This window comes from Chitinophaga agri (genome assembly GCF_010093065.1).
Taxonomy (GTDB): Bacteria; Bacteroidota; Bacteroidia; order Chitinophagales; family Chitinophagaceae; genus Chitinophaga; species Chitinophaga agri.
Window position 1 is genome coordinate 7,793,847 of the sequence record NZ_CP048113.1, and the last position, 57,671, is coordinate 7,851,517.

The window sequence follows — 57,671 nt, forward strand, 5'->3', positions numbered from 1 at the left end:
AAGCGTGGCGTTACCGGCAGTCCATAGAGAGTCGATGGTCGCCGCTAGTGATCCGGCGCTGACAGCGTTGTTTCCCAGGATAGTCACAGATGCCTGGTTACCACGCTGCAGGCTATGTTGCGGCGTTATATTCAGGGAGAATACCAGTAGCTGACTATCGTGTTGAGACCGCCGGGATACAAATGCTGCCAGCAGCTGCTCCTTTGTTTGTAACTGGATCCTGTTCATTAGGATCAACGCTGCGGCGATGATCAGCACAATGAGGGTATTGCCCCAGTTCACAATGAAATGGGGAGGTTTGTTCATTACTTCCTGAACTTCATGACTCCTGACTTCGTACTTTGTTTTCAGTTCTGACACGATAAATATTTTAATCTCCCAATTCGAGTTGATTCCGTACCAGCTCAAAATATTTGCCCTTCGCCTTTGTCAGTGTTTCGTGATTCCCTATTTCGGCTATTTCACCTTTATCCAGCACTACGATCTGATCGGCCTGCTTTACTGTACTTAGGCGATGCGCGATAATGACCACGGTTTTATTTTTGAAAAACGCATGCAGGTGGTCCATGATGACCTTTTCATTATTTGCATCCAGGCTGCTGGTGGCCTCATCAAAGAAGAGGTAATCAGGATTTTTATACACAGCGCGTGCTATCAGGATACGCTGTCGTTGTCCGCCACTGATACCCACCCCGGACAATCCGATCTTGGTAGTATATCCGGAAGGCGTACTTTCGATGAAATCTTTCAGATTGGATACCCTTACAGCCAGTTCCATTTTAGTTTCGTCTATCTCATTTCCATCCAGGGCAATGTTCTTGGCGATGGTATCGTGAAAGATATAGCCGTCCTGCATTACGGTGCCGCATTGTCCGCGCCACATTCGTGGAGAAAGCTCCGCCAGGTCCTTACTACCCACTGATATATTTCCGGTGACCGGCTGATAGAAATTCAGCAGTAATTTCATCAGGGTCGTTTTCCCGCTGCCACTGGTGCCAACAATGGCAGTCACCTTCGCTTTCGGTATACAGAGATTGATGTTTTTCAGTACAAAAGGGGAATTAGGTCCTTCGTACTGGAATGAGAGGTTGCGAAGGTGCAGGTCTTCCTGCAACATGTACGCGCCGTTTTTCTTGTCTTTGACAATGTCTTCCTCATCCTGTTTGCTGTGTATTTCCTGCAGCCTGCCCATGCTGAGCTTCGCATCCTGGGCGGCCCGAATGAGGCTTACCAGCTGTTCGATCGGTGAGGTGGTTTGTCCGATGATGTAGGATATACTGAGTAACTGGCCGATAGTCATATTGCCTTTTATCGCCTCGCTGGCTGCAAAGAAGGAGATGAGTATATTTTTCAGGTGCATGACGAAGGCCATCCCCGTTCGCTGATACTGTTCGAGCGCCAGGCTCTTTATATTCAGTTTAAAGTCTTTTACCTGCAGTTGTTCCCATTCCCAGCGTTTGGGTGTTTCGCTGCCATAGAGTTTTATTTCCTGCATACCAGTGATCATCTCATACAGTTTGTCCTGGTTTTCCCGGCTGCGGGCGAACCGCTTATAATCCATGTCCCTTCTTTTTTTCTGAAACAACAATATCCACAGGATACCGGCCATACTGAAGGAAAGGAACAGCAGGAGGATCTTAAGATCATAGATCGCCAGCACGACTGTGAACACAATAATGTTGATGAGCGAAAACAGTGATGTCAGGACGTTCCCTGTGAGGAAGTTTTCGATGCGATGGTGGTCGTTGATACGCTGTGCAATATCACCGACGGCCTTTGAATCGAAATACCTGATTGGCAGCTTTAGCAGTTTGACGAGGAAATCGGAAATAATGCTAAGACTGATGCGGGTGTTAATGTGTAGTAGCAGCCATGAACGGACCAGCTCTATACCAATGTTTCCCATAGACAGGAAAAGCTGTGACAGCAGTACGATATATATCACCGATATGTTTTTCTCAGCGACACCCTGGTCGATGAGGATCTGCGAAGCAAAGGGAAGAAGCAGTGAAATAAAGCTGGCGGCCATCATACCCAGTACCAGCTGGGCAATATGCCGCCTGAAGGGCGTAAGGTAACGCAGCAGGAATCCATACCCTTCCTTATTTTCACTGACTGCTTCACGGGAATAGAAGTTAGGGGTGGGCTCCAGTAACAGGGCCAATCCTCTTTCATTGTAGGTGGACACCCAGCCTTTGTAAAAAGTATCATGGTCGATCTTCACAATGCCATGTGCAGGATCCGCGATCACGAATTCATCGGTTGTCGCATTTTTCCGTAGCTGGCTGATAATAGAATTCCCTTTCGGTTTCACATCTGACAAGACAACGAAATGATCATGGTTCCAGTGAAGGATGCAGGGGAGTGGACAATCGGACACGAGTTTCTTATAGCTGAGCTTTACCATCAGCGTTCTAAAACCCAGTTTTTCTGCCGCATCATTTATACTGAGCAGGCTTACACCGTCTTTCCCCAGATAGCATATCTCACGCAGGTACTCCAGGGAATAACTTTTGCCATAGTAGTCCGCCACCATTTTCAGGCAGGCAGGTGCACAGTCCATTATATCATGCTGCATCGAAAATTTAAACATATAGTACTATATTATTGCAGATAACGGCCTTAAGGCATCGATCTGTGCAACTGATAGCTTCAGTGCTTTTTCCTGATATATTCTGATATTATCTTTTAGTGATGCCGATAGCAGATCACCGGCATTTTGATGGTTGAGTAAAGCCGACAGTACAAAATATTGAAGAGATGCCGGGACTTCTTCATGGAATATGTTGGCATTAATGGCCATGTCCAGTCCTTCTTCTTCTTTCCCTTCAGATATCAGCAGGAAAATTTCCAGTGCCTTCACCGTATCAGGTGCTATTAGCTCGTTATAGGCGATGTCCATATTCGCGAAGACGGACAGCAGGAAAGGATGCTGAAAGAAACTACCACTTTCGGGATTGGCCAGCGCTTTAAAGATAAGTCCGTTGAAGAACAGGTCCAGGATGGAACGGAGCTGGTTTTGTGAAGCCAGCACGTCAGAGAACGGGAACTCGAAAGTTTCTTTCGCGTTACTCAGCAAATAGCGCATTACTTCCCGTCCATAGCGGGCTGACTCGTCGTATCTGCCGGCATTGAAATACACGCGGGAGGTGTTCAGATATTGTTCGATCTTCATAAACATGCCGTCGCGGAAACCGTGACCGATGAGAAAATCTATATTGTCCAGTAATACCAGCATGTATTTCTCCGCATTGTCATAATCATGCCGGAGATAGTAATGGTAGTAGGCCATTACGGGATTGAATATGCTTTGCAGGGAATGATATTCCAGCGCAAGGTCTTGATTCAGCCGGTTATATTGTTCCCCGATCTTATCAACGAAATAGGTAGCCACATTGTGTTCTTTTGCCCTGCATACCCTTAGCAGCTTCTGGCTGATGCAGTAGCAGTAGGTATAGTGTTCCCTTTCCGGCAATTCTTTGATAACATATTCGAGGAGTGCATAGAATATGTGCCCATTGTCGAAGTTATTACTTTTGGAAGCAACCTGGCCCGGAGGCTCTTTTTCCGGCGCAGGGGCATAGTCTTCGAAAAGTTGCAGATAGTCTACGATTCTGGATGCGTTCATAGTTGTTACATTAAAGTTGTCAACGTTGACTTGTCCATTAAATATTGCAATACCAACTTATCTTCTATATTAGCCTTAATAGTAGGGCAGGTTACTTCGCCATTGTACCAGTCCTTGGGACATCCGCCGTTACACACGGGGAACAGGTTGCATTTGGAGCATTTCGGAGAGACGTTACAGGCGGCAAGATCATCATACCAGCCGCGCACCTGTGTTTTGTCGTTGTAGGTGGATGTATCTTCCAGCAGGTTCCCGATGATGTATTTCTCATCGTTATATTTCGGCGTATAGGGGAATTCGTAACAAGGCGTGATGTTGCCGGTTGCATCGTATACTTCGCTGGCTTCGTTGACGACCATGCATACATCATAGTTTCTAAGGGGCAGGATATATTCCATGGGAAATCCCTGTTCCTGCAGGTACATCAGCCATTCTATTTCGAGTTCGGCAAATTCGTTGGTGGTGAGTCCCTGTTCGTCACCTGCTGTTTTGTCGCCCCAGTTGGTAATTGGAGAAAAGCCCAGTTCTACTTTTTCCCGCAGACCTAATGAAACGATGTAATCTATAAACTCGGTTACGTGCTGATAGTTGGATTCGTCGATATTCATGCGTATGAAGATCGGCCGTTGTACAATTTGCTGATAGTGTTCGAGTGAACAGATCTCCACGATATTCTTCATGATAATGTCGAAGGTCGATTCACCTTTTTTGGTGATACGCCGTTTATCATGGTGTTCTTTCATGGTATCTACGGTGATCTGAAACCTGTTTATTTTGTGATGCAGATACAGTTCAGTGAAAATATCTTTTTTCAGGCTCAGTCCATTGGTGATCATGGAGGCACTATACCGGATGCCGCGGTCTTTTGCGATCTCCTGCATCCTGTTACTGAGGTTGATGATAGCGCTGTAACCCATTAAAGGCTCTCCACCGTACCAGGTGGTGTGTATGAGTTCAGCATCGTCCTTTCGGTCTAATTGCCAGAGCAGGCGCTGTAGGATTTTTTCCTGGATATCGGCACCCATAGTTTGCTTGGAATGGACCTGACCACAATAGAAGCATCCCAGCTGGCAGTTGGCGGTGGGCTGGATGGTTAAAGAGATACATTTTGTATCCTTGACACCAAGTTTATTCAGCTTCAGGATCTCCTGAAATTCGTCTTCGTGGCTATTGACGATGATCTCATAATCCATAAACCTGGACAGCAGGTTATTTCCCAGTCCCATAAAGTCACCGTTCAGCAGTTGCTGATAGACGCTGTCTTCGATCACGGCGGATATCCCGCTTCTCGTAGAGAAAAGTATGCGTTGGAGGGGGACACTGTTGGGGTCCAACACATCGGTTATCACTATGTATTTTGATAATTTGAACATCATGATGGTAGGGTTTGTTGTTATCCCATGCAGCGATACTTGTACCTGATTGCAGAGGAACCAGCGTAAAAGGGGAGCGTCAAATCGGCCCATAAAAAGCCATTAACAACATGTAGGTTTCCACCCACATGCTGTTAATGGACAAGACGTAATCTGTCTTGCGGTGGGCATAGTTATAGCATCAGGTATAGCTGCTACCGCCGTCACAGGTACAATCAGGTGGTTTTGTACTATAGGTTGAACCGTTGTTGCAGGTACAACCGGCGAGATTGCCTCCACGGGTAGAAGATGCCTCGTCGAGGTTCATTACTTCAAATCCATCCTCTAAACCGCCTTCTTTTTTGGCTTCGCTGAATTTTTGCAGCGCCAGTTGCAAGCGTTTTGACTTCATTGAAAACACATTTTGTTTTGAGAAATCTGCTAAAGTTTTACATTATTAAGCATGCGTTGAATGGCATAATTGCTCTTATGCAAAGTTTCAATTACAGATGGCCACTATATGAAAGACGTATAGATAGTTTCCCTCAATTTCATTCAGGCTGAAGAAAAGATTAATAAAGCCTGCCATTGCGGGATGTTTCTATTCTGGTGATTGTAACAATAAAGAATAAACGATTTAGTCTGCAAATCCGGGTTAAGACTGGCAATAGAGATCCATTCGCGTCACAGCTGTGTCCGCGTGAGGGCCTGCAGGAGATAGTCAGCGCTATGACAAAGTCCGTACAGATATTCAATAAACCAGTTAACTAGAAATCAAAACATTCGTTTCAGAGACGGGCGGTTTCGGATATCATGCAAAGCCTCCAGTTGCAGTTTCCTGCCACTGTCTGTAGCATGGTCGTTATCCGGATGGAGCCTGTAACAGTAAACGATATTAGGAACAGAGACAATGTTCTCATAGCCGGCCACTTCCATCAATGGCAACATCAGCGCCTGGTCGTAAGTGGACATGTAGAACCTGTCATCATTATATACGCCATTACTATACCTGAAATTATCTACATTAGGATCCTGTTGCAAAAAAGCCTTGAAGAGTTTATACTTAAAGGTTTTCAGATGAGATGCTTTCCAACTTGCCTTTCTCAGATTTTCAAACTCCGCTGTTGTGTAGGGTGGACATGGATCAAGAAATCCATAGTTAGTGATATATTGCCCATAGGTGAGCAATGTATTGTCATTATATTTACTGTTTACGATCTGTAGGGCAAATTCTCCGAAGAGATAGTCGTCACCATCCAGTATTACAACTATATCATCGTCATCAAGTGTCAGTTTGACGAGTGCCCGGTATATATTTTCGAGTGAGCCAAGCCGCTCTTTATTTCTTATGAAATGGAAATTTTCAAGGTCTTCATCTATTAAATCAAGGGTGCCATCGTCTGAAGCATCATCCAGCAAATAAACTACGTAGTTTCTGTATTCCTGTCCCAGCAAAGAGCTCACACAGTCGATAATATAATTACCGGCGTTCCTGAAGGGAACAAGCACCACCATTTTGTGAAATGTCTTTGGGTTATCTGGTATTAACATACTGAATCATTGAGTGCATTTGCGTGAAATTACGGTCTGGCGTTGGGTTGTATATTCAGATTCGAGGGAATGGAACAACAGTGTATTAAGTATGTAAAATGGGATATTAAGCGTTTAACAAACTGTTGGCCAACAAACTATTCATTTAACCTTAACTAAAGTAATACTAAATTATTTGAAAAACAAAATTTTCCTTTCAATTTTTATTGTGCCTGGTCAAAAAAAATATGCTTAAACATAATTTTGTTTACACTTAATTGTGTAATGGTTTTGGGATGATGTGAACAACCTGATGAGATGGATTTCTGCTACCAGTTTTTTCTTACTTCGTTGGTAATGGGTCCGGATCTGCATGCGTTAAGCAGCCATATTAAGAGGTTGTTCAGCTATCCGCTCCCGGCGGCGTCTGACCAAAGATCCGGCTCATCTGCGCATACATTTCAGGATGATGCTGTTTGAATTTCTCAGGTTTCTGGAAGAAATATTCCGAAGTCACTGCCAGAAACTCCGCTTCGTTTGTTACTGCATAAGGATTAATATCGGACCGGCCCTGCTCAATAGCGCGCATTTCTTCATGCATCATTTTCAACCAGGGCACTGCATATTCATGTCGCATCAGATTTTCAGGCACGCCATCGGTTGCACCGTCTGACATGTCCAGCAGATGTACGAATTCATGAATCGCCGTATGTTCGGTGCCCGATGACGTGGAAAAGGCCTTGATCAGCGCGGCTCTCGATAGCAACATCTGACCGTTCATATAGCCGGAGCCAACCATACCCAGTATATTCCTCTCGTCACCTTCAAACTGGAAGTTATGATCAAAGGTATCCGGGTAGAGGATAACGTTTGTAAGGTTACGATATTTCCAGTCAGGAAAACCGAAGATGGGGACCACGGCACTGGCCGCAATGTAGACTTTGTCCAGGTCAGTGACATCTGTGCCAACGCCTTCAATACGCACGTACTGTAAGAACTCGTTCACCAGTTTTTCGAAGCGGCCTTTTTCGTTGTCATTCAGGAGCTGATAATACCGGATATGTTCGTTGAGTAAATTTTTATAAATACCTGCCATGGCCTGGTTCTGCGTCTGATTTTTCTTTTTGCGGCGCATGTATAGTATGATGAACAGGCAACATGTTAGTAAGGCGATTGTATATAGCTCCATATGCTAAATGTAAGCAAAATAGCTAATCAGCCGCCGCATACACAGTCAGTATGACATAGATTGCCATAAATATAACCAGAAAGAAAGTGATCATGGTTTTTTAGGGAGGCGTGTAAAGATAGTTTACGCGCCTCCCTTTTGAGTGCTATAATATGTTAATACCCTGGATTCTGAACGATCCTTGGATTGCGGTCTATCACATCCTGTGGAATAGGGTTCAGGTACATTTTGGGGATGAACACATGCGGATGGTTCAATGGTACAGGTTCATATTGCCATACGCCGCTGTTATTACCCGGAATACTGTTGGTGATCTTCATGCCATGCCTGTCGTGGATGAGCAATTGTTCCGCCGTTTTCCAGCGAATAAGGTCATAGAATCGTTTATTTTCGAAGCATAACTCTACACGCCGCTCGTGGTGAATAGCAGTACGCATCTCCTCCTGACTGAGAGCCGGCGGCAGATCCGGCACTCCTGCACGGGCACGTAACTGGTTCATAGCAGCATATACGGAGGCATCCGGGCCCACGGCTTCATTCTGCGCTTCAGCATATCCCAGCAGGACCTCTGCGTAGCGGTAGTAAATAAAATTTGCGCCACTGATAGTTCCTCCGCCGGGTCTTACGAGTGGGTTCAACCGTTTCTTAAAATAATATCCTGTATTGCTGACGTCATCAGTACCGAAATCGATCTGATTTTTTGAAGGCCGTACTTTGTCTATGCGTGTGTAAATGGTGTCCTGTTTGTCCATCCAGGTCATTTTGTAAGGTGCGCCGTCATAAACGATCCATTGGTAGAACCTTGGTTCCCTGCCAACATAGGGGTTTTGGGGGTTATAACCGGACGCCGGATCCTGTATGCTTTTGCCATTTGCCATCTGAAACTGGTCTACCAGTTCCTGTGTAGGATTATAATTGCCCCAGGTGTAATAGGCGCCATTGATCCATACGGGGCCACCATATTGTTCAAAGGAAGAACCCATAGTGACCGCTACAACCTGCCGGTCCCAGACTATTTCACTATTGTACTCATTCGCTTCATACCACAAGGCTGACAAGTCAGCGAACAATCCATAGGGATGGCCGTTCCCAAACTGGTCCAGGAATTGTCTGAAGGTAGCGGCAGCAGCGCCCCATCTGTTTGGATCAAACTGGCCGTAGCCGGCCACATGATGCGGATCTGCACCCGCGGCTGGTTGTGCCGCGTTGAAGGCAGGGCTGGCGGCATATAGCTGTATCCAGCCTTTTAAGGCCAATGCTGCGCCTAATGTGGCCCTGCCGGCATCAGCATCGCCCCGGTTATATTTAACAGCCAGACGGGCATTTGAAATGACCGTATCGAGGTCGCTGGTTATAAAATCCACTGTTTGGGCAAACGTGCTTCTTGGGTAATACAGCTGACTGCTGTCGGCGGTACTGCGGTCAGGTACGGTAGTGATAATGGGAAGTCCGCCGAGGTGCATCCAGAGTTCGCTATAAAAGAACGCGCGAAGGAAGCGGGCTTCATCCAGCCGTCTTTCTCGCCAGGTATCCGAAAAGTTGGCAGCATATGTCTGGACCTTTGTCATGAAGGTGTTGCATTTCCTGACAGCAATAAATGTGGCGGGCCAATTGGTCAGCGCACCTGATCCCGTAATGCCACCCCACACCGTGTAGTCTGTGCCTGCAGGGGATACGATGCCCTGTTTCCAGTTGTAGGAGGTGTAGTAGAACCCTGCATCATTGTCGTCGGTGAAATTATCCAGGTTTTCAGGTTGATTCCAGTAGTTTGGCAAGCTGCCATAAATATCATTCAGAAAGATATCGGCATCTCCTTCTGATGCCCATTGCGTTTCGTCGGTTAGTTGTGTTTTATTCGTATTCTCGAGAAAATCTTTGGTGCAGGCGGAAAAGGGCAGGCAGCCGGCGAGCAGCACGAAGTATATAATATGTTTCATAAAAGGTACTGTTAAAGCGTGAACTAAAAGGTTACATTTAATCCCATCACATACACTTTCTGATTAGGATAGGCGGTTTCACCATCGGTGTAACCCACTTCGGGGTCGATGAAATTCAACTTGCTGATGGTAAATACGTTCTGACCAGATACATACATCCGCACGGACTGCATTTTCCAGCGTTGCGTGAGTACGGCAGGTAGCGTGTAACCCAGTACCGCTGTTTTCAGGCGTAGCAGTCCGGTGTTTGCCATCCAGAAATCGGAGGTCTGTGTATTATTTGCGTAGGGAGACTGATTAGCTCTTGGATACTTTGCGCGCTGACTGGCAGGTGTCCAGCGGTTATTATAATATTCATATGCAGAATTACTGTTGTTGTTATTAAAGGGGATCGTCTGGAAGCCAGCGATGTTAAAGCTGGACAAGGAAGAACCCTGAAAGAACAGGCTGAGATCCAGTCCTTTCCAGGAGGCGGATGGCGTGAAGCCATAAGTGATCAATGGATAGGTTGGATAACCGATATGCGTTTCATCGTGTGCATCGATCTTTCCATCCGGCTTTCCGTCCGGTCCGCTGAGATCAGCGTATTTTATATCACCGGGATGCAGGTTACCAAACTGTATCACGTTATAACCGTCTGCTGGATTAATGATACCGTCATTGTTCTTATCATCGGCAGTACTGAAAAGTCCGAGCGCATGGTAGCCGAATGGTGTACCCAGCGCCCTGCCCGTCCGGCTTCTGTTAGGATTGTTACGTGTAGCGGACGTTTCGAAGATCTGCAGCATTTTGTTCCGCGCATAGCTGAAGTTCCCGTTTAAACTGAGGCGCAGTCCATTTGTGAATTGATGTGTCGTACCAGCCGTGATCTCTATGCCACTGTTTTCCATGACACCTTCGTTCTCGTCCGATAGATTAAGACCATATTCAATAGGGATAGTTACCGCAGGCGGCAGCAGCATGCCAGTCCTTCTTTCCCTGAAATAATCCACCTCCAGATCTAATAATCCCTGCCACAATGAAGCTTCAAACCCAATGTTTGTCTTCGTAGAGATCTCCCAGGTGATATTGCGGTTGGCCTCACGTGGTACGAAAGATCCTTGCACCATCGTGCCATTGCCCCAGGCATAGGCATTACCATACAGGGAATAGCCCTGTAAATACTGGAAGGACGTTCCGGCAAGATTACCTGATTTTCCCCATGATCCTCTTAATTTCAGATAATTGACAAAGGGGATACGCTGCATGAAGCGCTCACCTGAAGCCACCCAGCCAAGAGACACCGCAGGGAAGTATCCCCAGCGTTTGCCTGGTGCGAAATAATAATGGCCATCATAGCGGCCAGATGCTTCTACCAGGTATTTGTTAGCATAACTATAGCCGATCCTGTAAACAAATCCGATCTGACTACCTGTAGAGGATGATCCGCTGTTATCAAAGTCATTTTTATTGGAGCTACCCATGCTGAGCTCATCGATGTTTACGCCAAAATTGTTCCTGCGTGCAGAAAAGGCGCTTGAGTCGCTGTCCCGTGCTTCTGCCACGAGCAAGCCGGTGATGTCATGTTTACCGAATGTGCGTTTATAATTCAGATATCCCTGGTAGGTATAGGTTCGCTGCTGTGCGTATTCCTGTTCCAGCCATGTATAGGTAGCGGCGCTTCCCTCAGAAGTGGATATTTGTCTCGTGTAGGTATATGGTGTGGTGGACAGATCCTGCGAATAAAAATAAAACGGTGTATGCCATCCTTTACTGGTGGTTTGCATCGGGTCGAAGCTGAAAGTGGCCTTGAGGCTCAACCCGGGTATGAACGGCAGTTCCTGGTTGACAGAAAGCGTTGATAGCATTGTGCTCTTGTTATCACGCTGGTATCCCGCATTAAGGACGCCGATAGGGGAGTTGCCTGCAAATTCGCCCCATAGACCATTGCTATATCTCAGGTTAGCAATGGGGACGAATTTATAGCCGCTGCGGAACAGGTTGCCTACCGTTGTGCCGGCATCCACAGAGCGGGTCTGCTGCCAGGCGCCGATCAGCGAAACGTTCACCGTAGTGGTTTTGGTAGCTTGTACGTCCAGATTGACAGTGTAGTCATATCGTTTATATTTAACCGGGTCAAACATGCCTGTCTGGTTCAGATAGCCCAGCGCAACGAAGTATTTTACTGATTGTGAGCCGCCGGTCAACTGAAGGCTATAGTTCTGCATGGGTGCATGCAGCTCCACGAGATCTTTGGTATTGCTGATGGGGTAACGGTCAGGGTCTTTTGCATGTAGTGCAGGATAATCGTCGATCAGGCTTTGGGCATAAGGCAATTGTGTGCCGTTGGGATTTTCATTGAGATAGGCTTCATTGTGGAGGCGCATATAGTCCTGCGCATTCAGCATATCAGGATAATACGTAGGCGTCTGCAGACCGTAGTATGCGTTCAGTGATAATTGTGGTGCACCACTCGCTCCTTTTTTGGTAGTGATCAACAATACGCCATTGGCGCCACCAAGGCCATAAGGGGCTACCGCAGCCGCATCTTTCAGCACGGTGACGGAAGCAATGGAGGTGGCAGGTATTTCGTTGATGTTGTTACGGATAATACCGTCGACTACAATAAGTGCGCCGTTGTTGCCGGTAGTGGCGATGCCACGGATGTGAATGTCTGGGTTATCGGCACCTGGCTGACCACCGTTGGGTCGCATACTTACACCGGCTACTCTGCCCGCCAGTGAGTTTGAGATGTTGGGGACGGCTGCTTTCGCCAGTTCTTTGCCACCAACTGATGATATGGCGGCTGTAGAAGATACTTTCTTTTGTGTGCCATATCCGATCACGAGTACTTCATTTAATCCGCTGGAGCTTTCCGCCAGAATGACCTCCATGGTGGCACGGCCTCCGATTGCAATTTCCTGCGACTGGTATCCCATGTAGCTGATCTCAATTACAGCTTTATCCGCTCCGGAGACCTGTAATTGAAAAGTGCCATCCTCTCTGGACACAGTTCCCGTATTGCTACCTTTTACTTTTACTGTGACGCCGGCAAGCGATTCACCTTTTACGTTTTTCACAATACCCTTTAACGTGGATGACTGCTGTTGCGAGACGTTAGTTGCATTGTACCGGGCAAATACAGGGACTACTTTGCCAGTCAGCAATAAGGACATGAGAAGTGTGGAGAGGCCCTGGCATAGAGAGGCTCTCCAGTTTCCTGGTTTCATATGTTTTTCATTAAACGATGGAATAATACATTTGGTAGCCCGTGCAGGCTGCCAGATGTTGTTTCGGGTTTCGGAAATGCTGGTTGGGCGATTTCCTCCATAATGTGGAATTAGTTAAGTGATATCACTTCATGACATTGATTTTGGTTGTTGAGTTATTAAATAACCAGTATCGGGTATCAGGATGTGTGGTCTGAATAGGGCTCGCTGGGCTGCTGGTGAGTTGTTATCTTCGCCGGGTCTTTGAATGTCTTCCTGTTTAGGTTAAACCGGATACCAGGGTTGTATAATAAATTCGAAACTTAATGGGAGCCTGTCATACCATGCTATTAGATAATCAGTACGCGCTTGTGACAGCTAATATAAGTCATTAAATCTAATAATTGTCAGCTGTACAAGTATAGGATTTTGTGTAATCGATTCCTTTTTTTGAAATACAGCATCTAAAGCAACGGAAAGGTGTGGGAGGTGGTGGGAAACTTAGTATGTAATTTTTTTCAAACAACGAACGCCTCAAGTTCGACGACTTGAAGTGTTCATTTTTGCTACAGGCATCTACACATTTGAGTCGCTCATTTTTCCTGACAGAGGCCAACCGGTGATATGAACTGCTCAGAGCGGGCTTTATCGCCGATTGGATATAAGAACGTTCTTTATGCCTGGAGAAAGCAAAATAATATAATAAAAGTTCGAGGTCTGTACTTTGTCATTAGACAAATCCCAGTAATTATCAGACTAAGTCTTGACTATTTCAAATTTAATAACCTGTATTCAGTTGGTGTCTTCCCCGTTTTTTGTTTAAACAGTCGGGTGAAATGCTGTTGATACTTAAAACCCAAATGAAAAGCCACATCGCTAATAGATCTATCGCTATGAAATATCATGGACTTTGCTATATCAATCACTTTGGATTGTATATAGTCTAACGCTGTATTACCCGTTTCTTTTTTGATAAGATCTCCAAAATAATTGGCTGAAAGATGCAACTGGTTTGCACACCAGGTTACCGTTGGCAGGCCCAGTGTCTGGCACTTATCGGACTGAAAATATTCATTTAGTAGGCTTTCAAGTCTTGCCAGAACATCTCTATTGGCATTGCTTCGGGTAATAAACTGGCGGTCATAGAAGCGCATGCAATAGTTTAGGAGTAATTCAATATTAGATACAATAAGTGTTTTGCTATGCTTGTCTATATTCTGATCTATTTCATATTTAATCTTTTCGAAGCAATCGTTTACAATTGCCTTTTCTTTTTTGGACAGGTGTAGGGCCTCATTGACTTCATAAGAAAAAAAAGTATAGTCCTTGATCTTTCTGCCAATATCTGTGCCTACTATAAGGTCAGCGTGAAACACAAGTGCCTTACCCATGGGCTTGATTATCTTTCCCTTGCTATCAATTCCATAAACTTGTCCTGGTGAAATAAACACCAATGTCCCATCTTCATAATCGTATGGTTGGCAACCATATTTCATATCGCCACATTTGACATGTTTCAGAAAAACAGCATAAATGCCCATATATCTCCTAAAATATTGATAAGCCGGCATGGCATCGAAGTCAACAACACTTACAAGTGGATGTAAGGTGTCAACTCCTAATGTATCATTGTATTGTTTAACAGAATCAATTCTTTCAACTTGCTTCATGGCCGGGTCTTTTGTACATACAAATTTAGTAAAATCCATACGTTTCAGATTGACTTAAAGCAATAACAGTGAAAGTGGTAAATAAATCTGTGCTTTGTATAAATCCGTACTACGGATAGTGGATAATTTTGTAGCACTTAATGAATAATATCACGTTCGAGCCAGGCTGCCGCAATAACTGACACAGCCATACTGGTGGGCCGATCCTCATTGCGGTTGGCGGTGTGCACTGTTACCGGGAGTGTGGAAAATCTGCCGTCCGTATTGAGTCGGGCGATGTTATCGAGATTGCTCTAAATGTGGAACATTGACATGGCGCAGTACCAGACAGTTGATTTTCGCACCTTGCTACAGTCTGTAATCCACAGACCAACCAAAATAACTGGCTGGAGCCTGTCAACGATGAGTAGTATTTGGAAGTATATAAGCAGTAAAAAACTCGCGAAATGCACAGATACAAACTTATAGATTGGATTTTATCATTCTTCTTGATCTTAAATACAATAAATATGAACGCACAAAATAATGGAGAGGGAGAACAGCCTTTAAATGCTCGTCAGCAAAGCCTTGCCGCTATTTCGGCATCGACGGCGGCTGGAAACATTGAAAAACTAAAAATACAGCTTAATGTCGGGCTGGATGCCGGGCTTACCATAAACGAAATAAAAGAAGCATTGGTACAGTTATATGCCTATTGCGGTTTTCCGCGAAGCCTTAACGGTATCAGCAGCTTCATGCAGGTATTGGAAGAAAGGAAAAAGAAGGGTATTACCGATGTAGCAGGTAAGGAAGCAACGCCCTTAAAAGACAGTCTGGAGACCTATGAACGTGGAAGAAAAACGCTTGAAAACCTGACCCAAACGCCTCAGGCAAAACCTGCACCGGGCTTCGGTGAGTTTGCTCCGCGTATTGATGCTTTCCTGAAAGAACACCTCTTTGCCGACATCTTTGACAGCGATGTACTGAATTACCAGCAAAGGGAACTGATAACAATTTCTGCTTTGGCTGCCATGCATGGGACAGAGGGACAATTACAGGCACATATTGGAATGGGCATGACTACTGGGATTACAGCAGATCAGGTGAAAGCGGTATTCAACATCATTGAAAAGTTGGTAGGCAAAGAACAGGCTGAAAAAGCAAACACAGTTCTCTCAAACATAAAAAAATAAGAAAATCGATACCAGTAATATGAACAAGTATATATTTCAATACTGCATTTCCTTTAAACGTCCCTTTCGGGCTATCCTGGCTATAATAATGTTTTTTTGTATGAATAACATTGCCCACGCACAACAACAGGAAGTGATGGTGCGCATTTCAGAAATTGAGATACTCCCACAGCAATTGGAGGAATACAAAACAATACTAAAGCACGAAGCAGAAGCATCGGTAAGGATGGAAGAAGGGGTTATTGCCATCTTCCCTATGTTCCAAAAGGAAAATCCAACACAGGTGAGGATACTGGAAATTTATAGAGACCTGCAGGCATATCAGTCACATCTGAAAACCGAGCACTTTCTGAAGTACAAAACCGCTACACTCAATATGGTCAGATCATTGAAATTGGTGGATATGGACGCACTGGATCTGGAAGCGGCAACACGTATTTTCATAAAACTAAAACAGTAGGCAACATGGATAACGGGAAATTTTCAACATTGGAACTAAAACTTATCAAAGAAGCGAACGATTTGAAAATATAACCATTCCGTTCAGACGGAGTTACTTTTGGTACGCCTACATGGATTTGGGAGGTGTTGGTGGATGGGAATCTTACCTGGAAAAATACATTGAAGTTGCTACTGAACATGTCACAAAATCCGCTCTCATGTGCGATCTTAGCAGCTATCAGGAAAAACAAAGATTGCAGAAAATGATATTCGCTGAAGGAATCTATTATAACAAAGAAATGACCAATCTCGAACCACAAAAATAAACCCATTATTTTCTCTAGTTGCAGACCTGACGCGCACTTCATACAAAGAAGAAACCCGACCTTTTGAGAGTATTCTCAAGAAGTCGGGCTTTTTGTGATCCCGCTGGGACTCGAACCCAGGACCCATACATTAAAAGTGTATTGCTCTACCAACTGAGCTACGGAATCATTCCCGTTGAATGGGCTGCAATATTACATCACATATTTATAAACTCCAAACAAAAAATAAAAAAAGCTGCCTCTTATGAGGCAGCTTTAAAGTACAACCCGCTACAGTGCTATATCTTCACGAATTTTTTTGTTACTGGTTTTCCATTGTTGCTGAACTTCAGCACATACACACCTGCAGGAAGATTGCTCACATCAAGTATGCCATTGGTCGCCTTGATGATGATCGTCTGTGAGGTAGCAACGTTCGTGATGGTAAACAAGCCATCGCCCTTTACATTACCTACCGTCAGCAGATTCACTACAGGGTTCGGGTACATCCTGATGCTCGGCTCCTGTACTACAGCGGCAGATCTGGCGGCCTGCTGGTCAGCAGAGAATTCAATCCAGTTCAGGTTGAAGTCTGCATGAGACGCATATACGCGTAGGGTTTGTTTGCCGGCGGCAAGTGTTATAGTCCTGGTGACAGTCGTCCAGGCCTGCCATCCGCCTGTAGCGGCTACGTCAGCAGTGGTCAGGACGTTATTGCCTGATTGCAGCTGTATCTGACCTCCGCCTGGAGCGCTGGCCACACGGAAGGACACGTTGTAGGTACCTGCAGCTGTTACGTTAACAAAATAATCCATCCAGTCACCAGTGTCCACCCATCCGATGTTCTCTCCACCGCCAGTGTCTCCGCAACCTTCTGTCTGTATACCGAACATAGCATCGAAGTCTTCTGCTTCGATACGGCCCGGGATATTTTTCTCAACCGGAGCAGCTGATACATTGATAGCAACAGGAGAGGAGGTCGCTGTCATCTGTGTGTTGTCAGTTGCTTTTGCAGTGATGTTGTAGGCACCTGCAGCTACACCTGTCCAGAGGAACTGGTAAGGGCTGGTTGTGTCTTCTCCGAGTTTTGTCGCACCCTGGAAGAACTCTACTTTCCTGATAGTACCGTCTGAGTCTGCAGCATTTGCTTTCAGCAGGATATCGCCGTTGCTGACGAAAGTCTCCCCGTTCAGCGGAGCTGTAAGGCTCACCGTTGGTGCATTGCCAATGGCAAGATCGAAAGTGAAATAGTTGACGTTGAAGTCATTCGCTTCCAGTACGATGCGGAACACATGTACGCCTGCTGGCAGTGCCTGTGTGGTCGTAGCTGAAACGGTCTGCCATGCCTGGAATCCGCCGGTTGTAGGAACTGTTACAGTACCGGTGATGTCCGTACCATCCATTTCTATATGGAAGCTTTTTGCAGCTCCCGGATTCGCTACGCGTACAGAGATAGTGTATTTACCGGTGATGGTAACATTTGCGCTATACTCCAACCATTCTCCGTTTACGACATAACCGATATTATAACCGCCTTCTGAGCAGTTTTCAAGGTCTACGCCTTCATTTGTACGGTATTGATTACCCTGGTTAGCGGTGCTTTCATCATGGTAGGCAATGCCTTCTCCGCCTGAGTCGAAGTTTTCAATCTCGATCTTACCCGGGATGGTCGCTGGTGTGCTGGCATCCGGGAAAGGCGTCTGACGGGAAGCGCCTGCTTTGTAAGTGGCACGGAACACGGTATCTTTCGCTGGTACACGGATAGACTGTAATGCGTCTCCGCCGTGTGCCCATGATACAAAGTCGTAAGTAGTGTCACCGAGTAACTGTGGGGTTACGGCCTGCAGGGTGGTCAGTGAGTTCACCACCATTGTTTTTGTAAGTGGAGTTACACCTCTTGCACCTAACACCAGGTTGATACCGGTGATATTTGCTACTGCGGATACCGTCACCTTATTGGGATAGACGTCAACCGAGTCAACGCCCGTACGTCCTTTAGAATCTTTTACTGTCAGCATCAGTCTGAACCAGATGTTAGGAGAGGACTCTCCCAGGTTATCTGCGGTGAAGCTGCCTGACTTTACGCCTTTCGGCAGGGTCGGACCCGGATGCCAGTGTTCACTGGTCGGACTGTCCTTATGATAAAAACGTGCTTCCCATGAATAAGCGGAGTCTGGCAATGTTCCATCTTCTGCATCTGTTGCACTTGCAGAGAAGTTCACCACTGTGCCGACATTCCATGTCAGCGTGCTGGCTGGTGTCAGGATCTTTGGCACTGGTCTCGCATTGAATGGTAATACGGTCAGTCTGGCCGCATTACTATTCACCGTACTGATCGGATTCGTCACCACACAACGGTACTGACCTGAATCTGCCTGCGTGGTTTGTGCAATGCTATAGGTAGCTGCTGTTGCACCATTGATGTTAACCCCATTCTTCTGCCATTGGAAGGAGATAGGTGTGCCTCCGGATGCTGTTACAGAGAATGATACTGCATCACCCGCGGTCACTGTCGCATTTTCAGGCTGGTTCACAATAGAGGGAGCCTGGTTGTTGTTGTATTCCACTCTGTACAGACTACCATCACCTGCATAGGCAATGTAGTAGATGTTACCGTCGATGCCTACACTGGTGCCCAGTATCCTGGTGAAGTTCTTCGCAGAGAACTCGGTATAGGCTGAACCGGGCGTCAGACCCGTCACATCCACAAAGCGGTACCAGTCACGGCACCAGTCGGAGAAGAAGAACTTGTTCCTGTACTGTGCCGGGTAGTTGGTGGCAGGTGGATTGAAAAACAGTCCGGATGTAATCGCACAACCTCCTTTGTCATCACTGTGATCGTAGAAGTAGACTGCCGGAATGGTGGTCGTAGTATCCTGCTGATAACCAGTTTTGTGTTGCTGATCCCAACCATAGTTGTACCCTCTGTTTGGATCAGGATTGGTGACATCATTGATCTCTTCATAGTCACCTCCAACGTCCACTACGAAGATCCTTTCTGATACCGGATCTAATGACATCCTCCACGGATTTCTCAGACCGCGTGCCCAGATGCTTCTCTGCTGGCGGCTGGCGCCTGGTGTGTCATAGTAAGGATTACCCGGCGCTGGCTGACCTTCTTCTGTCAAACGCAGGATCTTACCGCGATAAGTAGTTAGTTTGGGTGATTCGATGGCCTCGTTACTTTCTCCGATAGCCACATACAATAATCCTCTGCGGAATAAAAGGGCGCCACCGTTGTGCGCTCCATTGATGATCGGATCGAATTCCATCACTCTTCTGACAGAATCGACACCGTTAGCCTGATTAATAAAGATAATGTCCAGGTAGTGACGTGTCATTTCCTTATTGGTGTAGAAAATGTAACAACGTCCATTGGTGGAGAATTGAGGGTGCAGGGTAATACCCAGTAACCCCTGTTCGGCGTCGGTGACTGTTTGTGCCGTATACACGGTAGATACAGTCCCGTTCTGATACACTTTCAGTGCGCCTCCGCGTTCTGCCATAAAGATCCTGCCATCTGCAGCATGCGCCATGGCTGTGGCTTCCCGGATAGAGTTATCTGTTAGTTTCTTCAGTGTAAAGCCAGCAGGCACCTGGCTGTAAGCACGATCTGTGCTCGCTGCGAGCATGGTTATTCCAAAACAGGCTGTAATAAACCGCTTCTGGAATGTAAGCAGCAGGTTTTTCTTCATTGTCTAAAATGGTTTTTTGTTGAATACTAGGTTTCCCAGGTTGTACTGTTGTTGTTCTGTAGATGCTAATCTATAGGGAGTGGCCGACTAAATTTTCAAGGATAAGGTTTTCAAATAAAATTATCGGATGGAATTTACAAACATAAGTTGGATACTCCTATCATCTACTCATATTAATTTTCCGTTATACTCACACAAGTACCTTTATTGCTATAATATCATCATAGAAAACAGCCGGTACGGTTATCTAACGTCGATAAATAAACGTACCGGCTGATTAATCACCTGATTGTTACTGCTTAACAAACTTCAATAACAGTGTTTCCTGTTTTTTATTCACCAGCTGGATAAAATAAATCCCTGCTGGTAAACGACTTACATCCACACTGTAGGTTGACGCCATCTTTCCTTCCTGAGACAGATGCTGTGTTGACCGGGTGCGCCCGTTCAGGTCAATCACCCTTGCCTGCCTGATCGCTTCCGTACTACGTACCTGCACCCTGTCGCTGACCACCGGATTAGGATATACCTGCGCACTCCATACGGGTAATACTGGTTGTGTAACGGCTGTTGAACTGCTGAGCAAAGTGTTCGTCCGTAAACTGCCATATGCTTCCAACTCAAAGATGGAATAACCGTACACCGTAGTCCTTGCCGTTCCATAAATACGCAGGTAGCGTCCATGGCCTGATAAACCCGTAAAGTCATTCACCAGTGTACTGTTGTTCGTCACAGTATATAATGGTGTCCAGTTTACCGAATCAGTAGATACCTGTATCAAATAATCTTTTGCGGCTGCTGTTTCCCACGTGATCTTTACCCGGTTCAGGTTGTAGTCTGCTCCGAGATCAACCCTGATAGACTGCGGATCACTGAACGTACTTGACCAGCGTGTATTGATGTTTCCATCCACCGCATACTTTCCTTCAAATGCAATATTCTCGTAAGAGGTGGTAACAGTCGGTTTGTTCAGCGCCAGATTCGTCTGTACGACCGCCGTATCCGGTGTGACATAATAGATGTTGTCAATGTAGAAACTGGCCGCTGTTGCCGGCGCATCTCCTGACATTGTAAAGGCCTGCGTCATCGTCGTCAGATTGACACCTGTCAGCGAACTGACCGGTATCGTCACCTCATGCCATTGCCCATCTCTGATGAGGCCTAGTTTCTGTTCACCCGCGGCAAAGTTGATCACCTGCTCACCGTTCTGTGAAATAATGCTGAAGCGGAACTGTCCCTGGTAAGCTGTCTTAAAGTGGAACTTCAGGAAGCCATTACTGAAATGACTCAGGTCACGCACGTCATGTGCGACTCCCAGTCCAAACCAGCTGCCGGCAGCAGCGGTGACGCCTATCACCTGTGACCCCTCGTAAGGAGCCGCCCCACTGATGGTGGACAGGTTATTCCATATATACAGGTTCGCATCCAATCCGTAGGTGACTTTATCTGTGATCGATATATCTTCACTATAGATACCCCATTTATTAGACAGGATCTTATTGTCCTGTACCGAGATGGTCACCGGTGCCGATGTTGTACTCAGCTTACCATTGTCAGTCGCTTTTGCCGTAATGGTATACGTTCCCTGCGGTACATTCTCCCAGGTAAATGTATAGGGTGCTTTCGTGAGCGTACCTAACAGTGTGCTGCCATTGAAGTATTCCACTTTGTAGATCATACCATTGTCAGTAACATTGGTGTTGATGATCACCTTCGCCGGCTTACGGTAGGGGGTGCTGGCAGTCGGAGAGGTGATGCTGATCTGTGGCGGGGTATTACCTGGCGCCGATACCAGTACGGTCACCGGTTTGGAGGTACTCGTTTTGTTCTGATTGTCGGTTGCTTTTGCGATCAGCTGATAGATACCTGGCGCCGGATTCTGCCAGGTGTAGTTGAAGGGTGAAGTCGTTGTAGTACCCAGGTAGTAGGCGCCATTATAAAAATCTACTTTACTGATGCTGCCGTTCGGATCACTGGCATTCGTGTTAATAGCGATGGATGCCGGCGTTGTATATACCGCCTCATGCGCAATATTGGTGATCGCTACTGTCGGTGCCGGATTCGCAGACACACCACCTGTATAATAGATGTTATCAAAATAGAAATCAGCCGCAGCTGCCGGTGCATCCCCGGAAAACATAAATAGTTGTGTGACCTGCATCAGGTCCAGTGCGCCGAACTCACTGACCGGTATGGTGACTTCATGCCATTGTCCATCCCGGACCAGTCCATGCTCATTGCTGCCATTGAAGTTGATCCAGCCTTCTGCGCCATCAGCGGCAATTCCCACTTTAAATACAGCAGTAGATGTCGTTTTCATATGGAACTTCAGGCTACCGCCTGCGTAGTTGCTCATATTCTTTACATCATTTGCAACACCCAGTCCATACCAGGCACCTGCGTTAGCGTGAAAAGCCCATACATTGCTGCCTTCAAATGGTACCGGTGTTGGCGTAGTGATGTTGGTAATGTTATTCCAGAGGTAGAGATCCGCCCCCTGTCCGAAGGTCACCCTGTCACTCACTGTCGTATTATCGGTGAAAATGCCATAATTGCCTTCCGGGGCATTGTTAGTGGCCAGTATCAGCTCTTCTCCCTGTCGTGCGTCCTGATAGAGTCTGATATAATCTACTTCCATCCGTCCGGGTAGGGGTGCCGTAACTCCTGCTACGGAATGAATGCCCGGATAGTTACCGCCTACTGCAAGGTTCAGCAGTATATAAAATGGTTGGTGAAAGGCTTCAAATCCATTCCCGCCGTTAATTGCAATTCTGTAATAGGGACTGTTGTCCAGGAAAATGGTCAGGTACTGGGTATCCCATTCCAGCTTGTATAAATGATAGTCGTCACTCAGGTCAACGCCTGTCGTAACGGTATCTTTTGCATAGGTGGCATGCCCCGTATAACCGCCCGGGTTTTCCGTCCACCAGTGTGTAGCTGCACTGACGGTGTTGTTCGGTCTTCCGGCAGCGATTGCGCCTGCAAATCCCATTTCCAGGATGTCTACCTCGCCATTATGCGGCCAGGTGCCTCCTGTTGCTCCTAGCATCCAGAATGCCGGCCAGAGGCCATTGCCGACCTTAGGGACTTTAATACGGGCTTCCAGTGCCCCATACCGGAAGGTAACCCTGCCGGCAGTCTTGATACGGCCGGAAGTAAATGGCTTACCGCCCATGTCCTCCCGTCTGGCTTCAATCACCAGATGCCCGTTCTCAATACGGACATTTTCCGTGCGGTTTGTGTAGTATTCCATTTCCGCATTGCCCCAGCCACAGTTCCCCTTGGCACATCCATCGCCTGTCTCATAGGTCCAGGTCAGCGGATTTAAGGTGGCTGTGCTGAAGTTTTCCTCCCAGACAAGCTGTCGCTGGGCAGATGTAATAGATGGTAAGAGTGACAAACAGACCATGGTCATCAGCCAAAGCCGCTGTTGCACCCGGATCGTTGGGTAAACCGGTTTTTTCATTTGGTTAATTTTAAGGTAACGTGAACGTGGTTTTAAAAACGATTTTTCAGGATCGGTATTAAGACTTACAAATATCCTTATAACCGCTGCATTAGTGTCTCTCTGTATCAGATGTCAGTAGTTTTCAGCAGCGGGGTGCATTGCTGGAAGTTCAGGACTGTATTGGTTTTTCAGATTTTTCAGCCACCGCGAGCAGAAAGTCGTACAAGGTCACTTCCGCAGGTATCTCCAGCTTCTTCCGCAACCTGTATCTGCTGGTTTCCACACCTCTTACCGAGATGCCCAGTGACTGCGCGATCTCTTTGGTGGTCAGGTTGATCCGTAGATAGGCGCATAGTTTCAGGTCCGTCGTACTCAGTTCCGGATACCGGCGCTTGAGTGTGAACAGGAAGTTGTTATGCACTTCATCAAAGTGTCTGGAGAACTGCTCCCAGTCTTCTTCATTGTTCTCCGCTTCCTCAAATAATCGCAGTACTTTCTTGAACAGCCCCTGCTGTGGCTCGATCTTTTTCATGGCCGATAACAGCTCCTCCTTGATGTTGGACAATACCTTTCCCCGGTGCAGCAGGTACATCGTGGCGGTGGCCAGTTCCCTGTTCTTAAACTGGACTTCCGACGTAAGTTTTTCATTCTGCAGACTGATCAGCTCCTTCTCCCGCTGCTCTTTCTCAATATGATGCCGTAGTATCAGTTGCTCCTGTTTCTGCTGATAGCGCTTCCGCTGCCGGATGAATTTTTTCTTCTGACAGATATATCCGCCGCACAGTAATGCCAGTCCTGCAAATAGGTATATGCCCCTGGCCAGCGTGGTCTGATACCAGGCCGGTAAGATGCGGAAAGCGTAGACTGCCGGTCGTGATACATTACCGAGGTTATCCCTGGCGCGGACTGAAAACGTATAATAACCGTAAGCAAGGTTGGTATAGTCTTTTTCTGTCTTCGGCGACCAGTCACTCCATCCCTGGTCGAATCCGGCCAGCCGGTAGCTGTATTCGATCGTATTACCCTGACTGTATATCGGAGCGGCATATTCAAAGTGAAAACCGGAATAGGCATGGGGCATTGCTTTACATGAATGATTTCCCGGGGAATGATACCCGCCGAAGAGCAGACTGTCTTTTTTACCGTGGGCGGTCACCTGACCGATCAGCACCACCGGCAGGTCCCGTGCATGACGATAGTGCCGGTAATTAATGTGATACATTCCCTTCTCCGCACCCACGAAAATATTCTCGTCATTGTAAGGGTAGAGGAATTCAAATCCGCTGACCACCTGGCCTTTTAACTCAGGAAAGTACACGATGCTGTAAGGATGTTCCGCCACTGGTTTATGGAAGTCTATGACACCCGGCATTTTATCTGATACAAACCAGATATTGCCACCTGCGTCTTCGGCGAGATGCTGCAGCGGAATGTCTTTCAGCACGGGGTATAACCAGGGAGAGGGCGTAAACTTCTTCCGCCCGGCATCATATTCATATACCCCCGCCTGTGTGGCCACTAGTGTCTTATTCCGGATACGGAATACAAAATTATTGTAGTCTGACGGGAGTCCGTCTTTACTGGTGAACAACGTGAACTGTAACAGACTATCTTCCTGTATGTGCATGCGGAAAACCCCTCTGTATGGATGTGACGCCCAGACAATGCCATCATCCTCCACGGTAATAAAACGCAGCGATTCAAACAATCCCCTGACCCGCTCGGCGCCGGCCAGTGTTTTACCGTCACTGTGTATCCGTTGCAGACCGGTATAACCTCCTGCGAGAATATGATCGGACAACGGCCTGAATAACCAGCAACCAGTCATCTTTGATACCAGCCTCGCCTCTCCCTCACTGATCTCAAACGCCCCTTCATGATGCCCCATCAGTAAATGATCGCCTATCTGGCTCAGGTTCCACACCTGCCCCTGTGTATGTTCGATCCTTCGGAAATGACCTTCCAGGAAACTCAGGTCTTTTTGTGTGCCGATAAGTGTACTGAATACACCATCCGATGTGCCGATGTACAATTCATTCTTGAAGATCGTGGCCGTGTAAGACGTAAGGTACCGTTTGCCATCGGGCAATATTTGTTTAACCGCTGTATTATACCGCACCAGGTCAATACCATTATCCAGCGTCAGCCAGATATTCCTGGCCGGATCAGTAAAGATCTTCAGGACACTGTTATGTTGTAGTCCCTCATCAACCGTAAATCGCTGGATGATATGCCCGGTCTCCCGGTTGATAATATAACAGCCGCCATAGGAGGTGCCTATCAACAGTTGTTTATCCCCCCATGTCTTTGCACAATAGATCTGTTTATCCCTGAATATATCGTCGGCCGATGTCCGGAAGGGAGATAACTGTCCGCCACATAATTTAAAAATACCCTGTTTTAATGTACAGATCAGCAGTGTGTCCCCACCACCATCCATTACCTCCCTGACCAGTAGCTTTTTGTCCGCTATCTCTGTGCAAACAGATTCCCATTTTCCGTTCCGGTATTGTAACAACCCCTGGGCTGCATCCTGTGCAAATACGCCCTGCCGGGTATGACTTAACAGTCGCCATTCTGACACTGCCTGATACACATGGAGTGTATTCCGGTCATAGTGGAATATCTTATTGGTACCCCGGAAAAAGACACCATTGTCATGTATGACAATGTCCCAGATATCAGCAAACTGATCTTTCCGGTTCCGGACCTCTGGCTTCAGTGATGTATACCGCAATATTCCATCCGCATCGGCGAGGTAATAGCCGAAGTCATCCTGGGCGCCTATGTAAATGCGTCCATCAGTATCCGTTTTTACGGCCCGTAAGCGGGTATGATTAGGCACGGGGAGTATTTGCCAGGAGTGACCATTGAACGTCATCAATCCTTCATTGTTTGCGAAATAAAGGATGCCGTTCCTGTCCATGTCCAGGTCCCAGGTTTGTCCGCCACCTGGATATTGCTGGCGTGTATAATTAATAACCGGCGGCAGCCCGATAATTTGTTGTGCGATAGTAACGGATGTGCACAGGATAGACAGCACAAGCAGGGTGAGCTTGTTCATTTTCCATAACGTTTTTCTAAAAATAAGGATAATATGCCTGGAAGTAGCGGTGACGTAAAGAATGTTTATTGATAATCAATATGGTATCTTGTAGTTGTAGTAGAATAGACGTACCCCTGAAAATGACCCGGATAGAAATTAAGCACATCTTTGCGCTTATTCATTAATCCTATCTCTACGTTATGTCAAAGAAAACCTTTTCCACGTTCGTGAGTATGCTGCTACTCACCGCTGCTGTAACTTCCTGCACAAAAGAAAACAAGGCTGATCAGTCGCCGAAACTCTCTGTTGAAGATAAAACCGTTGGCGCGGTAGCGGCGGCGAAGTCTTATCAGCTGATCTGGTCAGATGAATTTGATGGCACGAGCCTGAACACCAGCAAATGGCAATATGAGAATGGCAACCTGGGTGTTAACAATGAAAAACAGTTTTACCAGACCCAGAACGTATCCGTAAGTAATGGCAACCTGGTCATCACGGCACGTAAAGAAACTGTCGGCGGACAGCCATATACCTCCGGCCGTATCAACACCAATGGCGGCAAGTTCTCGACCACCTATGGCAGGATAGAATCCCGTATCAAGCTGCCCGCTATACAGGGCTTATGGCCTGCTTTCTGGATGCTGGGTTCCAGTATCAGCACCGGCACAGGATGGCCTGCCTGTGGTGAAATTGATATTATGGAACATGTGAACACCGGAAACACGATTCTCGGTACAATTCACTGGTTCAACACCGTGTATTCCTATTATGGCGGGAATACTACCACCACGCCGACCGACTACCACATATATGCGGTAGAATGGGATGCGTCAGCCATCCGCTGGTATGTGGACGGTGTACAGTTCCACGAGGCAAATATCCTCAACAACATCAATGGCACCGAAGAATTTCACAAACCGTTCTTTATTCTCCTGAATTTAGCTGTAGGGGGTAACCTGCCGGGTAATACCATTAATGACAATGCCCTGCCGGCATCCATGCTGGTGGATTATGTAAGGGTATATCGCATTAGTGAGACGACGGGCACTGCGCCGATTGGCGCTGTTATCACGATCAAAGGCAGTAATGGCCTGTTTGTAAGTGGTGAGAACGGTGCACAGGCAATGACCTGTAACCGCACGACGGCACAGGGATGGGAACAGTTTACTGTAGTAGATGCAGGCGGCGGAAAAGTAGCCCTGCGTAGCCAGAGCAAATATGTATCCTCCGAAAATGGCGCACAGGCCATGACCTGTAGCCGTACCACTATCCAGGACTGGGAAAAATTTGACTGGATAGATAATGGTGACGGCACCTTCTCCCTCCGTGGCAGTAACGGAGCTTACGTTTCCAGTGAAAACGGAACACAGGCGATGACCTGTAACCGTACCTCCATACAGGGCTGGGAAAAGTTCACCCGCTAGATGAGGCGGCTCTCTCCATTACCTTGATCATGACCTGAAGCTCCCATTATGCCCTGATTATAGCTGTATTATGCCCTTAACGCTCTCTTCGTGAAGGGAGAAATAAAGGTGTCATACAGGTGTAGTAAGGGTGTAATGTGAGCAACAGGCACTCAAACGTTACCACATGACGTTTTGCGACTGACAGTGATCGCGGTTGTCAGTGCATAAAAAAGTGCCGGCTGGCACCGGCACCTGTGACGTAAGGTTAATTGCTGTGTACTTAATGCAGGATCTTAATCCGGAGGGCTTTTAACCCCGATACCCCCTGCAGGTCTTCTACATCAAATTTCTCAATCTCATGGTCCAGGATGGATTGCGCCTGTAACTGCTCAACATACCCCAGGTACTCTGTTTCCTCGATACTATTGGAATAGACGATCGTGATCTTACCCAGCTGCGTGATGCGTTCAGACGTGTCTTTAATGAATGCCTTGTCAATACGTTTCTTGACGATCTCAAAACGCGCGTTATAACTACCATCCACATCGAACCTTTTCTCGTCCATCCGGAAACGAATAGAGATCGGAGAGTTGTATACCAGTATCAGGGTGGTCACTTCCAGTGGATAGGGTAGTTGTGGCTTCAGCGCATGGTGCGCGATCTCCATTTTACACAGCGTCCGTAACTGCCACAGACGCAGCTCATATAAATGCTGCATCTCAAACGTCTTTTTAGGCGCTATCGAATGTCCAATGTACAGGTTATGCTCTACCCCATCTGTTTTGAATCGTTCAAAATAGTGAGGATAGACCCGCTGCGCGGCTGCCTGTGCCTTATCTATAATGGCGGTCACCTTCTCATTGATGGCGGCTATGGTAGACTCGTATTTTCTTCGTTGCAGATGGAATTTTCCATATGTCTTGTCATTGCCAGCAAAATAGTCCTGCACAGCGGTATCGGCACCAAATGAATGCAGCACCGGATGTACATCATTGACAAGATAGGCATTGATCTGCTGCTCTGTCCCGGCCCGTAACGGGAAGGAAAGGTCAAACAGGAACTGACGTAACTGCTCCTGTATTCCTTCAAAAGGGCCGAATTTTTTTAATAACTGTGACAGGGTCTTTACCTGTAATAGCAGGTCTTCCTGGACACTGCTGTTGCGTACTTCAGAAGAACCCTTGATATCGATCTGTCCATACAGCGGATATACATCGCGGAAGACTATTTCATGCGGGTTGTATTCCTTTCCCGCATGATGATGTACGATCAGGCGTTCTGCCTCTTTACGGAATTTCCAGTATACGCTTTCATGTATGGAGGTGTAATTATTCTGGATCACCGCCTGCACTTCATTCTGCATTTCTGCCAGCATCCTTTCTACCGTATCTGTCAGGAACGGCATGACCACTTCCAGCTTGTTGGCGTTGATGCTGTTCAGTTCCTTTGCGCGTATGGACACCATTTCCAGTACCCCGAGCAAATGTCCGTTCTTTACGACCGGCGCGAGGATGAAACTTCTGATCCCTTTTTTATAAAAGTACCCGGCCAGTTTGTTCTCCGGATCAGCCGCCAGGAATTCATCCAGGTCAGATACGGCGAAATATTGTTTGTTCTTCACCACACAGGCATAGGAAGTGCTGCATAACAGTTTGTTTGCGGCATTCTGTTTATGTCCCTGCACGATAAAGCTATTCATCTGTTGCAGTCCGAAGGGATCAGTGGTGAAATGATCGTCATCCGGGTTATAAAGTGTAAAACCGACTTTAATATCCGGAATGCGGTAAATAGAGCGGAAGATCGACTGTATCTTGTCTTCAAATCCATCCGTGTTCAATCCCAGCAGCTTCTCCTTAAAGATGGATACGGCATTTTCCACGGTGGCATCGTATAATGTCATAATGGCGAAGCCTTTCAGTATCCAGCTGTCCGGCGGGAATTTCGTCTTCCATAGTGCCAGGTCATCGTAGTTATTCAGCAGCAGGTCAATATCATCCTGCGTGAGCGGCACGGCCTTTTCTGTCGGGAAGATGTCCAGAAAGTCCGCATTGTATAAGATCCTGTAGTGTTTGATCACGCCATCCGCCGTAGGGATGTCATAGAACAATGGTCTGCTGAAATCCAGCGAGGTGCCATAGAACTCATTAAGGATAATACAGCAGCTGAGCACATAGAACTGATGTTCATCAAAATCCCGGATGCTGAAGGAAAAACCAGGTCCAGCGGCCTTCAGGATGTTTTTGAAACGTTCTGTATGATTAAAGATGAGATCTACATAAGGCAGATTAACGGCTTTGATCTCGTTCATTGTCAGCGCAGAGGGGAAAAAGTCCGTCAGTAGACGGCGGATCAGTCCCTCGTTCTTCTCAATATGATCGGTAGAGTGAATACCATCTACCAGCTCAGGGCACTGAGCTACTTCTTCCAGCAAGGCGCGGGCACGGTTAGATGCCTCACTTGCGGGGCCTGCTGCCTGTTTTTCCAGTTGAGCAACTAACTGGTAAAAACTGAGTTGAATCTTAAACGGGCTGTCCGGAAACGAATGCAGGTTCATGTTCTTGTTATCTTACCAGCATAAAAGTAATCATATTTTACCTGGTTTCCGGTATATCAGCACATGACAGGTACCTGTTGCTGTCCGAAGCACCGGTAAGCCCGATCGATCTGCACGTGAAAGCAAGGGGTGGAGTATGCCCTGCTGAAATATAGTTTTTATTACCACGAACAGCTACTAAAAATAGTACGGTCTGTCCGGTAGTGCCGGACATGTTATTTAATTACCTTTTTCATTCCAGTAATACGCATCCGGATATTGTCGTTTGCCAAAGATGGAAGTACCTACTCTGACGATGGTTGCTCCTTCTGCAATGGCCGTTTCGAGGTCTCCGCTCATCCCCATACTAAGTGCAGCTCCATCTTTTGAGAGCAGACCATCACGCAGCGCGGCATCTCTTATTTCACGGAGTAATCTGAAGGAAGGTTTAACTTTCTCCGGATCAGCGTCAAACAGACCTATCGTCATTAATCCTTTGATACGCATTGTACCATAGGACCGGATCTTCTCTATCAGCCGGATGGCTTCATCGGGATGTACGCCGAATTTGCTTTCTTCGAAGGAGGTATTCACCTGGACGAATATATCCAGGAAGCGGTTTTCGTATTGTAATCTGCTGTCCAGTTTCTCAACGAGATCGGGGCGGTCAACAGATTGAATACAGTGCGCGTACTTCAAGACATCTTTGATCTTATTGGTTTGTAAGTGACCGATAAAATGCCTTTGTATGGGCAGTGTTCCCAGCAGATAATCTTTCTCTTTTAGTTCCTGTACTTTATTCTCACCGATCAGTGTTTCACCGGCATCAATGACAACTTTCACTTTTTCTGCGGAAACGGTTTTAGTGGCGAGCAGGAGTTGTACATCCTCCGTAGATCGTCCGGCCATTTTAACTGCGGACTGTATCCGTTGTTTAACCAGGTTAAGGTTGGCGAGGATATCGGCAGTATATGTTTCAGTGGTCATGACATGCAGTTAATAATGAATGGATATATATTGGCTATAACCGTTTAGGTGAGATGCACAATGGCAGGAGAAGACAGCATGCCAGCAGTTTAGCCTTGCTGTTGTACATGTTCCGGGCAATCCAGTCGTAAGGTGTCTGGTACGAGTGGTATGTTCAGCAGGTTACAGAAATGTTTGCTTCCATTGCCGGAGTAGTGTGTACAGGAAAAGCACATACGCTGCATGCTGATAATATTTTCTTTATGCAGGCTGAATATGAGGTCCAGCAGGATGGTTTTCAGACCAGTTTTCTGGGCGTTCGTCAGCTGACTGACCTGTTTTAATAAGGTATTGGCAAAGCCACCGGCAGATTCAGCCGTCTTCTTTCCCTGGGCGGTCAGTTTGAGCACAGAGGCGCGGCTGTCAGCAGGATGCTCTTTCTTGATCACCAGCTTTTTCTCGGTCAGCACTCTGATCACGTCACTCATCGTTGCCTTGGTTACATTGAACTCCTTCGACAGGTAAGTGACGTTTGCTCTGCTATCGTCGTGCGTATGCAGGAAGATGATGGACTGTATCTGTATGGGACTGAGACCAAGTTCTTTTGACTGTTCCCATAGCAGTACGCGGAAGGATTCACCTACGCGTTCCAGCGCAGCAACGATCAGTGCATCGTTGGAGGAGTTCTGTGTGTCCGGATTGAACGGAATTGTGTGTATGTTGCTCATTGTCTGTATAACTGTTAACCTGCCTGAATGCACCTGATCTAAAGCACGACGGTCGTTGATCGTATTGATTTTATCCGCCGGCAGATCAGGGGCGTAAGATGCCCCTGACCTGCTTCCCGGAGGGATAAAAATACGTTCTTTAGTTATTACATCCCTGCATTTCTATGATAGCATATCCCTGACGGTTAATATCGGCTACTACATCGGCGTCAGCTTCCTCAATATGACAGAAACGGCATTCACTGGTGGTCAGTGGCTGACCTTCCTGGCCTTTTTGTGCGATGTATTCACGACCGAAAGCATGGATCTTGTTTTCGTCTTTCAGGTCAGCAGGAACCAGTATATCAAAGTGCATGACAGCACCATTCTTTTTGGAGACATAAGTGTCAAAAACTGAAACTTTCATATATTATATTTTTAGGTAGATCCAAAGGAGAAGGTAATTCTACCCGGACCTGGTTTGTATGATTTATTTTGTCTGATAAGGAAGAGAAAGGTTTTTAGACAGTACACTGTAGACCTTGTACACACCGAGCATGGGCATGCTGCCACCCTGCGGATGTTCTCCGCCTTCGCCAGTCACTACCTGCATGTAGGCGGCTACGGCGTCGTATTTAAAGTTTGTGTTGAAACGTACTCTGTAGTCAGGAACGACGATCCTGATCGCATTGCCTTCAGTAACTACCTGGAAGCCGGGAGAGTCCATATACATCGGCATACCTGGATTGGTCTTAGGCAGCACTACTGATTTATCAGCAGGGTCAAATTCTTTTACAGCCAGGCCACCGGGAACACGCTTGTCTTCTGTGAGCACTACCCAGTGCGGATGCCATACTATCTTATCATTTGCGTAGTTACCATCGCCATTTTCATCCCATAATGGCGTGTCATCGAAGTCAGGGTGGGCGGTAATGGCCAGTGCGAGAATGCCGGCTGTTTTGCTGAAACCGACGTCTTCAGGACGCAATGTGGTAGGAAATACGTACCCATCTACAGGGGCGCCATTCATCTTTCCTGCGGGTTTGGAAGTACTTTTTCCAGCCTGTCCTTTTACGATGATCTCAAACTCCAGCTGGCCCCATTTCTTATTATGTGTTACGCTAGCGGATACGATTTGATAATCGGCTTCATTGACTGTGGACTTTGGCTTTTTACAGGAATCGCAATCCGGTCCGGCGAAGGCGGACAAAGTAAAGGAAAGTGCCAGTACTAGTAGTATTGCTATGCTTTTCATGATGATCAGATTTGATGAATAATGATTTGATACATCAAATATAGGTAGGAATCCTAACTAATAAAATTTTTCTTTTTTCGGGTTGATTTTAAGGAGATGAGAAAGTAGCGATACTGGATGGTTTATCGGGGTAGGGTAAAAAACTTTTTGCTTTTGAAAACCATGGGAAATAAATAACCGTATCTAATCATGTATCGGTTTTAGATCATAGGTAAACATCGCGCAAACCCGCTAAGACCGTATAAGGAAGCAGATATAGTATAAATGCCATTCATCCTGTCAGTGCACATGTACAGGTATGTTGCGTTCATTAATCCACATCTTTTTTATGAATAGAAAATTGAAGCAGATCCTGCTATGGGGCGGAGGTATATCCTGTTGTCTGATAGTAATGCTTGCGGTCCACATCTACATGGTGACACGACCCAAGCCGCCAGGTGCTAATACCCGCATCATGGCCAGAATTGACATCCGCGAGGATATTACCCAGCAGGATGCGGATAAGATATCGGGATGGTTATATAAGCAGGAAGGCGTAGACAGGGTGATGATCAACCCCGTAACTAACATCGTGGTCTTCACGTACTTTCCTGTGAAAACAGATGCTACCCGTATTGTAACCAGTTTTCAGGCCGCATTTCCTTATTCTTCAAAACGGTATATGCCCAGTCGGGAAGAAATGCAGCAGGGTTGTCCTGCTATGGCACAAACATTTACCGCAAAGCTTACAGGCGTATTCAGACATTTATTTTAATGCTGCGGTCCGCTTAGTGTATCCTTAACCGGCCCATCAATGGATGCGATATGTGTTGAGTAACATATATCATGGGCTTCTTGTGTCCGGCACTCTCAATCAATACATCATAATTTCTAATTAACATCTCGTATGAAAAAATTAACGTGGTTATTTATTCTCGGCCTTATTGCTACTGGAGGATTTATGAGTTCCTGTAAAAAAGACGACGCGCCTGTTGTGACAAAAATGTCTTTGTACGATTCTCTTGGTGGGTCTGCAATGGTCAATGACCCTGCGAATAGCGGTATGAAGATAGAACAGGGCCGACTGGGTCTCCGTTCTGTAGTGGATAGTGCCATTTTTGTGATTGCAGGTGATGCCAGGATCAATGGTTTCTTTACGGTATTACTGACAGAGGTGACCAGCGGAAATACCAGTGGATTTGAAGCGTTGAGTAAGAATCTGACTGATTTCTTTTGTGTGGCTACAGGTGGTAAGGGCTTTACCTATGGTGGATTGAATATGAAGGATGCACATGATCCGGCAAAAAATACCCGCATGAATGGTATGGCTTCCAACGCAGATTTTGATGCATTTATTGCTGATCTGGTAGTAGCTGCAAAGAAGAATGGTTTATCTGATCAGCTGATAGGCCAGGTAGGCGCGCTGGTGGAAACACTGAGACCGGTGGTTGTGCAGAAGAGCTAAATATGGTGGACAGAGCGCTGTAATTATATGTGGAACAACAGCGACCTATATTTATGACAAGAAAGAGGTCTTCGCTTTTAGCGGAGGCCTTTTTTTCTTTTCCAGTTAGTTAAGTGATAGTAACGGCATAACGAATGACGTCTATCAGTTGCAGTACTGTTATTTATTTTTTTCGAATAGCTGCTGATGTACTAAATTCGCACATCATCAAGAATGAATATGCACTTACATTTGTTTGATAAACTCGTTTACAGTAAACGCAGAAAGCAGCTCACTGCAAATGTCGGAAAGGGTCTGATCCTCCTTATGGGAAATGAAGACAGCAGTATGAACTATGCCGACAATACTTATCCGTTCCGTCAGGATAGTACTTTCCTTTACTACGCAGGTATCGATATAGCCGGACTGGCACTTGTACTGGATACTGAATCCGGAGAGGAGATCCTTTTCGGCAGGGAAGCTGGTATAGACGATATCATCTGGACAGGGCCATTGCCTTCACTGCAGGACCTGGCAGATATGGTAGCTGTCGGAAAGACACGTGCATATGCGCAACTGGGAGATGTGCTGAAGCAGGCGAAAGCGGCTGGCCGTCAGATACATATTTTACCACCGTACCGTCCTGAGAACAAGATCAAACTGGCTGAATGGCTGGACGTACCCGTGGCTGCATTAACCGGAGTTGTATCTCTGGAACTGATAAAAGCAGTGATCGCACAGCGTGAGTGTAAGGACGCAGATGAGATAACAGAGATGGAGAGAGCGGTATCCGTGAGTGTGGACATGCATATGGCTGCGATGAAGTATACAAGGCCGGGCATGAAGGAGTATGAGATCGCTGCGAAAGTAGAAGAGGTGGCATTGGCGGCAGGAGGAAGACTATCCTATCCGACGATCCTGACGATCAATGGGCAGGTACTCCATAACCATTCTTACGGCAATACCGTGCAGGAAGGACATATGATCCTGTGTGATGCCGGTGCGGAAACAGCTATGCATTATGCGGGTGATCTTACGAGGACATTCCCCGTGGGCAAACAGTTCACTAACCGTCAGCGGGAGATGTATCAGGTGGTACTGGATTCGCTGGACCATGCGGCAAGTCTGCTGAAGCCAGGTATTCAGTATAAAGAGGTACATACACAGGCATCTATCAAATTAATAGAAGGCCTGAAGACACTGAACCTGGTAAAAGGTGATCCCGCAGAGGCAGTAGCAGCTGGTGTACATACCCTGTTCTTCCAGTGTGGTCTTGGACATATGATCGGACTGGATGTACATGATATGGAGGACCTGGGTGAGCAGTATGTTGGTTATTCCGAGACACTGAAAAAGAGTACCGCGTTTGGCTGGAAGTCCCTGCGGCTGGGCCGTGAACTGAAGCCAGGATTTGTACTGACAGTAGAACCGGGCATTTATATTATACCAGAGTTAATAGATCGTTGGGTCGCTGAGAAGAAACTCAGTAACTTTGTTGATTATAACACGCTTGCTACTTATCGTGACTTCGGAGGTATCCGTATAGAAGATAACTTCGTGATTACAGAAACAGGCAGCAGAAGGCTCGGAAAAGATCTTCCGAAAACAATTGCTGAAGTGGAAGCAGTGAGACAGTAGACTAACCCATTTATTATAATAGAAAGGCGTCCGCAGTTTGCGGGCGCCTTCTTCATTACAGGTGATAGAACGGCCGTATCATGAACGTGCCAGCGAGGCTATGGGTGCTGTAGCCGGCGCCGGACAAAGACAGGCGACGATGACAAGCACCAGTGTTATCACGCCTGCTACTGTACGGATAGTATGCAGATATACCCATGGCTGTTCAAATCTCGCGCGCATCCTTGCGATGTCCTGCAGAGAAGCTGTAGTTAGCGGAAACTGATCCAGCATATCATTCAGTGGTACATTGCCGAAGGCAGTCACACCAAATGTCCCTGTGAGATAGATGATGGTGGCTGATAATAACAGCCAGAAACGTGCGTTGAAGGTGGGGCTATATTGTATGTAGGTGCATAGTGGCAATAACAACGCTGCGCCTATGAAGCTCATGAAGAATACAGGATTGAGGATGGCCCTGTTGATCTGTTGCATGCTTTCCAGGTAGGTGTAGTCACTCACCTTTGATAGTCCGGGAATAACGGAGCATGACCATGCATAGAACAGTCCACTGATCAGGGCGGTGGTGACTGCGGCAGATACTATTATGATGTTGGAAAATGTAAGCATCTTGCTGGTGTTTGAGTGTATCATCATTTATATTTTCTTAAACTTTTGATATAGGTAGATATGGCATAGATCTGATCAGCAGAGATACGTTTTCTGAAAGAAGGCATGATCCTTTTGCCATTGCTGATCTGTTGGATGATGGCACTATCGGACAGACCGCTCTGCCGTAAATTTTTAGCCCCGAACAATCCTCGGGTACCGTCATTACCATGGCAGCGGGCACAATAATGCTCATACAGTTGCTTTCCCTCATCAGAACGGGTGGAGAAGGCCATAGTAATGATCACATAGAGGAGAGCTGCGATGAATATGATGTTCGTCTTCATCCTTTTTTTACTACAAAGTAAGCACGGGAGAGCAGGGAAAAATAGAACAAAACCGTCAGTATTGGCATCCTCAAACACCAAAGGCAGCCCCGATAAGCAGGGCTGCCGACAGATCGTCAGTTAGAATGTGGATCGGTTACCCGCTATGAAACTTTTATCTGAGGGTACCTTTGACAGTAACCCCAGCGTTGTTGTGTTTCACGGGTTTCGTCCAGTGTGTAAATCGCAAATTTAAAAACGAAGTTTTCAGTGCCTTTACGCGCAACTCCCGTATGATAAGCGCAGAAGGTTTGGTCTTTGGTGATAGCAGGCAACCCGTCAGGACTTTTTAAAATGGTGTTTCGACTCCTGCACGGGTGCTTGTCAGAATATGTGATTTAAGTGGTGTGATAAATTACCTACGCTGTTCCGGCTTTTCGGTTTCCGGCATGAAAAAGGTATGAAGGCTGCCCTCCGGCAGACCAGCAAAAGAGATTGTAATATTGTCGGCGGACAATAATAAGTAGTGCAGCACGTATGAACAGGGTATCCGGGCATAATGGACATGCCGGTGACGTGCCCGTTAAAGGCCTTAGTACATCATATGGTCTTATGATGTACCCGGAGGTAAATATATGTTCATGATCGTCCTGGTGCCAGGAGTGAAGTAATGAAGGTCCGTATAAGACAGGTTATTTGAGTTCAGTCAGCAGTAATAACAGGAGATAAGTCGTTTTGTTCGGGAAAATTGAAAAAAATCAAGAGGTATAGGGAAGAGGATCTCTTATTCTTTACTTGGCGTGACTTCATATAGTCTGGTGCCTATTTCCTGTTCCAGTGATACGGGAATAGTCGAGGCCACATCGCCCACCGGAGCATATCGCAAAGTTTCTTCATCCCAGGCAAAAATATACGTTTCGCTGCCATTAAAACTTACATTATAACGTTGTTCGTCGTTAAATGAAAAAGGTTCCGCTTTCACCATGTATGGAACACCGTCAACTAATAAGTTAAATGATAATTTATTCATAGTTTTCCATTTTTCAGTTAAGCGCACAATAATCAGACCTTAATGGCAATCCCGGCTATTTAATATTAGTGCGTTACTAAAAATAGTAACGAAAGAATTCCTCACAGTGGGATGCAAAACGCACTGGAAAGGCAACAGGTGCAAGTGAGTGTAATGATACTTACGAGGGAAGATTTTCTTATAAACACTTAGGTATGATGTTTGTGTGTTGGTCAGCACCCCCTGGAATACCGGCAGACGTATTATTGAAACCATCTATTCTTAACTGAGACCGAAGCCATTTATCCGGTATATCAGGGGCATATCGACCATATAGTAAAAACCTTTCTTACCTCAATTTTTATTGGAAACACTTAAATCAGATTTCACTCATGAAAAAAACTTTTCTTCAGTTGTGCACAACTGTGACCCTGGTTGCTGCCTTATTTACTGCATGTTCAAAGCAAAGCTCTGACGAGGCCACAGAAGCAAAACCAGAAGGCGCTGCAACAGTCAACTACGAGATTCAGGCCGTTAATCCTACAGGCTCTATAGCAGGAGATGGCGCGGAGCGTCTTGGACGTATCATTAACGATCCTGCGGCTGCCAACTTTCCATCATTAAGGTTCGATCTGACCTGGGATAGCATCAAGGTGAGGTTCCGGGAGTTAAAATTTGCTGCCCAGAGCGGGCCGGATGAGATCAGTATGAGCATCAAGACCGATCGTTTCATTGATATCCTGGATAGTGCATCATTAGGCAGTATTACGCTGCCTGTTGGCGAATTTGACCGCGTAAAAGTGTATGTACGCGTACAGGGTGATAAGGCTAAACCGGCTGTACTGTTAAAAGGCCGGATCACCTGGCAGGGTAGTGAGATCCCTGTAGAGGTGGTGATTGCGGGTAAACTTGAATTAACTGCATCAGGTAAGGATGTTGCGATCGGAGCGGACGGACTGACTTTCGACGGAAAGCTGAAGCTGGACCTCAATCTTGTGATGACCAAACTGCAGATAGGAGATTTTACCGGTACATTCACAGGCGGCAAGATCGTGCTGAACATCGATGCCGACCTGGATACCAACAACAGGATCAAATCTGCACTGGAAAGCAGTCTCTCTGTTGAGCATAAGCAAAGATAGTCATGTTATGATAACCATCAGGTAAAGAAGGTGAAAGCCGTCCGCCATTTGGTGGACGGCTTTTAAATTTGCTGAATAAGACTAAATAGTCTAATTTTGATGGAATCAATTATCTCTGAAGATGAAAAAGTCAGAACGAACGAGGCAGATGATAATAGAGCAGGCTGCGGACATATTCAACGAAAAGGGCGTTGCAGGTACTTCCATTGACGAAGTGCTGCAGGCCGCTAAAGTGGCGAAGGGCTGCCTGTACGGACATTTTGAAAGCAAGGATGAATTGGCATGTGCAAGTGCTGAATATCTGCTGGACAAGGTGACACATCGGAGGAATAATTTATTACAGCAACATAAGACGGCGGTTGATAAGCTGATCGCCTATGCCGAGATGAACCCAAATCCCCTGGATGATACCTTCATTCACGGGGGCTGTCCAATACTCAACTTCGGTGTAGATACAGATGATACCAATCCTGCTATCAGGCAGAAGGTACAGGGAGTCATTAAGACGGCCACCAGGCACCTTGCATTGATCATTAAAGAAGGAGTGACAGCCGGAGAGTTATCTCCTGATATACACCCGGAAGAGTTTGCGATCAAACTTTTTGCCACTATGGAAGGTGCTTTTATGATGTCACGTGTAATGGGATCACCAATCCCCATGAAGACTGCCATGAAAGCAATGAGAAAAGAGATCATCAACTATAGCCTGATATAAAGTATAGAACAGCCCGCACAAAACGGGCTGTTTTTTATTGGTAAGTAAAAGACTAAATGGTCTATAGATGTAATAAAGGAAGTATATATTTTTTTGTAATAAAATGGACTGAATGGTCTTAATCATAAGGAATAATAATCATCATGGAAGCACAAGACAGAAAAACAAGACTAAAAGAAGAGATCCGCGCTAATATACTGGATGCCGCATTTAAACTGGCGAAAGACAACGGCTGGGAAGCAGTCAGTATGCGTAAGATAGCCACTATGATATCGCATACGGCCCCGGTTATCTATGACTACTTTCAGAATAAAGAAGCCATATTAAAAGAGCTGAGCCGTGCAGGTTTCCAGCAGTTAACAGCCAGAATGACGGAGGCGCAGCAGCTGCATGAACAACCAGAACAGCAGCTGGAAGCGGTATGGGCGGCCTACCTTGATTTTTCTCAGGTAGAGAAAGAGTATTATCAGCTAATGTTTGGGCTGGGTGTTCCGGTAAGTGCCAATCATACAACATTGCCTGAAATAGCCGAACCGCTGGCACTGGTGCAGCAGGTGATAAGACAATCGGCTGTTGCGGAGCAATTGTCGGAAGAGGAAGTAGTACGCAGAAGCTGGTTACAATGGTCGGTTGTACATGGGCTGACTGCCCTGGGCAGCCTGTTCAGAGAGGATAGAGAAGTGTTTAACAAACAGGTATTACAGGATGTACTACGGAACACCGCTGTGGCGACGGCTGCCTGACAAGCTACCTTACGAAAGAAACGCCTTCCATCATATTGACGGAAGGCGTTTTTATTGTAACATGATCTTATTTATTTGATAATAACAAAGTCACCTTTATAAACTACCGTTCCTTCCGGTTTTCTGATCTCTGCAACATAGATATAGTTGCCCATCGGTATGTCTATCGCTCTCCAGTCATTTTTGTAATCATTGGACTGATACACCAGGTTACCCCATCTGCCATAGATACAGAGTTTAGAGCCAGGATATTTTTCCAGTCCGACGATGACAAACCTGTCGTTCACGCCATTGTTACCCGGGCGGAATGCATTGATGAAAGTCAGGTCCCTGGTCGAGGCGGCTGCTATCGTTACCGCTCTATTATTGGCCAGGTCTGTTTCTGTTTCATTTGCAGTCACATAGGCTGTATTAACGATGTGCTTATTGTTGATACGGCAGGTTAGGGTGATCTTCACCTCTTCATCTGGGAACAGCTTGTCAACACTACCGATCACTTTTCTGGCCGCGGGACTGGTGATGATGCTGCCCCTGCTGGTTGTATAGCTGGCAGGCATATCGAGCGCATTGGGCAATGAATCGGTTATACTGAGATTATTGAAGATCTTCCCACCTAAATTCTTCACCACGATCTCATAGGTGATGTTATCACCCAATACATAAAATGCACCATTGGTTGGCGGTGTCAGGGCACGTTTGCTGATCACCAGGTCTCCCTCCGGTTCACGTACTGTTACGAGTGTCTGTTCGCCCATATGACAGTTAGGGTCGGAAGGGTCACAGGCGACGGTGTTTTTGGTAGTCGTACCATCACTTACCTGCGCCACGTTGGTGATACTTGAAATGCCCTGCAGGTAATTATCTGTCCGCACGATGAAGCTCACCTGACTGATGGCATTTGGTTGCAGATTGACCACGCTGAAGTTGACCGTATTATTGATCAGCGCACCACCGCTTACATAAGTGGTATAGGCTGGCATCGGATCGAGTATGGTTAGCTGACTGATATTGGCATTGCCGGTGTTGCGAACATAGATCGTGTAGGTGATCTCTTCACCCTGTCCGATCTTACCGTCTGTATTATCAGCAGGTAATGCCGCCGTCTTCCATGTTTCGAAGGTGGCTGTGCCATTGTCATCATCGCTGATATTGACAGTAGCCTGCGCATTTCCTGTGCTGATCATCCATGTACCAGTTGTTGCAGTAGTTGCGTTGATCAGGTTCACAATAACGGTTTCGGTGCCTTCCAGGAGTTGATTGTCGATGACACTTACCGGTAGTGTGATGCTTTGCTGAGCAGCAGGGATCTTGATCATACCCGGCAGGGTTGTATAGTCGGTTCCGGCAGTAGCCGTACCCGATACGGTATAACTGATAGTGATATCGTCACTGGCGGTAAACCCTGTTGGCAGACTGATGGTGAATGCGCCGTTAGTGGAGGGCTCTGCGCCATCATTAGCAGGTGTGATACTGATGGTCTTATTAGCAGGTGTGTTGTCATCATCACTGATGTTAACAGTAGCTGTGTTGTCCGTTGTACTGGCAGTAAACGCGCCTGCGTTCACAGCAGATCCACCTGTCACAGTAACGATCACTGTCTCAGTTGCTTCAATTTCCTGGTCATCAAGAACAGGGACAGTCAGTGTAATGCTGTTTTGTCCTGCCGGAATTGTAACTGAAGTACCTAAAGTAGTATAATCAGTACCAGCAGTCGCCGTACCCGATACAGTGAAATTCACCGTAACTGGTTCATTGACGGTTACACCAGCCGGCATACTGATGGTGAATACTCCATTGCTAGATGGTTCTGCGCCGGCAGTTGTACCTGTAATACTGATAGTTTTATTAACAGGTGTATTATCATTATCGCTGATATCTACGGTAGCGTTACCATTGGTGGTACTCGCGGTAAACGCGCCCAGGGACATGGTTGTACCGTCTGTTATAGTAACAGTGACCGTCTCGGTCGATTCTATGAGCTGATCATCTATAACGGGTACGACAATATCTATGCTGTTCTGTCCAGCCGGTAGGATGATAACAGCAGCTAAAGCAGTATAGTCTACTCCGGCAGTTGCGGTGCCGGATACGGTATAGTTGACAGTAATATCTTCGCTGGCAGTAATACCCGTTGGTAAGCTGATAGTGAAGTGACCATCGGTGGCAGGTTCGGAACCATTGACAGCAGTGATACTGATCGTTTTGTTGACAGGGGTGTTATTATTGTCTGTGATGAGTACTGTGGCGGCATTGCCTGAGACACTGGTAGTGAATGCACCCAAAGTGGCACCGGCACCACTTGAGATACCTATGTTAACCGTTTCTGACTGCTCAATGATATCATCACTGATGACGATGATCGGTAATGGGACACTGTTCTGACCTGCAGCAATAGTAATCGTACCATTGATGGTGTTGTAATCGGTGCCGTTGATAGCGGTACCAGCGATGTTGTAGAGAACAGTGATGTCTTCATTGGCAGTAATACCCGTCGGCAGACTGATCAAAAATGCTCCGTTGGTGGCTGGTTCTGCACCATCAGCCGTTTTAGTGATACTTATTTCTTTGTTGGTAGCGACATTATCGTCATCACTGATGGTGATGGTTGCTTCGTTAGCAGTGCTGGCCGTGAAAGTACCCGCATTCGTTGCAATACCATCAGTTATCGTTACGATCACTGTTTCATTGCCTTCAATGATGTTATCATCTACTACAGGGACAGTAAGAGTGACGCTGTTTTGTCCAGCAGGGATAGTAGCATTGGTTCCCGGTGTAGTGTAGTCGATGCCCTCGGTAGCCGTACCCGCTATGGAGAGATTCACCGTTACGGGTTCATTGACAGTCACACCTGCCGGCAAACTAATCGTGAATGCGCCATTTGTGGCGGGTTCTCCCGCCTGGATAGCAGCCGTTACACTTATCTCTTTATTGGCGGTATTATTATCGTCATCACTGATGGTGACAGTCGCTTTATTAGCTGTGCCAGCGGTGAAAGTACCAGCATTGGTAGCAGCACCACCAGTTACTGTTACGATGACTGTTTCATCACCTTCAATGATATGATCATCCTGTACCGGAATAACCAGATCTACACTGTTTTGTCCAGCAGGTATAGTGACAGTAGTACCTATTGTTGTATAGTCCGTACCCTCAGTCGCCGTACCCCCTGCAGTGAAGTTCACTGTCACAGGTTCGTTTACAGTGACACCACCCGGCAAACTGATCGTAAATACGCCATTTGTAGCAGGTTCACCACCGTCATTGGTATGGGTAATGCTTATTTCTCTGTTCGTAGCGGTGTTATCATCATCGTTGATGTCGATAGTAGCGCTATTGGAAGTACCCGCCGCGAAGGCGCCCGCATTGGCAGCATTACCATCAGTGACTGTTATGATGACTGTTTCAGTTCCTTCAATGATGTTATCATCCTGTACAGGCACAGTAAGTGTGATGCTGTTTTGTCCTGCCGGGATAGTAGCAGTAGTACCTACCATAGCATAGTCAGTACCCTCAGTTGCAGTACCCGTGACGGTGATAGTAACCGTTACCGGTTCACTGACAGTTACACCTGCCGGCAAACTAATCGTGAATCCGCCGTCAGCAGAAGGTTCGGAACCATCATTCACAGCGGCGATGCTTATTACTTTGTTAGTTGCAATATTATCGTCGTCATTGATATTCGCGGTAGCATTATTGGAATTGCCGGCCGTAAATATACCTGCGCCTGTAGCATTACCGCCTGTTACGATAGCGGTCACCGTTTCAGTACCTTCAATGATACTATCATCCAGTACGGAGACTGTCAGTGCGACACTGTTTTGTCCCGCGGGAATCGTTACCGTGGTACCTAAAGTAGAGAAGTCAGTCCCTTCCGTAGCCGTACCTGCTACAGCGATGTTCACTGTTACGGGTTCGCTGACAGTAATACCTGCGGGCAGACTGACAGTGAATGCCGGACCAGTAGAAGGTTCACTTCCATCATTCGCCGCAATAATACTTATTTGTTTATTCGTGGTAGTATTGTCATCGTCGTTGATGTTGACCGTAGCCACATTGTCTGCACTACCTGTAAATATACCTGCGCCGGTGGCAGATCCACCTGTAATAGTCACGATCACTGTTTCCGCACCTTCGATCTCATTGTCATCGAGTATAGGAACGGTCATCGTTGTACTATTTTGTCCTGCCGGGATGGTAGCGGTAATACCTAAAGAAGTGTAGTCCGCATTGGCCGTCGCAGTCCCAGTTACGATGAAATTCACTGTTACCGGTTCATCTGCAGTGATGCCAGTTGGAAGACTGATCGTGAACAGCCCGTTTGTAGCAGGTTCTGTACCGTCATTCATGGCGACGATACTTATCTCTTTGTTCGTAGTGGTATTATCATCATCACTGATATTTACTGTAGCGGCATTGTTGGCGCTTGCGGTGAATGTGCCTGTATTGGTAGCTGTACCATCTGTCACTGTAACGACCACAGTTTCATTCTCCTCTATAATATTATCATCCAGCACAGGGACCGTGAGCGTTGTACTATTTTGTCCCGCAGGGATGGTCGTGGTAAGGCCGAAGGCATTGTAGTCGGCGTTAGGCGTAGCGGTACCCGCCACGGTGAAGTTTACTGTTACCGGTTCATAGATGGTAACACCAGCAGGCAGGCTGATAGTGAACACACCATTGGTAGCAGGCTCAGTGCCATCATTTGTTGCCGTGATACTGATCTCTTTATTAGCAGCAATATCATCATCATCACTGATGTTTACGGTAGCTATGTAAGTAACACTGGCCGTAAAAGTACCTGCATTTGTAGCAGCACCACCGGTTACCGTTGCGATCAACGTCTCCGTAAGTTCGATGGCGTTATCATCCAGTACCGGGACGGCGAGCGTTACACTGTTTTGTCCAGCCGGAATGATGGCCGTAGTGCCTACTGATGTATAATCCGTGCCCGCGGTTGCAGTCCCTGATATGGTCAAATTCACTATGACCGGTTCATTGACCGTGATTCCAGCGGGTAAGCTGATCATAAGTGCCCCATCGATCGCCGGTTCTGCTCCGTCATTCACGTTTGCAATACTGATGGTTTTATTGGTAGCAATATTGTCATCATCACCGATATTCACGGTAGCGCTGTTATTGGTAGCGCTGGCGGTGAAGCCAGTCAGATTGGCGCCTGTACCATTTGTAAGCGTTACGACAACGGTCTCGGTTCCCTCAATGATATTGTCATCGGTGACATTTACATTCAGCGGAACGCTGTTCTGTCCAGCGGGTAATATAACAGACGATCCCAGTACTGTATAGTCCGTGCCGGAAGTCGCTGTTCCTCCGACGCTATAACTGATAGTAATATCTTCTGAAGCAGTGATACCTGTTGGTAAACTGATGTTGAATAAACCATTGGTCACGGGTTCGGCAGCGTCACTTAACCTGGTAATGCTCAGTATTTTATTCGCAGCGGTGTTATCATTATCGTTAACATAGCCTACTTCGAATTGCTTACCAATACCAAAGACGCCCAGGGTAGTACCGGAACCACCCAGCAATTCTATATTGAAAGCTTCAGTGGTCTCAATGATCTGATCATCGATGGGGGTATAGTTAATTGTAACGCTGTTTTGTCCGGCGGGGATAGTTGCAGTACCACTCAGTGTGACGAAATCAATGCCTGTAACCGCCGATCCTATTCCGGCGCCTGGTGTATAGGGTGTAATGCTGTAGTTTACTGTGATATCTTCGGATGAGACCAGGGTTCCCGGCAGACTTACCCTGAAGTTTCCCACTGTAGATGGTTCGCTGGCAGCTGTTCCGGCATTCACATACAACTGTTTGTTGGCAGGCGTGTTTTCGTCATCTGCAATGATAACAGTAGCAGTTGTGGCAGCAGGATTCGTAGTGAATGTACCGGATGACGTGCCCGTTCCTCCGCTGAGTGTAAGGACGACTGTCTTATCGCCATCAAGGATATTGTTATTAAATGGTTGTGCTGTTATGGGTACATCGACGCTGTTCTGTCCGGAGAGGATGGTAGTGGTGTTAGTCAGCGTGGTATAATTTACACCGCCCACGGCGCTGCCGCCGGTTGTATAAGTGACATTAATATCCTGATTAAAGGTCACACCCGTCGGAAGGCTGATCCTGAATAGACCGTTGCTTGTACCTTCAACAGCATCGTTGATCTTTGCGACGCTCAGTACCCTGTTGGCGGGATTATTATCATTATCAGTGATGTTGATCACCGCATTGGATCCGAAGTTTATCGGGAAGCTGCCAAAGGAAGGACTACCGGCGCCTGATAAAGTGGCTCTCACTGTTTCGACAGGTTCGATATCGTTGTCGTCAATGACCGTTACAGTTACAATACCCGCGTTCTGCCCGGCAGGAATAACAGCTTTGCCGCTCAGCGCGATATAATCTGCATCTGGTGTGGCGGTACCATCTACTGTATAACTTACATTTACGTCATCAGATACGGTAATACCTGTTGGCAGGTATACCCTGAAGCTACCATTGGTAGATGGCTCGGCCGCATGAGATATCCAGGCTGCTCTGATCACTTTATTGATGGTGATATTATCATCGTCCGTGATGCTGACTGACGCGTTGGCATTCGTTGCGCTGGCGGTAAAGCTGCCAAGCGTGGCGGCAGTACCTCCTGTAACCGTAATTGCAGCCTGCTCTGTTAATTCTATCACTTTGTCGTCCAGTACAGACAGCGTAAGCATAGCCGTGTTCTGGCCTGCCGGGATGGTAAATGCTGTCCCGAAATTAACGTAGTCTGCACCAGCTGTCGCGGTCCCACCCTGGGTAAAGGCAACGGTAATGTCCTGCGCTGCGGTGACACCTGCCGGTAAACTGAACAGATACCCACCATTAGTGGATGGCTCAGCACCGTTTGATACAACGGAGATACTAATGATCTTGTTAGGCGCGATATTATCATCATCGGTGATGGTCATTGTTGCACTTGCATCAGTTGAACTAACCGGGAAACCCAGATGGGTAGGAGAGTTAGCACTGGTCACAGTTGCGATCACCGTTTCATTTCCTTCTATCACCTGATCATTGGCGACAGTCAAGGGTACGTTCACTCCCTGCTGTCCTGCGGGGATGACAGCCGATCCGGAAAGTGTGTTATAGTCGGTCCCGTTGAGGGCTGTTCCTGATAAGCTATAGTTGACTGTAATATCTTCCGTAAAAGTAATGCCGGTGGGCAGGCTGAATCTGAAGACGCCACCGGTAGCCGGTTCCGCTGCATCTGTTACTTTTGTGACACTGATGGCGGGCAATAACGCATATACTGAATATTCCCAGAGCGAATAGCCATAGTTAGAGCCACGCACGGTTCCCGACATCCTGACATATCTGGCGTTGCCACTGATCGGGATGGTGTTGTCCCGCATGTAGTTACCGGTGACTGTTTTAACAGTTGTCCAGCTACTGCCATTCGTAGAGATGTCAATTGTATAGTTGCTGCCATATGCAGCTTCCCAGTTAAGTACTACACGACACAGGTCATAGTTGGCGCCCAGGTCTACATAGATAAACTGTGGGTCACTGTGTGCACTCTCCCAACGGGTACCGGTATTGTTGTCTACCGCGAAGTTGCCGCCGTTTCCATTGGAAACAGAAGACACATATGTAGGACGGAATACAGCTACGTTTGTGCTGGAGCAGTAGCTGACAGGTTCTGTACCGATCACCTCAAAGTCATACAGTGAGAACCCATAGGCAGAGCCTCTTGTAAGACCTGTCATACGTACGTAACGGCCGTTGGCGGTGACGCTGTACGTCTTGGTCAGACCTGTATTCGCTGTTTCCGTGACAATGTTCGTCCAGGAGGCACCGTCCGGAGATACTTCCACCGTATAACCGGTAGCCAGTACCTGCCAGCGCAGGTTGATCGTGCAGATCGGATAGTTTTGTCCGAGATCCACCATGATCCATTGGTTATCACTCCATGCACTTTCCCAACGGGAAGTAGGATCACCATCAGTCGCTCTTATAGGCAGGTTGCCTGCCTGTATGGAAGAAGTGGTAACTGCTTTGCCTAGCGCGAGATCTTTGTTGCAGGTCTGCGCCAATGCCATCGGACTTAAAAAAGCCACTAACAGAAAAGTAAATAGAAGCCTAATCATTTTGTAATGCATAGGTTAGGGAATAGGTTGCCCGCGCAACCAGGTATATTGCTTTTATAGTCTACGATTATGCTAACTGGAAGCAGGCAGTCTCCTGAGTATCAATGCAGGAAGGATCACTTCTCACTTCATCAGCCCTTTTGAGGGAAAAAATGGAGGTTTCGGTATAGGAATGCTGTTGGCTAAAATTTATCGATCGGCAAATTTATTAAAATGATTTATTATTTTATATTAAATATATAATATACGATTGGGTGTAATTATTAGATTCTTTGTTTTTCAGCTATTTTATCTAATTTGGCCGCCAAGCCTATTTAAACAACTTTAGCAATGGATCGCGTTGATATTAAAAGGTTGGCGGAAAAACTTAATTTGTCTACTTCCACGGTTTCCAGGGCATTCAGGGGCAATAGTGACATTAATCCCGAGACAAAAGCCAGGATCTTATCCATGGCCAAGGAGTTCAATTATCAGCCTAACCACCACGCCAGTAACCTGAGGGAGAAGAAAAGCAAGACCATCGCCATCATTGTGCCGGAGCTGGCCAATAACTTCTTTTCACAAGCTATACATGGTATTGAGCGTGTAGCCAGGGAGAAAGGTTACCATACACTCATTTACGTGACTGATGATGAGTACCAGAAAGAGGTGGCATTTATAAATACACTGCACAATGGCCGTGTGGACGGTATTATCATGTCCGCTTCCGGTGAAGCGAATGATCATCAGTACATCAACAAACTGGAAAACAAGCATATTCCACTGGTGTTCTTTGACAGGGTATATGATGACATCAATGTGCCGAAGGTTACGACGGACGACTATGAAAGTAGTTTTGCCGCTACGCGCCATCTGATAGAGGAGGGTTGTAGGAATATCGCTTTCCTGGTGGTCAATAAAAGCCTTTCTATCGGTAACGTGCGTATGCAGGGATATCACGATGCACTGGAGGCCGCGGGTATTCCGTATAATACACAGCTGGTGATCGACTGTTCCAACGACTACGATGAGAACTTTGGTATATTATCCGCAGCTTTGAAGGAACAACGTCCCGATGGCATACTAGCCTCTGTAGAGCGCCTGGCTATCTCCAGCTATTATGTTTGTCATAATCTGAACATCCGTATCCCGCAGGATATCAGGATCGTTAGTTTTTCCAGTCTGGAAATTGCCTCCCTGCTGAATCCTGCATTATCAACCATCACGCAGCCGGCTTTTGAGCTGGGTACCAATGCCGCAGAGTTGTTATTCAAAGCCCTCGACAGTGATACCCCTGTAAATGACCACGTTGTCCTGAGCTCTACACTCAATCCACGAACATCCAGCACAGGCCGGACTACCAATATAGGTGGGAAGGGATAGTAAAAGAAACAAAACGAAAGTCCCGAATTTCACCCGTCTTATACAGTAAATATATCAAGTGGCTGGTAAACAGCGACTTGTTTTATTATTTACTCGTTTTTACCCGTTCTTTTTACGCTTATTTTTAACTTTTTTTTAAAAAAAGTGTTTCAAAATGTTATAGTATTCACAAAAAGAACATACTTTAGCAACGTGTTCCACTTTCCGGGAACGTTCCCGGGACTGAAAAACGAAACGAAATGAATCCTACTTAAACGAATCGACTCATTCAGCACTTAGGCGGACGGATAAAATCAGTCCCCAATTCCATGATTGTAACGAAAAAAAACACTTGTCAATTGAATTCGAAAGAATTCGAAAGGGGGGCTTTTGCTCAAAAAGAACCTGCAGTGAACTTATTGTGAAACTATTAATCAACGTTAAATGAAAAAAACACGCTTTGCCCGGTATGCATTTCTGCTGTGCTTTGTGTTGATCTCCCTGCTTACCTATGCGCAAACAGGTAGTATTACTGGTAAGGTGACAGACGATGCGGGACAACCAATTCCCGGCGCTACCGTCTTCATCAAGAATACCAGCAAAAACGCAACTGCTGATGCAGAAGGTAAATTCACCATTACTGGTGTTACTTCCGGAAACATCATCCTCGTAGCCCGTATTATGGGTTATGAAACCTCCGAAATTCCTGTAAACGCGGGTGCAAACAACGAGGCTGTCACCTTTCAGCTCAAAGCTGATACAAAAGGCCTGAACGAAATTGTGGTAGTCGGTTATGGTACGCAGAAAAAGAGCGACCTCACTGGCGCGATTGCCGTTGTATCTTCAAAAGACTTTAACAAAGGGCCTGCCGCTTCCGCAGATCAGCTGATCACAGGTAAAGTACCTGGTGTCCAGATCACTTCCAATGGTGGTGCTCCGGGTGCTGGTAGTACTATCCGCGTACGTGGCGGTGCTTCCCTCAATGCTACTAACGATCCGCTGATCATCATTGATGGAGTACCTGTAGATAACAATAACGTTAGTGGTGCATCCAATGCACTGGCACTGATCAACCCAAATGATATCGAATCATTCAACGTACTGAAAGATGCATCTGCTACCGCGATCTACGGTTCCCGTGCATCCAACGGCGTTATCATCATCACTACTAAAAAAGGTCGTCTGGGTGATAAACTGAACGTGTCTTTCAGCTCTACGAACGCGGTATCCAAGGTGACCAGCTACTCGCCGGTGCTAACCGCTGCCGAGTTCACCGATATTGTAAAGGCAAATGGTACGCAGGCGCAGACCGGATTACTGGGAACTGCCGCTACTGACTGGCAGAAAGAGATCTATCAGTCCGCTTTTAGCTCAGATAACAACCTGGCGCTCAGCGGTGCCTGGAAGAAACTGCCTTACCGCATTTCTTTCGGCTACCTCAACCAGGATGGTATCCTGAAGACTTCCAACCTCGATAGAAAGTCGGCCACTATCAACCTCTCTCCAAGTTTATTCGATGACCATCTGAAAATAAACATGAATGTGAAAGGTGCGCTGGCTGATTACCGTTTTGCCGACCAGGGTGCGATCAATGCCGCTGTTGCATATGATCCTACCAAACCTGTATTCTCCGGTAATGAACAGGCCTTTGGTGGTTATTACGAATGGTTATACAATGCTAAGCTATACGACCTCGCAACCAAGAACCCAGTGGCGATGCTGCAACAGAAAATGGATGAATCAGAAGTAAAGAGAAGTATCGGTAATATCCAGTTTGATTATAAATTCCATTTCCTGCCTGAACTGCGTGCTAACCTGAACCTGGGGTACGACTATCAGAAAGGAGAGGGTAATACCAATATCCCTAAGTACGCTGCCCTGTCTTACTACAATGGTACCGGCGGTTCCTACAAACATTATTCTCAGGAAATGAAGAACAAACTACTGGACTTCTACCTGAACTATGTGAAGGACCTGAAAGGTATTAAGAGCCGTATTGATGTAATGGCAGGTTACTCTTACCAGGACTTTATCATCGCTACGCCTGGGTATCCTACGCTGGATGAAGGTGGTGATACCACTACCGCTGCGACCAACTATGCTGAAGCGCAGCATACCCTGGTTTCTTTCTTCGGACGTCTGAACTATACTTTCAACGATAAATATCTCCTGACTTTCACCATGCGTCGTGACGGTACTTCCCGTTTCGCACAGCACTGGGGTAACTTCCCTTCTGTAGCTTTTGCATGGAAGCTGAAAGAAGAGTCTTTCCTGAAGAATGCAAAGGCCTTATCTGACCTGAAACTGAGACTGGGTTATGGTGTGACCGGTCAGGAAAACATTGGTGTTGGTAAAGAGTATGCGGCATTGTCCCGTTATACCTACGGTGATGCCAACTCTTCCTACCAGTTAGGCGACGCATTCTACAAAACACTGCGTGCTGCTGGTTATGACCAGAATATTAAATGGGAACAGACAGCTACCTATAACGTAGCATTGGACTACGGTTTCCTGGATAACAGGATCTCCGGTAGTGTTGACTTTTACTACAAGAAAACAACGGACCTGCTGGCGGATATCACGGCTCCAACCGGTACAAACCTGACTAACACACTGTATACAAATGTGGGTAGTCTGGAAAACAGAGGGGTGGAGTTCATCATCAATGCCACACCAGTTGAAACAAAAGATTTCCGCTGGAATGCAGGTTTCAACGTGACCTACAACAAGAACAAGATCCTGTCACTGTCCAAAGCACAGTCAGATACTTCAGTTGGTATCGCTACCGGCGGTATCTCCGGTGGTACAGGTAATACCATTCAGATCAACACTGCCGGCCATCAGATCAACTCTTTCTATGTATACAAACAGATCTACGATAAAGCAGGTAATCCGATTGAAGGCCTGTACGAAGATACAAACGGTGACGGTGTGATCAATGCGGATGACAAATACCGTTACAAATCTTCTAACCCGACTGTATACCTGAACTTCAATTCTCAGTTCAACTACAAGAGCTGGAGCCTCGGTTTCAGTGTACGCAGCAATATCGGTAACTACATTTACAACAACCAGGCTTCCAACAACGGTTCCTACAAAACATTCCAGAACGCTAACTACCTGGCGAACCTGTCTTCCAGTGTGCTGAAGACGAAATTCAGGAATACACAGTACTGGTCTGACTACTACGTAGAAAACGGTTCCTTCCTGCGTATGGACTACCTGAACCTGGGTTATGACTTCGGAAGGGTCATTAATAACAAAGTAGGTCTGCGTGCCAACTTCAACGTGCAGAACGTATTTGTGATCACTAAGTACAGTGGACAGGATCCGGAAGTATTCAGCGGTATAGACGATAAGTTCTACCCTCGTCCGCGTGTCTACTCTTTAGGTGTGAACCTTGATTTTTAATTAACAAACAGGAAACGTTATGACAAAGAAATTCATATATCAGGTTGTACTGGCTGGAGCAATGGCGTGGGGACTGACCTCCTGTACCAAAGATCTGGACCGTACTCCGATCACAGAGGTGACATCCGCCAGCGTGTATAAAGACTTTTCAAATTATAAGGCCATCCTGGCTAAATTATATGGCGGGTTCTCCGTAACCGGCCAGCAGGGTCCTACAGGTAGCCCGGACATCAGTGGTATCGACGAAGGTACCTCCAGTTATATCCGCGGATATTTTCAGATGCAGGAACTGCCTACTGATGAAGCTGTGATAGCCTGGAACGATGGTACTATACAGGACTTCCATCAGATGGACTGGACACCTGATGATAACTTCATCAATGCGATGTTCTCCCGCCTGTTCTATCAGATCGCGCAGTGTAACGAGTTTATCAGACAGACCTCCGATGCGAAATTGAGCAGCAACGGTATTGCGGAGAAAGATCAGGAAACAGCAAGGACTTTCCGCGCTGAAGCCCGCTTCCTGCGCGCCCTGAGCTATTATCACGCAATGGACCTGTTTGGTACTGTTCCATTTGTGACTGACAGTAATGAAGTGGCATTCTATTATCCGGAGCAGATCTCCCGTAAAAATCTTTTCGACTATATCGAGCGTGAGCTGATCGCTATAGAAGGCGATATGGCAGAAGCCCGCAGCAATGAATATGGCCGCGCCGATAAAGCCTGTGTATGGGGCCTGCTGGCGAAGCTGTATCTGAATGCGGAAGTGTACACCGGTACCAGCCGTTACACTGATGCGGTTACCTATAGCAGTAAAGTGATCACTTCCGGTTATTCCCTCGTATCCAACTATGCGAACATGTTCAAGGCAGATAATAATGTGACTTCCCAGTCTGAGATCATGCTGTCCGCCAACTTCGATGGTGTACGCACACAGACATACGGGGGTACTACCTACCTCGTGCATGCTGCTATCGGTGGTAACATGGATTATGAAGCATTCGGCGTGAACAGTGGTTGGGGTGGTTTACGTACGACCAGCGCTTTCGCTGATCTGTTCACTGATCTTACCGGTGCGACTGACAAACGTGCTATGTTCCATACTGACGGACAGAATCGTGTGATCGCTGACCTGGGTACTTTCACCGATGGTTATGCTATCACTAAATGGTCAAACAAAACGTCTACTGGTAAAGACGGTTCCAATAACATTTTCGTGGATGTCGACTATCCGCTGATGCGTCTCGGAGAGATGTATCTTACCTATGCCGAAGCAGTACTCCGTGGCGGTACAGGCGGTAGTACCGCAAAGGCGCTTGAGTATGTGAATGACCTGCGCCAGCGTGCCTATGGTAACGCTACGGGTAACATCACAGCCGGTCAGTTAACACTGCCATTCCTACTTGATGAAAGAGGTCGTGAACTGTATTGGGAGGGCCATCGCAGAACAGACCTGATCCGCTATGGTCTCTTTACCGGAAGCGCTTATGTATGGCCGTTCAAAGGTGGGGTAGCAGCTGGTGCAGCAGTAGGTGATTTCCGTACGGTATATCCAATACCTACCACTGCCAGAGTAGCGAATCCTAATCTGAAACAGAACGACGGTTATTAATTACGGGAACAGCATTTAACCACAATACCAAAATATTTGCATCATGAATGCCTGGTTGAATAAAATTATTGCAGGGAGTATATGTGTGATGGCCCTGGCCTCCTGCGAAAAGCAGGACAGTTTCACACAGGTGAAAACAGGTACTACACCCACTTTCTCTGCTACTGCCACTGAATTTACCTTTTCGGCAGATCATGCCACTGATGACGCCGTGACCTATAAATGGTCCGCTTCTGAGGACTGGGGTTACCGGTCAGTAGTGAACTACGCACTGGAAGTAGATCAGAAAGGCAATGGCTTTAAGAATGCTATAGATATCTTTAATGCTAATAACGGGCTGAGTAAGACCTTTACGGTGGCCGCGCTGAATCAGGCGGTCAATAATATGGGACTTGCCGCTGGTCGCCAGCATGAGCTGGTGATCCGTGTAAGAGCAGCTGTGGATACTGTCGGCAATGAAGTATTTTCTGACAGTGTATCATTAACTGTTACACCATACTACGTACCGAAAGTCTATCCTTCTGTATACTTACCCGGCGGTTACCAGGGATGGTCTTTTGACAATCCCGGACTGGGTTCCCTGGCATCTGTGAACAATGACAAAAAATACGAAGGTTACCTGAACTTCCCCGATGCTAACACCGAGTTCAAGATCACTCCTGCAAAAAGCTGGGATACCAACTATGGCGATGGCGGTGGTGGATCACTGGTAAGCAATGGTGGTAATATCAAAGCAGGGGAAGCAGGGTATTACCGGCTGACGGCTGACCTGAATGCGTTGACCTACAGCATTACCCGTACTACCTGGAGTATCAATGGTACTGCAACCGGTGGTGCGGATAAAGCGATGACGCTTGATGGGACTACAAAGAAATGGAGTATCACGACGGCCTTACAGGCAGGCACTTTCTACTTCCGGGCCAACAATGCCAACACGATCACTTTCAGCGACGATGATAACAATGGTGTACTGACTGCTGGTTCCACTGGTGCTATCAGTATCGCCACAGCCGGAACATATACGATCACGATGGACCTGAACAATGCAGGTAACTATATTTATACGCTGAGCGTACAATAAGGAACTGACATCGGCAGCAGCCTGGTAACATCACCGGGTTGCTGCTCTTAAACCATAGATAAATAAGCATGTTACAGACGAGAAGATTGTTACTGACCGCTATCCTGGTATTCACTGCTACTATTACTTCACAGGCACAACAGCCAAAACTGGAACGGATAGAACCTGCCTTCTGGTGGACAGGTATGCAGGAGCCTCTCCTGCAACTGATCATTCACGGTGACAAGATCGCGGAAAGGGAGGTTTCCCTCAGCTATCCCGGTGTTACTCTCCAGGAAGTACACAAGGTGGAGAATCCGAATTATCTCTTCGTTGATATAAATATTACTTCTTCGGCTGTTCCGGGAACGTTCCCAATTAAGCTGAAATTGAAAGGCCAAAAAGATCTCGTATACACGTACGAACTGAAGAAAAGGAATGAAGGCATTAAAGCGCAGGGTGTTAACAGCAGCGATCTTGTATACCTGATCATGCCTGACCGCTTTGCGAATGGCGATAAGAACAATGATGTCATCAAAGGCATGCAGGAGACCTCCCTGAACAGAGATTCCATGTATAAACGCCATGGCGGCGATATACAAGGTATCATTGATCACCTGGGCTACCTGCAGGATATGGGTGTAACCGCCCTGTGGATGACTCCGCTGGTGACGAATGATCAGCCTTCCGCCTCCTATCACGGTTATGCGGCTACGGAGAACTACCATATTGATCCCCGCTTTGGTTCCAATGAACTGTATAAGGTACTGGCTGACAGTCTGCATAAAAGAGGCATGAAGCTCATTCAGGACCTGGTGCATAATCATATTGGCAGCCAGCACTGGACCATGAAAGACCTGCCCATGAAGAACTGGGTACACCAGTGGCCTGCTTTTACCCGCTCCAGTTTCCGCGCGGCTCCTTTAATGGACCCATACGCTGCTCCGTCTGACAGAAAGATCATGACGGATGGCTGGTTCGACCTGCATATGCCCGATATGGACCAGACCAATCCATATGTGCGGAGGTATTTTACCCAAAGTCATATCTGGTGGAT

General features: G+C 46.7%; 37 protein-coding genes and 1 tRNA gene (2 of these 38 cut by a window edge). 14 read left to right on the plus strand and 24 right to left on the minus strand.

Annotation, left to right across the window (positions count from 1 at the left end):
• The 10 genes from GWR21_RS30590 to GWR21_RS30635 form a co-directional block, all read right to left on the minus strand.
• Positions 1-360, minus strand: partial view of a hypothetical protein gene (locus GWR21_RS30590; protein ID WP_162335483.1) — the 5' portion only. 153 nt of this gene lie to the left of the window's left edge; 360 of the gene's 513 nt are visible here — the first part of the coding sequence; its start codon is at positions 358-360; its stop codon lies off the left edge, out of view.
• A gap of 10 nt (positions 361-370) precedes the next feature.
• Positions 371-2,593 carry a peptidase domain-containing ABC transporter gene (locus GWR21_RS30595; RefSeq protein ID WP_162335484.1) on the minus strand — a complete coding sequence of 741 codons (2,223 nt, stop codon included), beginning with the start codon at positions 2,591-2,593 and terminating at the stop codon, positions 371-373.
• A gap of 6 nt (positions 2,594-2,599) precedes the next feature.
• The gene (locus GWR21_RS30600; RefSeq protein WP_162335485.1) at positions 2,600-3,628 is read right to left on the minus strand and encodes a hypothetical protein; all 1,029 of its coding nucleotides are present in this window, start codon (positions 3,626-3,628) and stop codon (positions 2,600-2,602) included.
• 5 nt (positions 3,629-3,633) lie between these two features.
• The gene (locus GWR21_RS30605) at positions 3,634-5,004 is read right to left on the minus strand and encodes a radical SAM/SPASM domain-containing protein (RefSeq protein WP_162335486.1); all 1,371 of its coding nucleotides are present in this window, start codon (positions 5,002-5,004) and stop codon (positions 3,634-3,636) included.
• A 178-nt stretch (positions 5,005-5,182) separates the two neighbouring features.
• On the minus strand, positions 5,183-5,392 hold the full coding sequence (locus tag GWR21_RS30610; RefSeq protein WP_162335487.1) for a hypothetical protein: 210 nt from the start codon (positions 5,390-5,392) through the stop codon (positions 5,183-5,185).
• A gap of 362 nt (positions 5,393-5,754) precedes the next feature.
• Positions 5,755-6,531 (minus strand): glycosyltransferase family A protein, encoded by a 777-nt coding sequence (locus tag GWR21_RS30615; protein WP_162335488.1) that lies wholly within the window; start codon positions 6,529-6,531, stop codon positions 5,755-5,757.
• A gap of 382 nt (positions 6,532-6,913) precedes the next feature.
• Positions 6,914-7,699, minus strand: a complete 786-nt coding sequence (locus GWR21_RS30620; RefSeq protein ID WP_162335489.1) for a M90 family metallopeptidase — start codon at positions 7,697-7,699, stop codon at positions 6,914-6,916.
• A 155-nt stretch (positions 7,700-7,854) separates the two neighbouring features.
• On the minus strand, positions 7,855-9,636 hold the full coding sequence (locus tag GWR21_RS30625) for a RagB/SusD family nutrient uptake outer membrane protein (RefSeq protein WP_162335490.1): 1,782 nt from the start codon (positions 9,634-9,636) through the stop codon (positions 7,855-7,857).
• Between the two features lie 23 nt (positions 9,637-9,659).
• Entirely contained in the window at positions 9,660-12,845 is a 3,186-nt protein-coding gene (locus GWR21_RS30630) for a SusC/RagA family TonB-linked outer membrane protein (protein ID WP_162335491.1), read from the minus strand.
• Between the two features lie 746 nt (positions 12,846-13,591).
• Positions 13,592-14,494: a helix-turn-helix domain-containing protein gene (locus tag GWR21_RS30635; RefSeq protein WP_162335492.1), complete on the minus strand. Its 903-nt coding sequence runs from the start codon at positions 14,492-14,494 to the stop codon at positions 13,592-13,594.
• A gap of 446 nt (positions 14,495-14,940) precedes the next feature.
• Here GWR21_RS30635 and GWR21_RS30640 point away from each other — a divergent pair, with 446 nt between their 5' ends.
• Together GWR21_RS30640 and GWR21_RS30645 are read left to right on the plus strand one after the other, a co-directional pair.
• Positions 14,941-15,666, plus strand: a complete 726-nt coding sequence (locus tag GWR21_RS30640; RefSeq protein ID WP_162335493.1) for a carboxymuconolactone decarboxylase family protein — start codon at positions 14,941-14,943, stop codon at positions 15,664-15,666.
• A 100-nt stretch (positions 15,667-15,766) separates the two neighbouring features.
• A complete protein-coding gene (locus GWR21_RS30645) occupies positions 15,767-16,126 on the plus strand; it encodes a putative quinol monooxygenase (protein WP_162335494.1) in 360 nt (119 codons plus the stop codon).
• Between the two features lie 402 nt (positions 16,127-16,528).
• On the opposite strand, the gene GWR21_RS30650 is transcribed toward GWR21_RS30645, so the two are convergent.
• The 4 genes from GWR21_RS30650 to GWR21_RS30665 all read right to left on the minus strand — a co-directional run bounded on the left by GWR21_RS30650 (position 16,529) and on the right by GWR21_RS30665 (position 26,619).
• A tRNA-Lys gene (locus GWR21_RS30650) sits at positions 16,529-16,601 on the minus strand.
• A 110-nt stretch (positions 16,602-16,711) separates the two neighbouring features.
• A complete protein-coding gene (locus GWR21_RS30655) occupies positions 16,712-20,107 on the minus strand; it encodes a carbohydrate-binding protein (protein WP_162335495.1) in 3,396 nt (1,131 codons plus the stop codon).
• A gap of 292 nt (positions 20,108-20,399) precedes the next feature.
• On the minus strand, positions 20,400-23,573 hold the full coding sequence (locus GWR21_RS30660) for an Ig-like domain-containing protein (RefSeq protein WP_162335496.1): 3,174 nt from the start codon (positions 23,571-23,573) through the stop codon (positions 20,400-20,402).
• Between the two features lie 151 nt (positions 23,574-23,724).
• Complete coding sequence (locus GWR21_RS30665; protein ID WP_162335497.1) at positions 23,725-26,619, minus strand: ligand-binding sensor domain-containing protein; 2,895 nt, start codon at positions 26,617-26,619, stop codon at positions 23,725-23,727.
• A 182-nt stretch (positions 26,620-26,801) separates the two neighbouring features.
• Here GWR21_RS30665 and GWR21_RS30670 point away from each other — a divergent pair, with 182 nt between their 5' ends.
• Positions 26,802-28,025: a family 16 glycosylhydrolase gene (locus tag GWR21_RS30670; protein WP_162335498.1), complete on the plus strand. Its 1,224-nt coding sequence runs from the start codon at positions 26,802-26,804 to the stop codon at positions 28,023-28,025.
• Between the two features lie 262 nt (positions 28,026-28,287).
• On the opposite strand, the gene GWR21_RS30675 is transcribed toward GWR21_RS30670, so the two are convergent.
• The 5 genes from GWR21_RS30675 to GWR21_RS30695 all read right to left on the minus strand — a co-directional run bounded on the left by GWR21_RS30675 (position 28,288) and on the right by GWR21_RS30695 (position 33,468).
• A complete protein-coding gene (locus GWR21_RS30675; RefSeq protein WP_162335499.1) occupies positions 28,288-30,561 on the minus strand; it encodes a GAF domain-containing protein in 2,274 nt (757 codons plus the stop codon).
• 219 nt (positions 30,562-30,780) lie between these two features.
• Positions 30,781-31,527 carry a YggS family pyridoxal phosphate-dependent enzyme gene (locus GWR21_RS30680; RefSeq protein WP_162335500.1) on the minus strand — a complete coding sequence of 249 codons (747 nt, stop codon included), beginning with the start codon at positions 31,525-31,527 and terminating at the stop codon, positions 30,781-30,783.
• 89 nt (positions 31,528-31,616) lie between these two features.
• Positions 31,617-32,234, minus strand: a complete 618-nt coding sequence (locus GWR21_RS30685) for a MarR family winged helix-turn-helix transcriptional regulator (RefSeq protein ID WP_162335501.1) — start codon at positions 32,232-32,234, stop codon at positions 31,617-31,619.
• Between the two features lie 139 nt (positions 32,235-32,373).
• Complete coding sequence (locus GWR21_RS30690; protein ID WP_162335502.1) at positions 32,374-32,640, minus strand: DUF2024 family protein; 267 nt, start codon at positions 32,638-32,640, stop codon at positions 32,374-32,376.
• A gap of 63 nt (positions 32,641-32,703) precedes the next feature.
• Positions 32,704-33,468 (minus strand): hypothetical protein, encoded by a 765-nt coding sequence (locus GWR21_RS30695; protein ID WP_162335503.1) that lies wholly within the window; start codon positions 33,466-33,468, stop codon positions 32,704-32,706.
• Positions 33,469-33,796: 328 nt separating this feature from the next.
• Between GWR21_RS30695 and GWR21_RS30700 the strand changes: the two genes are divergently transcribed.
• The 3 genes from GWR21_RS30700 to GWR21_RS30710 all read left to right on the plus strand — a co-directional run bounded on the left by GWR21_RS30700 (position 33,797) and on the right by GWR21_RS30710 (position 36,529).
• A complete protein-coding gene (locus GWR21_RS30700) occupies positions 33,797-34,222 on the plus strand; it encodes a hypothetical protein (protein WP_162335504.1) in 426 nt (141 codons plus the stop codon).
• A 132-nt stretch (positions 34,223-34,354) separates the two neighbouring features.
• The gene (locus GWR21_RS30705; protein WP_162335505.1) at positions 34,355-34,912 is read left to right on the plus strand and encodes a group I truncated hemoglobin; all 558 of its coding nucleotides are present in this window, start codon (positions 34,355-34,357) and stop codon (positions 34,910-34,912) included.
• Between the two features lie 213 nt (positions 34,913-35,125).
• Complete coding sequence (locus GWR21_RS30710) at positions 35,126-36,529, plus strand: aminopeptidase P family protein (RefSeq protein WP_238430097.1); 1,404 nt, start codon at positions 35,126-35,128, stop codon at positions 36,527-36,529.
• A 78-nt stretch (positions 36,530-36,607) separates the two neighbouring features.
• On the opposite strand, the gene GWR21_RS30715 is transcribed toward GWR21_RS30710, so the two are convergent.
• The 4 genes from GWR21_RS30715 to GWR21_RS30730 all read right to left on the minus strand — a co-directional run bounded on the left by GWR21_RS30715 (position 36,608) and on the right by GWR21_RS30730 (position 38,473).
• Complete coding sequence (locus GWR21_RS30715) at positions 36,608-37,138, minus strand: anthrone oxygenase family protein (protein WP_162335506.1); 531 nt, start codon at positions 37,136-37,138, stop codon at positions 36,608-36,610.
• Between the two features lie 23 nt (positions 37,139-37,161).
• Entirely contained in the window at positions 37,162-37,464 is a 303-nt protein-coding gene (locus GWR21_RS30720; protein WP_162335507.1) for a c-type cytochrome, read from the minus strand.
• Positions 37,465-37,607: 143 nt separating this feature from the next.
• On the minus strand, positions 37,608-37,841 hold the full coding sequence (locus GWR21_RS31990) for an AidA/PixA family protein (protein ID WP_394367281.1): 234 nt from the start codon (positions 37,839-37,841) through the stop codon (positions 37,608-37,610).
• A gap of 386 nt (positions 37,842-38,227) precedes the next feature.
• Complete coding sequence (locus GWR21_RS30730) at positions 38,228-38,473, minus strand: hypothetical protein (protein WP_162335509.1); 246 nt, start codon at positions 38,471-38,473, stop codon at positions 38,228-38,230.
• A 371-nt stretch (positions 38,474-38,844) separates the two neighbouring features.
• On the opposite strand from GWR21_RS30730, the gene GWR21_RS30735 reads away from it, so the two are divergent.
• From GWR21_RS30735 to GWR21_RS30745, 3 genes are all read left to right on the plus strand, one after another.
• On the plus strand, positions 38,845-39,594 hold the full coding sequence (locus GWR21_RS30735; RefSeq protein ID WP_162335510.1) for a hypothetical protein: 750 nt from the start codon (positions 38,845-38,847) through the stop codon (positions 39,592-39,594).
• Positions 39,595-39,715: 121 nt separating this feature from the next.
• Positions 39,716-40,309 carry a TetR/AcrR family transcriptional regulator gene (locus tag GWR21_RS30740; protein ID WP_162335511.1) on the plus strand — a complete coding sequence of 198 codons (594 nt, stop codon included), beginning with the start codon at positions 39,716-39,718 and terminating at the stop codon, positions 40,307-40,309.
• Positions 40,310-40,452: 143 nt separating this feature from the next.
• On the plus strand, positions 40,453-41,052 hold the full coding sequence (locus tag GWR21_RS30745; RefSeq protein WP_162335512.1) for a TetR/AcrR family transcriptional regulator: 600 nt from the start codon (positions 40,453-40,455) through the stop codon (positions 41,050-41,052).
• Between the two features lie 71 nt (positions 41,053-41,123).
• On the opposite strand, the gene GWR21_RS30750 is transcribed toward GWR21_RS30745, so the two are convergent.
• A complete protein-coding gene (locus tag GWR21_RS30750; RefSeq protein ID WP_162335513.1) occupies positions 41,124-49,190 on the minus strand; it encodes a Calx-beta domain-containing protein in 8,067 nt (2,688 codons plus the stop codon).
• Between the two features lie 330 nt (positions 49,191-49,520).
• On the opposite strand from GWR21_RS30750, the gene GWR21_RS30755 reads away from it, so the two are divergent.
• The 5 genes from GWR21_RS30755 to GWR21_RS30775 form a co-directional block, all read left to right on the plus strand.
• A complete protein-coding gene (locus tag GWR21_RS30755) occupies positions 49,521-50,552 on the plus strand; it encodes a LacI family DNA-binding transcriptional regulator (protein WP_162335514.1) in 1,032 nt (343 codons plus the stop codon).
• A 423-nt stretch (positions 50,553-50,975) separates the two neighbouring features.
• A complete protein-coding gene (locus GWR21_RS30760) occupies positions 50,976-53,942 on the plus strand; it encodes a SusC/RagA family TonB-linked outer membrane protein (RefSeq protein ID WP_162335515.1) in 2,967 nt (988 codons plus the stop codon).
• A gap of 19 nt (positions 53,943-53,961) precedes the next feature.
• A complete protein-coding gene (locus tag GWR21_RS30765) occupies positions 53,962-55,554 on the plus strand; it encodes a RagB/SusD family nutrient uptake outer membrane protein (protein ID WP_162335516.1) in 1,593 nt (530 codons plus the stop codon).
• Positions 55,555-55,597: 43 nt separating this feature from the next.
• Entirely contained in the window at positions 55,598-56,635 is a 1,038-nt protein-coding gene (locus GWR21_RS30770) for a SusE domain-containing protein (RefSeq protein WP_162335517.1), read from the plus strand.
• 68 nt (positions 56,636-56,703) lie between these two features.
• Positions 56,704-57,671: the 5' portion of a glycoside hydrolase family 13 protein gene (locus GWR21_RS30775; RefSeq protein ID WP_162335518.1), read on the plus strand. It continues 892 nt past the right edge of the window; the window shows 968 of its 1,860 coding nt (coding positions 1-968); its start codon is at positions 56,704-56,706; its stop codon lies off the right edge, out of view.

What these genes read in the sequence shown, in the direction of transcription:
- GWR21_RS30595 (WP_162335484.1), bottom strand. Translation starts at nt 2,593, where the DNA reads ATGTTTAAATTTTCGATGCAGCATGATATAATGGACTGTGCACCTGCC.
- GWR21_RS30600 (WP_162335485.1), bottom strand. Translation starts at nt 3,628, where the DNA reads ATGAACGCATCCAGAATCGTAGACTATCTGCAACTTTTCGAAGACTAT.
- GWR21_RS30605 (WP_162335486.1), bottom strand. Translation starts at nt 5,004, where the DNA reads ATGATGTTCAAATTATCAAAATACATAGTGATAACCGATGTGTTGGAC.
- GWR21_RS30610 (WP_162335487.1), bottom strand. Translation starts at nt 5,392, where the DNA reads ATGAAGTCAAAACGCTTGCAACTGGCGCTGCAAAAATTCAGCGAAGCC.
- GWR21_RS30615 (WP_162335488.1), bottom strand. Translation starts at nt 6,531, where the DNA reads ATGTTAATACCAGATAACCCAAAGACATTTCACAAAATGGTGGTGCTT.
- GWR21_RS30620 (WP_162335489.1), bottom strand. Translation starts at nt 7,699, where the DNA reads ATGGAGCTATATACAATCGCCTTACTAACATGTTGCCTGTTCATCATA.
- GWR21_RS30625 (WP_162335490.1), bottom strand. Translation starts at nt 9,636, where the DNA reads ATGAAACATATTATATACTTCGTGCTGCTCGCCGGCTGCCTGCCCTTT.
- GWR21_RS30630 (WP_162335491.1), bottom strand. Translation starts at nt 12,845, where the DNA reads ATGAAACCAGGAAACTGGAGAGCCTCTCTATGCCAGGGCCTCTCCACA.
- GWR21_RS30635 (WP_162335492.1), bottom strand. Translation starts at nt 14,494, where the DNA reads ATGAAGCAAGTTGAAAGAATTGATTCTGTTAAACAATACAATGATACA.
- GWR21_RS30640 (WP_162335493.1), top strand. Translation starts at nt 14,941, where the DNA reads ATGCACAGATACAAACTTATAGATTGGATTTTATCATTCTTCTTGATC.
- GWR21_RS30645 (WP_162335494.1), top strand. Translation starts at nt 15,767, where the DNA reads ATGAATAACATTGCCCACGCACAACAACAGGAAGTGATGGTGCGCATT.
- GWR21_RS30655 (WP_162335495.1), bottom strand. Translation starts at nt 20,107, where the DNA reads ATGAAGAAAAACCTGCTGCTTACATTCCAGAAGCGGTTTATTACAGCC.
- GWR21_RS30660 (WP_162335496.1), bottom strand. Translation starts at nt 23,573, where the DNA reads ATGAAAAAACCGGTTTACCCAACGATCCGGGTGCAACAGCGGCTTTGG.
- GWR21_RS30665 (WP_162335497.1), bottom strand. Translation starts at nt 26,619, where the DNA reads ATGAACAAGCTCACCCTGCTTGTGCTGTCTATCCTGTGCACATCCGTT.
- GWR21_RS30670 (WP_162335498.1), top strand. Translation starts at nt 26,802, where the DNA reads ATGTCAAAGAAAACCTTTTCCACGTTCGTGAGTATGCTGCTACTCACC.
- GWR21_RS30675 (WP_162335499.1), bottom strand. Translation starts at nt 30,561, where the DNA reads ATGAACCTGCATTCGTTTCCGGACAGCCCGTTTAAGATTCAACTCAGT.
- GWR21_RS30680 (WP_162335500.1), bottom strand. Translation starts at nt 31,527, where the DNA reads ATGACCACTGAAACATATACTGCCGATATCCTCGCCAACCTTAACCTG.
- GWR21_RS30685 (WP_162335501.1), bottom strand. Translation starts at nt 32,234, where the DNA reads ATGAGCAACATACACACAATTCCGTTCAATCCGGACACACAGAACTCC.
- GWR21_RS30690 (WP_162335502.1), bottom strand. Translation starts at nt 32,640, where the DNA reads ATGAAAGTTTCAGTTTTTGACACTTATGTCTCCAAAAAGAATGGTGCT.
- GWR21_RS30695 (WP_162335503.1), bottom strand. Translation starts at nt 33,468, where the DNA reads ATGAAAAGCATAGCAATACTACTAGTACTGGCACTTTCCTTTACTTTG.
- GWR21_RS30700 (WP_162335504.1), top strand. Translation starts at nt 33,797, where the DNA reads ATGAATAGAAAATTGAAGCAGATCCTGCTATGGGGCGGAGGTATATCC.
- GWR21_RS30705 (WP_162335505.1), top strand. Translation starts at nt 34,355, where the DNA reads ATGAAAAAATTAACGTGGTTATTTATTCTCGGCCTTATTGCTACTGGA.
- GWR21_RS30710 (WP_238430097.1), top strand. Translation starts at nt 35,126, where the DNA reads ATGAATATGCACTTACATTTGTTTGATAAACTCGTTTACAGTAAACGC.
- GWR21_RS30715 (WP_162335506.1), bottom strand. Translation starts at nt 37,138, where the DNA reads ATGCTTACATTTTCCAACATCATAATAGTATCTGCCGCAGTCACCACC.
- GWR21_RS30720 (WP_162335507.1), bottom strand. Translation starts at nt 37,464, where the DNA reads ATGAAGACGAACATCATATTCATCGCAGCTCTCCTCTATGTGATCATT.
- GWR21_RS30730 (WP_162335509.1), bottom strand. Translation starts at nt 38,473, where the DNA reads ATGAATAAATTATCATTTAACTTATTAGTTGACGGTGTTCCATACATG.
- GWR21_RS30735 (WP_162335510.1), top strand. Translation starts at nt 38,845, where the DNA reads ATGAAAAAAACTTTTCTTCAGTTGTGCACAACTGTGACCCTGGTTGCT.
- GWR21_RS30740 (WP_162335511.1), top strand. Translation starts at nt 39,716, where the DNA reads ATGAAAAAGTCAGAACGAACGAGGCAGATGATAATAGAGCAGGCTGCG.
- GWR21_RS30745 (WP_162335512.1), top strand. Translation starts at nt 40,453, where the DNA reads ATGGAAGCACAAGACAGAAAAACAAGACTAAAAGAAGAGATCCGCGCT.
- GWR21_RS30750 (WP_162335513.1), bottom strand. Translation starts at nt 49,190, where the DNA reads ATGATTAGGCTTCTATTTACTTTTCTGTTAGTGGCTTTTTTAAGTCCG.
- GWR21_RS30755 (WP_162335514.1), top strand. Translation starts at nt 49,521, where the DNA reads ATGGATCGCGTTGATATTAAAAGGTTGGCGGAAAAACTTAATTTGTCT.
- GWR21_RS30760 (WP_162335515.1), top strand. Translation starts at nt 50,976, where the DNA reads ATGAAAAAAACACGCTTTGCCCGGTATGCATTTCTGCTGTGCTTTGTG.
- GWR21_RS30765 (WP_162335516.1), top strand. Translation starts at nt 53,962, where the DNA reads ATGACAAAGAAATTCATATATCAGGTTGTACTGGCTGGAGCAATGGCG.
- GWR21_RS30770 (WP_162335517.1), top strand. Translation starts at nt 55,598, where the DNA reads ATGAATGCCTGGTTGAATAAAATTATTGCAGGGAGTATATGTGTGATG.